51 protein-coding genes (1 of these 51 running past the window's edge) are annotated in these 57,671 nt (G+C 39.5%); 34 read left to right on the top strand and 17 right to left on the bottom strand.

Going from position 1 to position 57,671, the window contains the following annotated elements:
* Positions 1-169 precede the first annotated feature (169 nt).
* The 6 genes from ACZMIG_RS09495 to hisC all read right to left on the bottom strand — a co-directional run bounded on the left by ACZMIG_RS09495 (position 170) and on the right by hisC (position 7,445).
* Entirely contained in the window at positions 170-1,456 is a 1,287-nt protein-coding gene (locus tag ACZMIG_RS09495; protein ID WP_487889475.1) for a radical SAM protein, read from the bottom strand.
* A 91-nt stretch (positions 1,457-1,547) separates the two neighbouring features.
* The gene (locus ACZMIG_RS09500; RefSeq protein WP_487889476.1) at positions 1,548-1,781 is read right to left on the bottom strand and encodes a hypothetical protein; all 234 of its coding nucleotides are present in this window, start codon (positions 1,779-1,781) and stop codon (positions 1,548-1,550) included.
* A gap of 309 nt (positions 1,782-2,090) precedes the next feature.
* A complete protein-coding gene (locus ACZMIG_RS09505) occupies positions 2,091-2,477 on the bottom strand; it encodes a hypothetical protein (RefSeq protein WP_487889477.1) in 387 nt (128 codons plus the stop codon).
* A 168-nt stretch (positions 2,478-2,645) separates the two neighbouring features.
* Positions 2,646-3,368 carry a hypothetical protein gene (locus ACZMIG_RS09510; RefSeq protein ID WP_487889478.1) on the bottom strand — a complete coding sequence of 241 codons (723 nt, stop codon included), beginning with the start codon at positions 3,366-3,368 and terminating at the stop codon, positions 2,646-2,648.
* Between the two features lie 99 nt (positions 3,369-3,467).
* Entirely contained in the window at positions 3,468-4,394 is a 927-nt protein-coding gene (locus ACZMIG_RS09515; RefSeq protein ID WP_487889479.1) for a hypothetical protein, read from the bottom strand.
* Between the two features lie 2,016 nt (positions 4,395-6,410).
* Complete coding sequence (gene hisC / locus ACZMIG_RS09520; protein WP_021854980.1) at positions 6,411-7,445, bottom strand: histidinol-phosphate transaminase; 1,035 nt, start codon at positions 7,443-7,445, stop codon at positions 6,411-6,413.
* 271 nt (positions 7,446-7,716) lie between these two features.
* Here hisC and ACZMIG_RS09525 point away from each other — a divergent pair, with 271 nt between their 5' ends.
* Positions 7,717-8,937, top strand: coding sequence for an MltF family protein (locus ACZMIG_RS09525; protein ID WP_418874797.1), 1,221 nt, complete (start codon positions 7,717-7,719; stop codon positions 8,935-8,937).
* 326 nt (positions 8,938-9,263) lie between these two features.
* On the opposite strand, the gene ACZMIG_RS09530 is transcribed toward ACZMIG_RS09525, so the two are convergent.
* The 5 genes from ACZMIG_RS09530 to ileS are packed head-to-tail and all read right to left on the bottom strand — an operon-like array spanning position 9,264 to position 14,978.
* On the bottom strand, positions 9,264-9,515 hold the full coding sequence (locus ACZMIG_RS09530) for a hypothetical protein (RefSeq protein WP_487889480.1): 252 nt from the start codon (positions 9,513-9,515) through the stop codon (positions 9,264-9,266).
* Between the two features lie 3 nt (positions 9,516-9,518).
* On the bottom strand, positions 9,519-10,505 hold the full coding sequence (locus tag ACZMIG_RS09535; protein WP_021854977.1) for a DUF4296 domain-containing protein: 987 nt from the start codon (positions 10,503-10,505) through the stop codon (positions 9,519-9,521).
* Positions 10,502-11,134, bottom strand: coding sequence for a lipoprotein signal peptidase (locus ACZMIG_RS09540; RefSeq protein WP_021854976.1), 633 nt, complete (start codon positions 11,132-11,134; stop codon positions 10,502-10,504). The genes ACZMIG_RS09535 and ACZMIG_RS09540 overlap by 4 nt, the downstream gene beginning before the upstream one ends.
* Complete coding sequence (locus ACZMIG_RS09545) at positions 11,135-11,515, bottom strand: TraR/DksA family transcriptional regulator (protein WP_021854975.1); 381 nt, start codon at positions 11,513-11,515, stop codon at positions 11,135-11,137.
* Between the two features lie 31 nt (positions 11,516-11,546).
* Positions 11,547-14,978: an isoleucine--tRNA ligase gene (gene ileS, locus ACZMIG_RS09550; RefSeq protein WP_287604663.1), complete on the bottom strand. Its 3,432-nt coding sequence runs from the start codon at positions 14,976-14,978 to the stop codon at positions 11,547-11,549.
* A gap of 340 nt (positions 14,979-15,318) precedes the next feature.
* Between ileS and ACZMIG_RS09555 the strand changes: the two genes are divergently transcribed.
* On the top strand, positions 15,319-16,236 hold the full coding sequence (locus ACZMIG_RS09555) for an esterase-like activity of phytase family protein (protein ID WP_487889481.1): 918 nt from the start codon (positions 15,319-15,321) through the stop codon (positions 16,234-16,236).
* A 689-nt stretch (positions 16,237-16,925) separates the two neighbouring features.
* Here the strand turns inward: ACZMIG_RS09555 and ACZMIG_RS09560 are convergent.
* Together ACZMIG_RS09560 and ACZMIG_RS09565 are read right to left on the bottom strand one after the other, a co-directional pair.
* Complete coding sequence (locus ACZMIG_RS09560; RefSeq protein ID WP_487889492.1) at positions 16,926-17,792, bottom strand: glycoside hydrolase family 25 protein; 867 nt, start codon at positions 17,790-17,792, stop codon at positions 16,926-16,928.
* 93 nt (positions 17,793-17,885) lie between these two features.
* On the bottom strand, positions 17,886-19,526 hold the full coding sequence (locus ACZMIG_RS09565) for a diphosphate--fructose-6-phosphate 1-phosphotransferase (protein WP_287604563.1): 1,641 nt from the start codon (positions 19,524-19,526) through the stop codon (positions 17,886-17,888).
* A 203-nt stretch (positions 19,527-19,729) separates the two neighbouring features.
* Between ACZMIG_RS09565 and ACZMIG_RS09570 the strand changes: the two genes are divergently transcribed.
* The 6 genes from ACZMIG_RS09570 to ACZMIG_RS09595 are packed head-to-tail and all read left to right on the top strand — an operon-like array spanning position 19,730 to position 26,202.
* On the top strand, positions 19,730-19,999 hold the full coding sequence (locus ACZMIG_RS09570) for a hypothetical protein (RefSeq protein ID WP_021854967.1): 270 nt from the start codon (positions 19,730-19,732) through the stop codon (positions 19,997-19,999).
* A 16-nt stretch (positions 20,000-20,015) separates the two neighbouring features.
* Positions 20,016-20,567, top strand: a complete 552-nt coding sequence (locus ACZMIG_RS09575; RefSeq protein WP_418874792.1) for a 1-acyl-sn-glycerol-3-phosphate acyltransferase — start codon at positions 20,016-20,018, stop codon at positions 20,565-20,567.
* 3 nt (positions 20,568-20,570) lie between these two features.
* The gene (locus ACZMIG_RS09580; protein ID WP_418874791.1) at positions 20,571-23,195 is read left to right on the top strand and encodes a golvesin C-terminal-like domain-containing protein; all 2,625 of its coding nucleotides are present in this window, start codon (positions 20,571-20,573) and stop codon (positions 23,193-23,195) included.
* Between the two features lie 8 nt (positions 23,196-23,203).
* The gene (locus ACZMIG_RS09585) at positions 23,204-23,542 is read left to right on the top strand and encodes a DUF8442 family protein (protein WP_021854964.1); all 339 of its coding nucleotides are present in this window, start codon (positions 23,204-23,206) and stop codon (positions 23,540-23,542) included.
* The gene (locus ACZMIG_RS09590) at positions 23,535-25,460 is read left to right on the top strand and encodes a YgiQ family radical SAM protein (protein ID WP_418874790.1); all 1,926 of its coding nucleotides are present in this window, start codon (positions 23,535-23,537) and stop codon (positions 25,458-25,460) included. Before ACZMIG_RS09585 ends, ACZMIG_RS09590 begins: the two co-directional genes overlap by 8 nt.
* Positions 25,390-26,202, top strand: coding sequence for a hypothetical protein (locus ACZMIG_RS09595; protein ID WP_418874789.1), 813 nt, complete (start codon positions 25,390-25,392; stop codon positions 26,200-26,202). Before ACZMIG_RS09590 ends, ACZMIG_RS09595 begins: the two co-directional genes overlap by 71 nt.
* 141 nt (positions 26,203-26,343) lie before the next feature.
* Here the strand turns inward: ACZMIG_RS09595 and prmA are convergent, their stop codons facing one another.
* On the bottom strand, positions 26,344-27,234 hold the full coding sequence (gene prmA, locus ACZMIG_RS09600; RefSeq protein WP_302433549.1) for a 50S ribosomal protein L11 methyltransferase: 891 nt from the start codon (positions 27,232-27,234) through the stop codon (positions 26,344-26,346).
* Between the two features lie 192 nt (positions 27,235-27,426).
* Here prmA and ACZMIG_RS09605 point away from each other — a divergent pair, with 192 nt between their 5' ends.
* On the top strand, positions 27,427-28,299 hold the full coding sequence (locus ACZMIG_RS09605) for a hypothetical protein (RefSeq protein WP_443982894.1): 873 nt from the start codon (positions 27,427-27,429) through the stop codon (positions 28,297-28,299).
* Positions 28,300-28,343: 44 nt separating this feature from the next.
* Complete coding sequence (locus tag ACZMIG_RS09610; RefSeq protein WP_418874787.1) at positions 28,344-29,918, top strand: OmpP1/FadL family transporter; 1,575 nt, start codon at positions 28,344-28,346, stop codon at positions 29,916-29,918.
* A gap of 444 nt (positions 29,919-30,362) precedes the next feature.
* Here the strand turns inward: ACZMIG_RS09610 and ACZMIG_RS09615 are convergent, their stop codons facing one another.
* Positions 30,363-31,613, bottom strand: coding sequence for a type IX secretion system plug protein (locus ACZMIG_RS09615; protein ID WP_021854957.1), 1,251 nt, complete (start codon positions 31,611-31,613; stop codon positions 30,363-30,365).
* A gap of 816 nt (positions 31,614-32,429) precedes the next feature.
* On the opposite strand from ACZMIG_RS09615, the gene ACZMIG_RS09620 reads away from it, so the two are divergent.
* The 24 genes from ACZMIG_RS09620 (at position 32,430) to ACZMIG_RS09735 (ending at position 55,386) form a co-directional block, all read left to right on the top strand.
* Positions 32,430-32,936, top strand: a complete 507-nt coding sequence (locus ACZMIG_RS09620) for a DMP19 family protein (RefSeq protein ID WP_021854956.1) — start codon at positions 32,430-32,432, stop codon at positions 32,934-32,936.
* 13 nt (positions 32,937-32,949) lie between these two features.
* Positions 32,950-33,429 carry an SsrA-binding protein SmpB gene (gene smpB / locus ACZMIG_RS09625; RefSeq protein ID WP_021854955.1) on the top strand — a complete coding sequence of 160 codons (480 nt, stop codon included), beginning with the start codon at positions 32,950-32,952 and terminating at the stop codon, positions 33,427-33,429.
* A gap of 20 nt (positions 33,430-33,449) precedes the next feature.
* On the top strand, positions 33,450-34,082 hold the full coding sequence (locus tag ACZMIG_RS09630; protein WP_302697935.1) for an HAD family hydrolase: 633 nt from the start codon (positions 33,450-33,452) through the stop codon (positions 34,080-34,082).
* 93 nt (positions 34,083-34,175) lie between these two features.
* Complete coding sequence (map, locus tag ACZMIG_RS09635) at positions 34,176-35,039, top strand: type I methionyl aminopeptidase (protein ID WP_021854953.1); 864 nt, start codon at positions 34,176-34,178, stop codon at positions 35,037-35,039.
* A gap of 9 nt (positions 35,040-35,048) precedes the next feature.
* The gene (gene tsaD, locus ACZMIG_RS09640) at positions 35,049-36,074 is read left to right on the top strand and encodes a tRNA (adenosine(37)-N6)-threonylcarbamoyltransferase complex transferase subunit TsaD (protein ID WP_418874786.1); all 1,026 of its coding nucleotides are present in this window, start codon (positions 35,049-35,051) and stop codon (positions 36,072-36,074) included.
* A gap of 11 nt (positions 36,075-36,085) precedes the next feature.
* A complete protein-coding gene (locus ACZMIG_RS09645) occupies positions 36,086-36,610 on the top strand; it encodes a CinA family protein (protein ID WP_418874785.1) in 525 nt (174 codons plus the stop codon).
* 199 nt (positions 36,611-36,809) lie between these two features.
* Complete coding sequence (rpmB, locus tag ACZMIG_RS09650) at positions 36,810-37,073, top strand: 50S ribosomal protein L28 (protein ID WP_021854950.1); 264 nt, start codon at positions 36,810-36,812, stop codon at positions 37,071-37,073.
* 5 nt (positions 37,074-37,078) lie between these two features.
* Positions 37,079-37,267 (top strand): 50S ribosomal protein L33, encoded by a 189-nt coding sequence (rpmG, locus tag ACZMIG_RS09655; RefSeq protein ID WP_021851691.1) that lies wholly within the window; start codon positions 37,079-37,081, stop codon positions 37,265-37,267.
* 24 nt (positions 37,268-37,291) lie between these two features.
* Positions 37,292-37,450 (top strand): DUF4295 domain-containing protein, encoded by a 159-nt coding sequence (locus ACZMIG_RS09660; protein ID WP_006950479.1) that lies wholly within the window; start codon positions 37,292-37,294, stop codon positions 37,448-37,450.
* Between the two features lie 102 nt (positions 37,451-37,552).
* Positions 37,553-38,512 carry a signal recognition particle-docking protein FtsY gene (gene ftsY / locus ACZMIG_RS09665; protein ID WP_021854949.1) on the top strand — a complete coding sequence of 320 codons (960 nt, stop codon included), beginning with the start codon at positions 37,553-37,555 and terminating at the stop codon, positions 38,510-38,512.
* On the top strand, positions 38,509-39,810 hold the full coding sequence (gene rimO / locus ACZMIG_RS09670; protein WP_418874784.1) for a 30S ribosomal protein S12 methylthiotransferase RimO: 1,302 nt from the start codon (positions 38,509-38,511) through the stop codon (positions 39,808-39,810). Before ftsY ends, rimO begins: the two co-directional genes overlap by 4 nt.
* Before the next feature lie 93 nt (positions 39,811-39,903).
* Positions 39,904-40,191 carry an HU family DNA-binding protein gene (locus ACZMIG_RS09675; protein ID WP_021854947.1) on the top strand — a complete coding sequence of 96 codons (288 nt, stop codon included), beginning with the start codon at positions 39,904-39,906 and terminating at the stop codon, positions 40,189-40,191.
* Positions 40,191-41,651 (top strand): HU family DNA-binding protein, encoded by a 1,461-nt coding sequence (locus ACZMIG_RS09680; protein ID WP_418874783.1) that lies wholly within the window; start codon positions 40,191-40,193, stop codon positions 41,649-41,651. Before ACZMIG_RS09675 ends, ACZMIG_RS09680 begins: the two co-directional genes overlap by 1 nt.
* 417 nt (positions 41,652-42,068) lie before the next feature.
* Positions 42,069-43,064, top strand: coding sequence for an AAA family ATPase (locus tag ACZMIG_RS09685; protein ID WP_125104103.1), 996 nt, complete (start codon positions 42,069-42,071; stop codon positions 43,062-43,064).
* On the top strand, positions 43,064-43,933 hold the full coding sequence (locus tag ACZMIG_RS09690) for a DUF58 domain-containing protein (protein WP_021854944.1): 870 nt from the start codon (positions 43,064-43,066) through the stop codon (positions 43,931-43,933). The genes ACZMIG_RS09685 and ACZMIG_RS09690 overlap by 1 nt, the downstream gene beginning before the upstream one ends.
* Before the next feature lie 40 nt (positions 43,934-43,973).
* On the top strand, positions 43,974-45,041 hold the full coding sequence (locus ACZMIG_RS09695; RefSeq protein ID WP_418874782.1) for a BatD family protein: 1,068 nt from the start codon (positions 43,974-43,976) through the stop codon (positions 45,039-45,041).
* A gap of 13 nt (positions 45,042-45,054) precedes the next feature.
* Positions 45,055-46,053, top strand: coding sequence for a vWA domain-containing protein (locus tag ACZMIG_RS09700; RefSeq protein WP_418874781.1), 999 nt, complete (start codon positions 45,055-45,057; stop codon positions 46,051-46,053).
* A gap of 18 nt (positions 46,054-46,071) precedes the next feature.
* Positions 46,072-47,088, top strand: a complete 1,017-nt coding sequence (locus ACZMIG_RS09705) for a vWA domain-containing protein (RefSeq protein WP_125104105.1) — start codon at positions 46,072-46,074, stop codon at positions 47,086-47,088.
* A gap of 29 nt (positions 47,089-47,117) precedes the next feature.
* Positions 47,118-47,804, top strand: coding sequence for a tetratricopeptide repeat protein (locus ACZMIG_RS09710; RefSeq protein WP_418874780.1), 687 nt, complete (start codon positions 47,118-47,120; stop codon positions 47,802-47,804).
* Positions 47,805-47,830: 26 nt separating this feature from the next.
* Positions 47,831-50,398 carry a BatD family protein gene (locus ACZMIG_RS09715; protein WP_487889482.1) on the top strand — a complete coding sequence of 856 codons (2,568 nt, stop codon included), beginning with the start codon at positions 47,831-47,833 and terminating at the stop codon, positions 50,396-50,398.
* Between the two features lie 26 nt (positions 50,399-50,424).
* Positions 50,425-51,111, top strand: a complete 687-nt coding sequence (locus tag ACZMIG_RS09720) for a phosphatase PAP2 family protein (RefSeq protein ID WP_021854938.1) — start codon at positions 50,425-50,427, stop codon at positions 51,109-51,111.
* Positions 51,112-51,125: 14 nt separating this feature from the next.
* Positions 51,126-52,340 carry an S-adenosylmethionine:tRNA ribosyltransferase-isomerase gene (locus ACZMIG_RS09725; protein ID WP_288949577.1) on the top strand — a complete coding sequence of 405 codons (1,215 nt, stop codon included), beginning with the start codon at positions 51,126-51,128 and terminating at the stop codon, positions 52,338-52,340.
* A gap of 20 nt (positions 52,341-52,360) precedes the next feature.
* Positions 52,361-53,425, top strand: a complete 1,065-nt coding sequence (locus ACZMIG_RS09730; protein ID WP_021854936.1) for a DUF2027 domain-containing protein — start codon at positions 52,361-52,363, stop codon at positions 53,423-53,425.
* A gap of 20 nt (positions 53,426-53,445) precedes the next feature.
* Positions 53,446-55,386: an NAD(+) synthase gene (locus tag ACZMIG_RS09735; RefSeq protein ID WP_418874778.1), complete on the top strand. Its 1,941-nt coding sequence runs from the start codon at positions 53,446-53,448 to the stop codon at positions 55,384-55,386.
* A gap of 845 nt (positions 55,387-56,231) precedes the next feature.
* On the opposite strand, the gene thrC is transcribed toward ACZMIG_RS09735, so the two are convergent.
* A complete protein-coding gene (thrC, locus tag ACZMIG_RS09740) occupies positions 56,232-57,536 on the bottom strand; it encodes a threonine synthase (protein ID WP_302433537.1) in 1,305 nt (434 codons plus the stop codon).
* Between the two features lie 24 nt (positions 57,537-57,560).
* On the bottom strand, positions 57,561-57,671 hold the end of the coding sequence (locus ACZMIG_RS09745) for a cofactor-independent phosphoglycerate mutase (RefSeq protein ID WP_302697927.1). Its footprint extends 1,134 nt past the window's final position; 111 of the gene's 1,245 nt are visible here — the last part of the coding sequence; its start codon lies beyond the right edge, outside the window — the gene reads right to left on this strand; the stop codon is at positions 57,561-57,563.

Below are 57,671 nucleotides of genomic sequence, written 5' to 3' on the forward strand. Positions count from 1 at the left end.
GCACGCATCACAGCCATGCCTTCTTTGTCTACAACACGGCCAGTCATGCCATACTTGTTTTCCTGAGCGCCCGAACCTACAGATATCAAGGCGAAAATTATGAAAAGCAGAAATCTCATACCTATATTTTTTGTATTAATACATATAGATGTTAAACATAAAATATTTTTCAGATTGTATGCTGTTGCTGATGTATTTTATTCCTGATGGTATTTAGCATAAATGCCTTTGCCAAATCTTTATGACATTTGGGCGTATATCCTTCGATCTTTTTTTGTATACATGCGATTGAGAAAAAACAACTTGGCAATAGTTCACATTCCATACACTCTTTTCTTAAAAATGGCGATTGGGTAGTATAATACTTATAATACATATTATTAGGTAAAAATTTTCCGTCAGCGTTAATCTTACCAATACAGTATTTTCCGTTATAATCGCGTGCTGTACATTTGTAAACATCCAAATTATAATTTATAACAAATTGTTCCATATTTTCAACGTAACAAACAGAGCAGCGATACAGAAATGATTTTTTATCAATATTATTATTGTAGCCTTTTTCATGTGCCTTGTTCTTAAGCTCAAGCACTTTATTTGAAAGTGAATCAAGTTTTTTACTTTCTTGCCATACAATTTGTGGGGACACATGTATAAAGTTTCTTACATCTTTGTCAAAAGAATCAAGTATTGATTTTGCGTTATCAATATTGGCTTCAGTATAGTTTATCCGTAATTCGATATTTGGATTTTTGATTATTTTACAAAGCGTATGTATGTTTCTAACAATTATATCATAAGAATCTTTCATTGATGGCGAGAATCTTACTTTGTTATGGTGCTCTTTGTCACCATCCAGGGTTATCTGAAATTGACGTAAATTTATCTCATCCATTTTCATTGCCATGTCATCATTTATCAGACTTCCGTTTGTCGTGATAATATTTGAAAATATTATATTATTACGTTCACACCATTTTTTTAATATTTTAGACAACGGATAAATTATTTGCGAAAATCTCAAAAGAGGTTCTCCTCCAAACCAGTCAAGAACTACATTTTTTATATTGTTGTTTTGTATTTCTGATTTTATAAAACGAAGAATAGATTTAGCACTTTCCTTTGTCATCAATGATGCTTTATGGTCTTCGTAACAATACCAACATCTAAAATTGCAGCTAAGAGTTGGAATAATTGTTATTCGTAATAATTTGCTGTTGTAACGGCTTATCAGATTTCCATAACGTATACCACATGTTTCATCAATGTCGTCGTTAATGATAAAACCGTTATTTTCTAATGTCTTGCATATCTCTGCCGGCAATATTTGTAAGTTCTTATTCTCCAAAGCAGAGTATAATTCATTGTCAATCTTCAACAGAGCATTGGATATTTGATTAAAAATATAATGCTTTTCTTGATCTTTATAAAAAATGGTATATTTGCTCAACTTCATAGTATTACTTTTTAGATTAAATTTATTTGTTTAGATACGTCTGTTATTTTTTATAACAGACGTACCTTAATTTTGTTATTAAGAGTTCAATTTACTTACCATCACCTGACCCTGGATTGACGATAGGTTTGTCTGGTTTAGGCTCATTTTTATCGTCAATTTCACCTTCACAAGTGCATAAGAAACCATTTGAATTTCCGTCACCGGTGCATTTACATACTCCTCCATTGGTATTGTTTCCTTGTACACCCGTTCCACCTGCAATTTCTGCCAATTGTTCAACGTTTAACAATTCGCCTTCAGTTATAATTCGTTCGATTTTCATAATTTTAAGAATTAAAATGTTATGTTTTCCTTAACACTAATATAAACATTTTGTCGACTTAAACATTTATATGTGCTTTTTGTACAGAGGTTTCAGGTTTTTGCCTCTATATATTAACGGACTTTATGATCGGCCATTCCATTTAATCCAGTCGCTATATTATTATGTACCTTTTCTTTATCATCATTATTAATCAAATCTTTAGTTAATCAACTTATAGCATGTTAAACTTAATCTCAACTAAGATTCGTAATGTTATTTAAAAGTTGATTTAAATTTGATATTATGTCGTTTATATTTTTCTAAATTTTATTCTATCTCAATTTCACAATAATATATGTATTTGCCGTCATCTAACTGCAGTTCATAAATGCCTTGCATATCAGCTGGCAATTCCACTTCGTTGGTTCCAGCCAGTATATCCATTGAATAGATGGCGATGTCATTGTCAACCAACCTTAAAACGATATTATTAAACTGTCCAAATAAATATAATGTATTGCTACATAAGCCTATTGACGGACCTTTTATCGGAGTGTATAAAGGCGGAGTTCCATTTTGGTCACTGTCAAAACTATTATCAGCCTTTACATGCAATTGTAAATAATCCCCGTAAAAAGGAATATCGACAGATTGTGCCGATGTGTGTGCTGTAAATGCCATAACGGCAAACATTATTAATAATAACTTTTTCATAATATTTTGGTTTTAAATTCAATCGCAAAGTAACAGAATTTGGAAAAAGGTTGCAAATATTTTAAGAGTTGATTTTTCACAAGTTTTTCACAAACCTGCAAAAAAAGGCAGTCCGCCGTTGTGAAAAAATTTCACAACGGCGGACTGCCTGTATAACTAACTATCTGATTATAAGGATTTTATGTATTTGTCGAAATCTTTTGGCGAGCCTTCGTGTCCGGTCATCTTTACGAGAAGCCTTTTACGTATGTTTGAAATGTTAGACGAAGACGAATCTGTAAGTATGCATATTTCAGCCGGCACAAAGTTGAGTCTTATAAGCAGGCAAATCAGATATTCGTTGTCGTTGAGCGTATTTTCCCATTTGCTCAACGGCTTATAGTCTCTGAACATTTCCTTAAGCAGGCCTGAATCTTCTTTGCCGATACGGCTGTGTGTCTTTCTTGCATACTGTTTTATCCGCTTGATCACCGGTTTGTCTTCAAAGACCATACTGTCTTTTATGTCTTTAAACTTATCTTCATATTCAGCACGCAGCACTTCTATCTCTTTTGTCTTTTCTTCAATCATCCTGTTTACTTCGGCATGCAGGCCGCTGTTGATGCTTTCGAGCTCTGTTTTGCTCATTTCAAGCTCATTTATTTTGCGTTTATATTCTTTTATCTCGTTAACTCTTGCCCTGCGTTTCCTTATTATATATGTTCTCACGGCCAGTGCCCCGCCAATGGCTGCAGCCATGATGGCCATAATTATGATTATGCTGATATATTTTGTCCGCAATGCGTCTTTCTCAGCCTCTTCAGCATTCTGCCTGTATCTGTTATAGTTATACATTGCCTGCATCTGCTGGAGATGTTCGGTTGACATACGGGTATAAAAAGAATCTGTCATCTGGCGTGTTAATTCAGAATATTTTGCAACAGAGTCAGGCCGATGAAGTTTTTTGTATAATTCAGTAAGCCCCTCGTAGCTGTATCCAAAATCATTAGGCTAATTGGATGTTGTCTTCAGGCACTTGTCAAAGCACAGCCTTGCAGAGTCATAGTCGTTAATGCTAAGATAATAATATCCTTTAATTGCATAATGCACTTCCAGGCCTTTTTTAATGTTGCCATATTTATCAAATCTTCCGCTCATTTTTTCATATACATCCAAGGCATGCTTGGCTTTTGATATGTTTCCGTTTTTTGCGTAAATGTCAATAAGTGGCCCTAAAGAGTAGGCTGCTTCTCTTTTATATCCGTATTTGGAGTAAAGTCCATACAGCTTTTCGCGTATGCTGATGACTGAGTCTATTAAATACTGTTTAGAATAAATATTTGCCTTCTGTTCGTATGTAATAATAGCACTTAAAGTGTCTTTTGCCTTCATTGCGTATTTAAACGCCAGGCTATTTTCGTGGAAAGCGTCGCTTATGGCACGCTGATTTTTTAAAATCTCTGCCGACCATACGTGTATTCTGTGCAGTGTAAGAAAGTCGCAGCTGCTGTCAGTGGTGTCTGCCTTTGCTGCCGCTTCATGAAAATACTGCAATGCCATGGGGGCATCCTGACTTCTTTGATATACGCATCCAAGGATATAGTATGCGAGCATACGTTCGTTAGAATCTCCGTGCTTGTCAAAATAGTCGGCAATGTCTTTCAGCGAGTCGGTGCTCATGGGCATTATGAGTTTATTTCTTACTTTAGCCTTTAGCAGCAGCAGCTTCATTTGCCGGCTTTTGTTCATTGTGCTTTCTCCCTCCAGACTGTCAATAAGCATCGTCGCCCTTTGTGGTGCCGCCTCGCTCAGACTGTCTGCCGCAGCAATATCTCTGTCTGCCGCCTGCTGTCCGCAAGACACAACAGATAATAGTGTTGGCACTATAGATACGGCCAATAAAAGGCCGCCCGTTATGTTGGTTATAATTCTCTTCATCGTTTTAAATGGTATTCGAGATGCAAAGATAATATTTTTTTTGAGTAGTTAAAGGAGTTAGAGTAGTTAAAGGAGCTTGTTTAAGTGAAGAACGAAGAGTGAAGAGTGAAAAATTCGATACTTCACTTAACCGCCTGTAGCCACAAGACAAATGTGCCGGCTGATTTGTAATCTGCCGGAATTGAATATAAGGATTTTAATCCGCTTGCTTCCTATTTTAATTTTTGTATGGATTTCGGATCACAGATCCTAATATTTAATGCTGTCGGATAGCATATCCGACAGAACAATAGTCTTGTTGTTTCTTTTCGTTTCAAGCCGCAAATTCTTAGGATTTCTTGTTGGGCATAATCTACTACTGGGCATTTGGATTTTTCGTTTTTCACTTTTCATTTTTCACTTAACCGCCTGTAGCCACAAGACAAATGTGCCGGCTGATTTGCAATCTGCCGAAATTAAGTATAAGGATTTTAATCCGCTCACTTCCTATTTTTATTAATAGGTATGAGTTTTGGATCACAGATCCTAATATTTAATGCTGTCGGATAACATATCCGACAGAACAATAGCCTTGTTGCTTTCTAATGTTTTTATAGTTTCCAAGCCGCAAATATCGCTTGTACAATTGATTTGAACCAACAAAGCTAATGTGCCGGCTGATTTGCAATCTGCCGGAATTAAGTATAAGGATTTTAATCCGCTTACTTCCTATTTTTATTTTAGATATGAATTTCTAATCAAAAAAATAGCTATTAAGGTATGAGTTTTGGATCACAGATCCTAATATTTAATGCTGTCGGATAACATATCCGACAGAACAATAGTCTTGTTGCTTCTTGACGTTCCAAGCCGCAAATTCTTTGGATTGCCTTTAATCAGCAGTTCTTGCTTTAAGTAAAAACTTAGGACAAAATATTTTTTCAATCTGGAAAATCAAAAGATAACGGATGTTAATTACTCGGTGCAAAAATTCTAAATGGTTAACATTCGTTTGCTTATCAGGATGGATAACGAGGCAAAAAACATGGATTTTGAGCCGTAAAAGCATGGTTTTAGAGTGATTAAAGGGCGCTTTTGAGAGTATAAGTCGGCCACTTTTGGAGCGTAAACGGCAGAGTAATATTTTTTAACTATTAAGGTTTTGAGCTTAAAACGGTATAAGAAATTGAATGACAGAGACTTAACCGTAAAGTCTGATTTTTGCCGTTTTTCACGCCAAATCACAGACTTGCGATGAACATCGCTATTCTGAGAGCGTCAAACGGACAGAAAATGTCAGAAATATTTACAAATAAAGAAACGTTATTAAGTGAAAAACGAAAAGGGGAAAAGTGAAAAATCCGATACTCTTGAGGATTTTTATTTGGGATTAAATTGGTTAAAGCCAAATCTGTCATTAGACTGCACATTGCTTTAACAATTTAGTGCCTTTATGCTTTGAGCCGTATTTGGGTTTTCTATTGGCGCAAGGAGCTAAGAGAAATTAAAAATTAAAAGTTAAAAATTAAAGATGAAAAACGCCTGACGGAAGTGAAAAGAAGGGGCAAAAGTGCAACTAAAAATGAGAACTTAAAAATTAAAAGTTAAAAATTAAAGATGAAAAACGCCTGATGGAAGTGAAAAGAAGGGGCAAAAGTGCAACTAAAAATGAGAACTTAAAAATTAAAAGTTAAAAATTAAAGATGAAAAACGCTTGTCGGAAGTGAAGAGAAGGAGCAAAAGCGCAACTAAAAATGAAAACTTAAAAATTAAAAGTTCCGTAAGCATCCGTATTAAATTGGTAAATTGTTATTCGTCTTTAAGAATAAAAAAAGCAGGATGATATAAGAGTTGGAAGCTGTAGGGCGTCTGAGGCTATGTATCTATTCGTGAAATAAAAGCGGACAGGCCTCGGCTAAATGCAGCCTGACGCCTGTCCGTATTATCTGTAGTTGTTATACCTATTTAATAAAAATCATTGTTCATTTAAGCGATGTTGCATATTGATTGACGCGTACATCAGGCCTGAGTATCCGGTCAGTATTGTCTCAGGGCCGACAGCAGTTCGTTGTTTTCGCTCTTGCTGCCTATGGTTATGCGCAGGCAGTTGTTGCAAAGATGCACGTTGGCTCTGTTTCTTACAATCACGCCATTGCTTTTAAGATAGTCGTAAATGGCCTGTGCATCGTTCATCTTGGCAAGGAAGAAATTGGCATCAGTAGGGTATATCCGTTCGCAGAAGGGCAGCAGTCTGAACGCCTCAATCATTCTGCCCCTTTCAAGCAGTATGGTCTTCACCCATTTGTCGACCTCGTAAGGCTCTTTGAGTGCTTCGATGGCCTGCCTCTGCGTCAGTGTGCTTATGTTGTAAGGATGTTTCACCTTGTTGAAGATGTCTATTATATCCTTTTGCGCAAAAGCCATGCCTAGCCTTATGGCCGCACATCCCCATGCGTTGCTGAAGGTGTTGAGCACAACAAGGTTAGGATACTTGGCAATATCGAGCCGCAGCGGCCGCTCTGAAGAGAAATCAGAGTAAGCCTCGTCGACCACTACAATGCCCTGAAACTCGTTTATCACTTTGACAACCTCATCGCGCATGATGTTGTTGCCGGTAGGATTGTTGGGCGAGCATATCCATATGAGTTTAGTGGTGTCGCTGCATGCATGGAGCAGCCTGTCGGCTGTAGTCTGATAATTTTGGTCAAGTTCAACCGTGCGGTATTCAACATCGTTGATGTCGGCGCAGACTTTATACATGCCGTATGTAGGTTCTATGGCCACAACGTTGTCTCTGCCAGGGCATGTAAAGCAGCGATAGAGCAAGTCGATGGCCTCGTCGGAGCCGTTGCCGAGAAAAATCTGCTCGGGCCTTACGCCTTTTATTTTAGACAGTCGGGCTTTGACTTCGGACTGTTGCGGATCGGGATATCTGTTGTAAGGCGAGTTATATGGATTCTCGTTGGCATCGAGAAACACCTTTGCTGCTGTTGCGCCGCATTCGTTGTGTGCGCTGCTGTAAGGTTTCAGGTTCCATATATTTGGCCGAGTTAATTCTTTTAATGGCTTCATGGCTAATTTTGTCTTATGTTCTTTATTATTATTGTGATGGCATCATGTGTGCGTTTGTTTGAGCTTATCCTGGTGTATGATAGGTCAGGCAGATTTATAGTATCGTCAAACAGGCGGCTTTAGACAATGCTGCAACTCACAATATAATTTATAAATTAATTAAAAATACATGGCAAAATTACTTCTTTTTAAGCATATCTGCAAAAATCGTTGTACTTTTGTATCCGATTTGCTGCAGATTGAATTTTATCTGCGTTTTTATTATGAAAATATGTACCAACCGTTAAGATTATTACTGACAGCCTTGCTTGTGGCGGTGATGCTATCGTGCGCAGAAAAGAAGAAAGAACCCCTTGTTACGCCATGGGGCGAGGTGCAGACAGACACAATATTGCCTAATGACAACTTTACTGTAAGCGACATTGTCGGCAACGGTGAACTTATAGCACTGACGCTGACCGGTCCGGAGACATACTATGATTATCGTGGCAGAGGTATGGGCGCGCAATATCTTTTGTGTGAGAAGTTTGCACAAAAACTTGGAGTGTCGCTGAGAGTTGAGGTGTGTAAGGATACGGCAGAGATGGTTAAGCGTCTGCTTGCTGGCGACGCAGACCTTATAGCTTTTCCGTTGCCTAAGAAGCTGGCACAGAAAAACAGGCTTATTGCCTGTGGCGCCGGTGTTGACTCTCTCGGTGTTCAGTGGGCGGTAGACACGGGAAACAAGGAACTGGCAGACAGTCTGAACAGCTGGTACAAGCCAAACATGCTTGCCGACATAAAGAAGGAAGAAAGCTATCTGCTGTCGTCAAAAAGCGTAAAGCGACATGTATATGCCCCCTTCCTTAACAGGGCCGGCGGCGTGATATCTCATTATGACCCGTTGTTCAAGAAATATGCTCCTGTTGCAAGATGGGACTGGCGCCTGATGGCTGCACAGTGTTATCAGGAGTCGTGCTTCGATCCTCAGGCCAGGTCGTGGGCCGGTGCCCGAGGACTGATGCAGATAATGCCCGGTACGGCTTCGCATCTCGGACTGGCAATGTCGGATATTCATGATCCGGAGAAAAACATAAGTGCGGCAGCGCGCTATATAAGCGAGCTAAACGGATATTTCAGAAATATCCCGAGCGCAGCAGAGCGGCAGTTGTTTGTACTGGCTTCATATAATGGCGGATATTTCCATGTTCAGGATGCTATGGCTCTTGCACGCAAGAACGGGAAGAGTCCTCACAGATGGCGCGACGTGGCGTATTATATTCTGGCCCTCGAGCAGCCACAGTATTATAACGATCCTGTGGTGAAGCATGGATATATGCGAGGCTCGGAGACGGTTGATTATGTCGACCGCATCCGCCAGCGTTATGCACAATATAGAGGAGTGCCTTATGGAGGAGCTTCTGTCAAGGGGTGGAGTGGCGGATCTTCGGCTCCGTCATTCAGTCCGATGACTCCACGTAAGGCAAAGAAACGCCATCGGTTTCATATCTGATGCAGTAGAAGTGAAGCAATGCTAAGCCGTAATTATACGGCAAAGGCTTGCCTTTGCCTGTTCTTTTGCCGAAAACAGTTATCAGGCAGCATGCGGATCAATGACTGATTGGGGGTAAATCCAGTGTGAGGATATCTATGGTTGAAAGTCTGATTTACTGATATCTGCTGTTATCAGAATGGTTTCATGATATCTGTAAATCCTTGGGAATGAGAGATAATGGTTTTATAAGAATTTGTGTGGCAAATGACGTCAATGATTATTTGTCTGCAAGTGATAAAGCTAGTCAATCATATAGCCTGCAATAAATATATTTCATCTACGGTTCAGTAGCTATCTTGTGTCAGCAGTTTTCCGTCCTTGTACGCCCTTAAACATCCTTCAGCGTCGTCAGACAATGTTATTGTGCCTCCGAGCCATTCGGTAAACGGCAGTTCTTCTGTGAGCGGGTAATAGTTTTTTACAATGCTGCCTTCAATCTCGATGGCATATTGTATAAATTCCTTGCTGCCGAATATAATTCTGTTTGCTGCTATTCGCCTTGGCATATATGTAAGGGTGTAAATTGTTTTGTTCAACAATTATTGTGCTTTAAGCTTTTGCGGTGTAGGTGCAATGCGTCTCATTTGCACAGGCTCGTTGGAAATTGAGCGTACAGGGATTGCCGGTTGGTTGGCCGGCTGTTTCGGCTTGCTTACAGAGTCGGCGCGTTTTACCGTATTAGTTCCATTTACTCTTTTTAGAGTGTCTCTGTCTGTTACGCTATTGTTGCTTGTGCTTTGCGGTTTAGTGCGTCCGTTGTTGCGCATGCGTATGAGTCTTATTCTGTCTATAGCCAATAGGTTAAGGGCATTTTTGTTTTGATCAGATAAAGATTTGTTCAGATACACAAATCCCCTTATGGCTTTAATTCCGTTATTCTCAGTATCAGCAATGCTGATGCTGTAATTGTTGTTTGATGACAGATGAATAACGCTGCTTGCTATGCTGTCGTTCTTGAACTGTACGGCAAGCATGGCAACTCCGTCTCTGACACCTTCTTTGAAGATAAAGTTGCTGTTGAAGCTGAAAATGAGCTTGTCTCCTTCATGATATGTGCTGTCTGCCGTAATCTCGAACGACATAGTGTTGTACGGAGCGTTAGGCATCAGAACACACGACGACACACCTCTCCACATGTTAGATGTATCTTTTACAGATGTCAGATCTCCATATTTGCTTATGTCGTTAGCTGACGCTCCTAGTGCCAGGGCTTCATCGCTTAGGCGCTTTGACAGATTTTCGTATATTTTGTGCAGTCTGTCAGCATGCCGTACATAATAGACAAGCGAAGAATCGAACTCGGCCTGAGTTATTCCGTATTTCTTTAATACTGCCTGACGGTATAATGTCACTTCATACTTTTTCTCGTCTGAACCGTCATTGTTGACCATTGCATCCGCTAAATGGTAATCATACAATATATCCTCGAACTCGTCTGGCTGAAGGTATTTCCCAGGTACTTGAGGCTTGCATGAAAAAATTATCAGCAAGAGAGATATCAGCAGGAAACTTGTATTGATTTTCATTTTCGGCTAAATGATATTTGTGAGAGTTCTGTACGGCAAAACAGCAGAAGCAGAATTACGCCAACGCTGATGCAGGCGTCTGCAAAGTTAAAGACAGGACTGAAAAAGATAAATTCGTCTCCACCCCAAAATGGAACCCATTCGGGCCATGTCGTTACTATCAGGGGGAAATAGAACATATCAACCACCTTACCCATAAGGAATGGAGCATAGCCATGGCCAAACGGAACCATGTATGATACATAATAGGGTGACGAGGCGTTGAATATCAGCCCATAAAACATGCAGTCGATAAGATTGCCTATGGCACCGGCAAGCACCAATACCAAGCAGGCAAGATAAAATGTCCTGACATTCTTTTTTATCTGCCTGTAGATGTAGACGCCCAATACGCTAATTGCTACAATACGAAAAAGGCTGAGAACCAATTTGTTTATTATAGTCATCCCATAAGCCATACCGTTGTTTTCGATAAAGCTTATATAAAACCAATCAGTAATCCTGATGCTTTCATGCAGACACATACTGGTTTTGACCTCAATTTTGATTATTTGGTCAATAACGAGAAGTATAATAACTGCAAATATGGCTATCAGCCCTTTTCTCTTATGTGTACTAATACTTTTCATTTAGTGATTTCTGGCATTCTTTGATGCAACGCTTAACGTCGCATGAGGAACGGCACGCAGGCGTTCTTTCGGTATAAGCTCGCCTGTTATACGGTCTATGCCATACGTTTTATTTTCTATTCTTATCAGTGCTGCTTCAAGTCCCTGGATGAACTTCTGCAGGCGACTGGCTTGCTGAATAAGCTCTTCCTTGGTCTGTGTGGCACTTCCTTCTTCCAATATCTTGTAAGTAGGAGATGTGTCCTCAACGTCATTACCGTCGGCATTCATAAGCGTTTTCATCATTTTGCTGTAGTCGCGGCGTGCCAATTTGAGCTTATCGTTAATTATGCTTCTGAACTCTTCGAGCTCTTCATCGCTATAACGTGTCTTTTCTGCCATAATATATAAATTTTAAAGTTAATATTTGAGGTTAAACTTTCTCAACCTTGATGTTTGCGTCAAAGTCATCGAAGTTAGTGTTCACACCGTCATTATCAGCCAATGTTATTGAATCGGCCAGTACTTGTCCCTTGATGTAGTCGGCAAAAGCTTTGACTGCTGTCTCGATTTGGGCGTTTGGAGCAATAGTAACGTTAATTCTGTCAGTTATCTCCAAACCGCAGTCTTTGCGCAAGTTCTGAATGCGGTTGATCAGTTCGCGGGCCATACCCTCGTTCTTAAGCTCTTCGTTAAGTTCTATTTCAAGAGCTACAGTGAGGTTGCCTTCGTTTGCGACAAGCCATCCCGGAATGTCCTCACTTATAATCTCAACGTCAGTAGCTTCAACAACAACCTCCTGCTCGTCGACATTTAAGGTGATTTTTCCTTCTTTCTCAAGAGATAAAATTTCTTCCTGGCTCAGATTTCCCATTTGGGCAGCAATGCCTTTCATGAGCTTACCGAACTTCTTTCCCATTGTACGGAAGTTGCACTTAACTTTCTTGACCAGAACGTCTGAGCTTTCTACAAACTTGAGCTCTTTTACGTTTACCTCATTGATTACAAGGTCTTTAATTGCCTCGATGTGTCTTCTCTGACTTTCATCTGTTGCAGGTATCATTACTGACTGTAACGGCTGGCGAACCTTTATGTTGACTTTACGACGGAGAGCCAAAACCATAGAGGTGATCTTTTGTGCCATCTCCATTCTAGCCTCGAGGTCTTTGTCAATAAGACTTTCGTCAGCAACAGGGAAGTCTGTAAGATGTACTGACTCGGCTTTATCGCGTCCGGTAGCATTCTCAAGATCTTTAAACAGCTGGTCTGAGTAGAAGGGTGAGAATGGTGCCAGAAGCTTGGCTATTGTTTCCAGACAGGTATATAATGTCTGGTAAGCAGACAGCTTGTCGCTGTCCATCTCCTTGCCCCAGAAACGTTTGCGGTTAAGACGAACATACCAGTTGCTCAAATCATCATTTACGAACTCGTCAATCATACGACCTGCCTTTGTCGGCTCATAGTCAGCCAATGAGGCGTCTACGCCTTTTATGAGAGAGTTGAGCTCAGACAATATCCAGCGGTCTATCTCCGGACGTTCTGCAACCGGAATTTCTGCCTGTGAATAGTCGAAGCCGTCAACGTTGGCATACAGGCTGAAGAATGAATATGTGTTATATAATGTTCCGAAGAACTTTCTGCGCACTTCGTCAACGCCATTGGGATCGAACTTAAGGTTGTCCCATGGAGCTGAATTGGTCAGCATATAGAAACGTACTGCATCAGTGCCATATTTCTCGAGTGTTTCAAATGGGTCAACAGCATTACCGAGACGCTTGCTCATCTTGTTGCCCTTAGCGTCGAGCACAAGACCGCTTGAAATGACGTTCTTAAATGCAACATTGTCAAACACCATAGTAGCTATTGCGTGCAGAGTGAAGAACCATCCACGTGTCTGGTCTACACCTTCATTGATAAAGTCGGCAGGGAATGCCAGATTCTTGTCTATCATGTCTGCGTTTTCAAACGGATAGTGAATCTGTGCATAAGGCATACTTCCTGAGTCAAACCAAACGTCTATAAGGTCGGTTTCGCGCTTCATAGGCTTGTTGGTCTTACTGCAAAGTATAATGTTGTCGACATAAGGTCTGTGCATGTCTATCTTGTCATAGTTGTCCTGTGAATAATCACCGGGCACAAAACCTTTGTCCTTTAAAGGGTTGCTTGCCATGAATCCTGCTGCAACGCTCTTTTCTATTTCGTCATAAAGCTCCTGCAATGAGCCTATGCATATCTCGTTTCCGTCCTCATCGCGCCATATTGGGAGCGGAGTACCCCAGAAACGGCTGCGGCTCAGGTTCCAGTCGTTAAGGTTCTCAAGCCAGTTGCCGAAACGTCCTGTACCGGTGCTTTCTGGTTTCCAGTTGATAGTCTTGTTCTTTTCAACCATGCTCTCCTTGCATGCAGTTGAACGTATGAACCAGCTGTCAAGAGGATAATACAGCACGGGTTTGTCTGTACGCCAGCAATGCGGATAGCTGTGTACGTGCTTTTCTATCTTAAACGCCTTGTTTGCAGCCTTTAAGTCCATACAGATAGATATGTCGAGAGTCTCGTCTTTATCTGTAAGATTCTCGTCATAAGCATTCTTTACGTATCTTCCGGCGTATTTGCTCCATGCATCCTTGTTGACAAATTTCTCAACGAAGTCAGTGTCTAAGTCGTCAATAACGTAGTATTTGCCTTCGAGGTCTACGATAGGGCGATGTTCACCTTTCTTTGTTATTAGCACTATTGGCGGCACACCGGCTTTTTTAGCCACATTAGCATCGTCGGCACCAAAGTTAGGAGCGATATGAACGATACCTGTACCGTCCTCAGTTGTTACGTAGTCACCAGGGATTACACGGAATGCACCATCAGTCATAGGCTTGATCATGGGCAGAAGCTGTTCGTATTTCATGCCGACGAGATCAGAACCTTTGTAATGGGCAACTATTTTATAAGGTATAACTTTGTCACCTTTTTTGTAGCTTGCCAAATCGTTGTTCTCGTTCTTTGTATTGAAGTATGAAGGAACAAGAACCTCTGCCAATACAACTGTTTCCGGCTCACCTGTGTATCCGTTGTATGTCTGTACGGCAACGTAGTCGATATTTGGGCCTACGCACAATGCAGAGTTTGCGGCAAGTGTCCATGGAGTAGTAGTCCATGCCAAGAAATACGGCTTACCCCATTCTGTCATTTCAGGCTTCGGGTCAATGATAGCAAACTGAGCTGTTACTGTGGTGTCCTTAACATCGCGGTAGCATCCTGGCTGATTGAGCTCGTGACTTGACAGACCGGTGCCCGCAGCCGGTGAGTAAGGCTGGATGGTGTATCCCTTATATAGAAGGTCTTTGTCATAAAGCTGTTTCAGAAGCCACCAAAGAGTTTCTATATATTTGTTGTCGTATGTGATATAAGGATTGTCAAGGTCAACCCAATAACCCATCTTCTCTGTAAGTTCTCTCCATTCTGCCGTGAACTTCATGACGTTCTCACGGCATTTCTTGTTGTAATCTTCAACAGAGATGTATTTCTCAGATTCCTTGTTGTCGATGTCTGCTTTGGTTATGCCAAGTTCTTTTTCAACTCCAAGCTCTACAGGAAGTCCGTGGGTGTCCCATCCGGCCTTGCGGTGAACCTGAAATCCTTTCATGGTCTTATAGCGGTTGAAAGTGTCCTTTATAGTACGTGCAAGGACATGATGTATACCCGGATGTCCGTTTGCCGAAGGGGGACCTTCAAAGAATACAAATTGTGGACATCCCTCACGCTCTGTTATAGATTTTTGAAATACGTTATTCTTGTTCCAACTATCAAGCACAACCTTGTTCGTTTCTGTCAGATTCAGACCGTTGTGCTCGGCAAATTTTTTGGCCATATTGATTCTGTTATATAGTTTACTATTTGAGGCGCAAAGTTATATAAAAAAATTGTCATAACAAAGAATTATTTTAAAGTTTCATTTTATTTATAGTGCTTTTATACAAGATTTTAATATAGCATTTTGTCAACTTAAAGAATTTTTCTTGTTACATTTGCACTTGATTATAGTCTTCTTGAATTGATTGACTAATTGGCATTGTGCCGTGTGGTAAATATAATTAAGATTAAAGATGATGAGTAGAAGATTGATTTCAGTAATACTGATGACTTTGTGTCCGACTTTGTTTTGGGCTCAGACAGAGTTTGTTAAAGACTGTGGGCAAAAAGCATTTCCGATGAAGGTCCCTGCCGGAAATTACAGCGGAATAACACCTGTGGGCGGCAATGAATATGCTGTCGTTTCGGATAAGTCTGCAACAGACGGATTCTTTGTATTTCGAATAGATGTTGATTCTGTATCGGGAGAAATTAAGGATGTTACGAATTTGGGCTTCAAAGGCGACTCTTTACGTAATGCTGACTGTGAGGCTATTGCGTATGTTCCTTCAACGGGAACGTTTTTCATTAGCAGAGAGTCAGATAATGTTATTGGTGAATATACGGCTGACGGCAAGGCTACAGGCCGCAGTCTGAATATTCCGGATGATTATAAAAAATGTGTAGGCAATTATGGCTTTGAGTCATTGGCGTATGATGAGGAGGCACACTTGTTTTGGACCATAAATGAGGGCACAATGAATGGTGACGGTGAGTGTGCCACTTCGCTGAATAAGGTACGTAACGTGTTGAGACTTCAGGCGTTTGATGAAAAACTTCAGCCGGTGAAGCAGTACGCTTATCGTATGGATGAACCTATGGCAAATAAAAAATCGAGCAATTATGCAATGGGAGTAAGTGAATTGACTGCACTTGGTGACGGACGCCTGTTGGTACTTGAGCGTGAATTCTTTGTTCCAATGTTAAAGATTGGGGCTTTTGCTCAATGTAAATTATATGAGATTGTTCCTGAAGATGCAGAACCATTGTCCTCGGGTGAAGCGATTGGGGCTGATACAAAGTTTCTGAACAAACGGCTGGTATATTCCTTCGTTACCCGCCTTTCTCTCTTAGACTGGTCAGTTGCTAATTATGAAGGAATGTGCTTAGGCCCTAAGTTGGCTGATGGCAGCAGGACGCTTATTCTCGTCAGTGATTCGCAGGACAATTATGGAGGTGTCCTGAAAGACTGGTTTAAGACTATAGTAATACGTTGACGGGTAGGGCGCTTTTATGAACGTTATTTAGAAAACTTTTTGATTTTGACGCATTCAGACTTGCCATGTTCCGAATTTTTTGTGTATTGCCTTCAGAAAAAGAATAAAATGACACGTAAAATGCAATGCATTGTCTGTCAGTGTCTTATGCTGTTCTGTTGCAGTAAACGTATTCTCCGATAGCCAGAATGTTATGATTTTTTGGAGCAAAACCTATGGTTTTAAAGGTGAAAAGCATAGGTTTTGCTTATTAATTGCATAGATTTTGTCGCGTTAAAGTGCCTGTTTCGATGATATTTTCAGGCTTATTTGTCAATAAATGCATGGATTTAGGCAGGTTTACGCTAAAATTTCTCTCATTTTTATAATGATTAAATTCTATTTTAGAGAAAACTTTGAACATAAATTAGTAATATTTATTGACATTATTTCTTTGTCGTTCTTTATTTAGACAGCTACGTTTTTTATCCAATATTATGGTTTGCAGGTGCGCATGATGACTTGTATATTTAAGTAAAATCATTTTCATTATAACGCATATTGTTCTAATTATACAAGTTTATTTATTCTTTTCCGGCCGTCTCGGTATAAGCTTTTTTGACATAGCCTGCTGAGCATATGAAAAATCAAATGCCAATATGTTCAAAATTAAACAGCAATTCAGCTAAATCTTAATATAAGATTTCTGTTTAATCTTGTTCATATCCAATGGTCAGTTTGCGCAAGTCGTAGTAACTTCCGTTATAAATATTGAAATCAACATATCCTTTTATGCCCGGCAGACGTCCGGCATCAGTATGCTGCCAAAATTTCCATTCGCCCGTATATTCAATTTTGTCGACATAATAATGCGCAATCCAGTAAGGGTAGTCGTTGAATACAGGTTCATTGAGATATGTCGTCTTAAATTTATAATATGTGTAAATAATCGGCTTGACATGGTATTTGTCTTCAATAATGTGAAGCCATGTAAGTACATCGCGCTGAAAATCCTCAAGGCTTACATCCTTTGGCTTGTGCTCAATGTCTAATACGGGAGGAAGGTCTCCGTCTTGCAGATATACATTGTTTAAAAAGAAATATGCCTGTGAGCGTGCAGACGACTTGTTGCTCCAAAAATGATATGCTCCGCGTATGAAGCCATATTCTTTGGCCTGTCTGAAGTTTTCTTTGAATTTCGGGTCAATGCGGTCTGTGCCTTCTGTTGCTTTTATCAATATAAATCGTATCGGGCACTTCTCAATCATTGCATTCTGCAAAAGTTCCCAGTCAATGTCTCCCTGATAATGGCTGATGTCAATACCTCTGATTTCGTACCCCTCGGGATATTTCGCATCACCGTATATGGCTCTCCATCTGAACCCGAATGGCCCGACGAAAAAGTAATAGAAAAAACATACGTATAATGCTACGACGCCAAGTCCGCCCAACCACCATGCCCATCTGGGATATCTGTGAAAAAATGATGCCCTGGTATGAGAACGCCTTTTTTTGCCACATCTGTTAGTTGATGTAGTGTGCCGATTGTAGGTGTTTTTGTTTCTTGTACCAGTCATCATCTAAAAATAAAAAGAATGTGTAAAGGCCATGCCTTGTCAGCATTTACAGGCAAAACCGACCTTTACACATCTTTTTCGTATTATTGTATATTATTCTTGTTCTAACTCAAGAGTCTTTGTTGTGCAGTCGCAAACTTCAGAAGGACCCCAATACTGGATAGGACCAGGGTATATGAAGCTTGTCTCGCGTGCCCATTTGTCACGTATCTTCTCGAATGCCTTGAACGGTTTGCCGTCAAGTTCAACGAGAGCTTTGCGGATTACAGGCTTCATCTCGCCATTTCTGCGCTCCATGTTCATCATCATGGTGATTGGCACACCTCCGGCTCTCCACTCGTTTGTGGGCTTTGTTGTGTTTTTGATTATAGCCATGTATCCTGTCTTTCCGTTTGCAATCAGTTGAGCAGCGCTTGTTCCGAGTGCATAGCAGTAATTTGTGTCATAGTTAGAAGGAGCTGCGCAACGTCCCTCGTATCCGAAGAAGTGGTGCAGACATGCGAATTTGCCCTTGTATTTACCTTCTTCTTTCCACTGCTCAAGTTTTGCGTCGCACATATCAGAAAGAAGTCTTTCTGTTTCTATGAGAGAAACTTGAACGTTTCCGTGAGGATCACGGTCGAGTGAAAGCTGGCGGGCAACGTTAGCAGGCAGTGTGGCAAATGTCTGCTTGTTCTCTTCGCTCAGGTGAGCGAGTATGTATTCGCGCTGTGCCTCTTCGTCAAGTCCTTTGTAGTCATTGCCGTGAGCAGCCAAGAGGTCGTTCAGCTCTTCGATAAGTTTTCCGATTGAAGGAATAAATTCGATAAGACCTTCAGGTATGAGGATAACTCCGAAGTTGAGGCCTTGCTCTGCACGGTAGGCTATTACATTACAGATATTCTCAACAATTTGGTTAAGAGTCATGTTCTTAGCCTTAACCTCTTCAGAGATGATACAGATGTTAGGCTGGCACTGCAGGGCGCATTCCAGTGCAATGTGGCTGGCAGAACGTCCCATCAGTTTAATGAAGTGCCAATATTTCTTAGACGAATTACAGTCGCGCTCGATATTTCCGATAAGTTCAGAGTAAGTCTTTGTTGCGGTGTCAAAACCGAATGATGTTTCAATCTGGTCATTCTTCAAGTCACCGTCAATGGTCTTGGGGCATCCTATAACCTGTACGCCATATTTCTTTGCTGCATAATATTCGGCAAGGACACATGCATTTGTGTTAGAGTCGTCACCGCCAATTATAACAAGAGCTTTAATGTTGAGTTCGCGTATAATTTCAAGACCTTTTTCAAATTGCTCAATTTTTTCAAGCTTGGTGCGGCCTGAACCAATCATATCGAAACCGCCAGTGTTGCGATAATCGTTGATATAGTCTTCTGTGATTTCAATATACTTGTGGTCAACCAATCCGCCAGGGCCGAGGATGAATCCGTACAGCTTGTTGTTGGGGTTGAGACGCTTGATAGTGTCAAACAGACCTGTTATGACGTTGTGTCCGCCGGGAGCCTGACCTCCACTAAGAATAACGCCCACATTCATTTCGCAAGTCTGTGTCTCGTTGCTGGGTTCAAATTCCACAACCGGCATTCCGTAAGTGTTGGGGAATAATTTTTTGATGTCTTCCTGATCGTCCACACTTTGTGTTGGAGCACCCTCTTTTACTTTTACAGAACCTTGAAGTGATGTCGGCAATTTTGGTGCGTAGTCAATTCTGGCTTTCTGTAATGCACTTTTTTCCATAATACCAAAATTAAATTAATATAGTTAGTTATAAATATAGCTTTTAGACCTGTGCAAATTTACGAATTTTTGTCAATATAGAAAAATAAATAAAATATTTTGAATAAAATAATGTTTTTTTTCATTAAACGGCTTGTGATTATTAATTTATTTATTACATTTGTTGTGTAAAGTTTTAGATAAACATAAAAAATAAGAATAATATGGCAAGCAAAAGAAATTTAAAGAAAATGATTAATTATATCTGTAGTGATGTTTTTTCTGAGTGTATGGCAGCATCATTATATAGTGGTAAGAAGGATACGGAAGACGTTAAGGCGATATTGTCGTCAATCTTAATAGTACACGACAATTCTATTAGAAGAGTTTCGCATCCGGAACCAGGAATGTCAAAAAAATCATATTATAAAGATCTAAAGGACAAATTTAATGCTCAGATTTGCGAAATTGTTGATCATATAGTTAACATCTAAACAATTTATTCACGTCATGCTGCAAACACTTTGCAAGTGGCTTTTGTATAAAAAAGGTGGTTGGAAGAAAGATGTTACCGTGTCTCATCCGGATAAGTATATTATCTGTCTGGCGCCTCATACCAGTAATTGGGACTTTGTAATAGGACAGCTATACATGAGAGCCGAAGGCCTGAGAATTAATTTCATGATGAAAAAGGAATGGTTCGTATGGCCTCTCGGGTTTTTCTTTAAGAAAATAGGAGGTATACCAGTCTGTAGGTCTAAGCATACAAAGATGACCGACCAGTTGGCTGACGCCGCAAAGTCTAGAGACACATTCTATCTTTGTATAACGCCGGAAGGAACGAGATCTCGCAATCCTAATTGGAAAAAAGGTTTTTATTATATTGCTTTGAAGGCAGGTATACCAATACTGTTATATGGATTGGACTACAAAAGACATCTCATTCAATGTAATAAAAGTCTTGTTCCGTCAGGGGATATTGATGTGGATATGAAAATAATAAAAGACTATTTCAAGGAATATTCAGGATTACATCCGGATTTGTTTACTACTGGAGACTGATTTATGCAAAAGAAATTTTTTTTGTTCTTATTTAGTATACTCCTTGTCTCATGCGGGACACATCGTAAAATAGTGTCTTCACAAGGCAAGAAGGACAAAAAGGAGACTTCAGAAAAGAAAAGAGAAATAAAGGAGGATATCGAGTACAAGGGAATACCATGGGTTTATAATGGTTCGAGACCGATAAGTATAACAAAGGGACTGCAAAATCGACATCTCTCTGTTTATGCCAGCCATGGCAGATATTATAATAAGAATAAAAATAGGTGGCAATGGCAGAGGCCAAACCTATTCTGCACGAATGAGGATCTGTACACACAAACAATAGTCGTGCCGTATTTAATTCCCATGCTTGAGAAGGCAGGGGCTGTGGTCTTTACACCACGCGAACGTGACTGGCAAAAGAACGAGATAATTATTGATAATGATAATAAGACGCTTTTGCCTTATTATACAGAGATAAATGTCGGCACAGAATGGAAAGATGCGGGAATAAAGGGCTTTGCCAATACAGAAAAGTATTATGATGATGGCGAGAATCCTTTTGAAAAAGGAACAACCAGGGCGGCTAAGGCTTCTGCCGTGAGGAATTGTGAGATATCATACCAGCCGAATTTCCCGGAAAGAGGTCAATATGCTGTTTATGTCAGTTATCCCACACATAAGAAAAGCATCCCGGATGCTCAGTATATAGTGTATCATCAAGGACGTAAGACTGTCTTTTATGTTAATCAGCAGATGGGAGGAGGCACATGGGTTTATCTTGGCACCTTCGATTTTGATTCAGGATGTAATTCCGGTAATCGTGTTGTTCTGACGAATGAGAGTGCGTATAATGGATTTGTAACAGCCGACGCGGTTAGGTTTGGAGGCGGTATGGGTAATGTTAAGCGAAATAACATTATAAGCGGTTTGCCCAGATGCCTTGAAGGGGCTCGTTACTATGCTCAGTGGGCTGGTGCTCCAGACAGTGTATACCGGTCGAAAAATGGTGAAGACGATTATAAGGAAGATATATACACCAGGCCGTTCATGGCAAATTGGCTTGCGGGAGGTTCTTGTTTCGCTCCAACAATGAATGGATTGAATGTCCCTATAGAATTGTCTTTGGCAATACATAGTGATGCAGGAGTTGCTAATGATTATTCGTCTATAATAGGTACGTTGGCTATTAGTACGACATTCCCTAATGACGGTATTTTTTATTCAGGACTTTCACGCTCAAATTCTAAAAAGTTTGCAGGAATGTTGCTTGACGGCGTGAATAAAGATATTAAGTCTCAATATAAAAAATGGACGAAACGGGAAGTATATGATAAAAATTATGCAGAGACTCGGTGTCCGCAGGTTACATCAGCTATATTGGAAACGCTGTCGCATCAGAATTTCCCAGACATGATTTATGGCCAGGACCCCAATTTTAGATTTACGTTAGCCCGTAGTATATATAAGTCTATATTACGCTTTTCTTCTGAAATGCATAAAAAGCCTTATGTTGTTACGCCTTTGACTCCTGTTGACTTTAGGGCTGAATTTTATGCAAACGATACGATCCTGTTGAAATGGGATGCTCAGATTGATAAGACAGAACCAACGGCTGTGCCAAGTTCATATATACTTTATACGTCCGCAGGCAACGCCGGGTTTGATAATGGCATTAAGATAACAGGTACAGCATGTAAAATAAAGTTGCAGCCTGGTTTGTTGTATAATTTCAAGGTTTCTGCAGCGAATGATGGCGGTGAAAGTTTTACTTCTGAAGTTATATCTGCTGTATATCATTCAAATGCCGCAAAAGACGTTCTTATTGTTAATGGATTTCAGCGTCTTTCTGCACCGGCTGTAATTGATGATGAATCTCAGCAGGGCTTTGACTTGAATAAAGATTTAGGGGTAACTGAAGGTAAAACTTTAGGTCTTTGCGGTAGCCAGATATGTTTTGACAAGACAAAGCTGGGAATAGAGGGGCCGGGTGGACTCGGTTACAGCGGAAGTGAACTTGAAGGATTTATAATAAAAGGTAATGAGTTTAACTACATACCAGAACATGCTAAGGCTATTATGGCATCAAATAAGTATAATATTGTAAGTTGCTCAAAATCTTCAATTGAAAATGGTAAGGTTGTGCTTGGCAATTATGACTGCGTTGATGTCATTTTAGGATTGGAAAAGGATGATGGCTATTCTTTAAATTATTATAAGACGTTTTCTTCTTCTTTCCAAAAGAAACTTACGGAATACAATGGAAATCTTATAGTCAGTGGAGCTTATATAGGAAGCGACATGAAAAGTAATAAAGAACAGAAATTTTTAAATGATGTTTTGCACGTTACACATAACGGAATAATTGATATGCGGACAAATAATAAGGTAGAAGGAATGAATACCTCATTTGAAATCTTTAGTATGTACAATGATGTACATTATGCTTCTCCTTATATTGATGTGTTGAGCCCTGTTAGTCCGGCTTTTTGTGCATTAACAGATGGAACAGGAAATTCTATATGTGTCGCTTATGACGGTAAGGAGCATCGTTCTTTTACAATGGGTTTCCCCTTCGAGTGTATAACGTCAGAAAAGAAACGTGCGGCAGTAATGACAGGAATTCTTAATTTTATTTTTAAATAGATTATAATATGGAAACTTACAAAATTCAAGCAAACGCATCTGGAACAAGAAATATAGCAGTGACGGAAGAGCATCTGAATACAATAAAGAAGTATTCTCTTTTGAAGAATCTTATTGACAGTAACGGCATTATTGATGAACCGGTGCTTGATAAACTTAAACTTAATGTCAGGTCTATGTTGGAGTCTTCTGCCGAGGTTGATAAGGAACTTCTTGATTTGTGCCTTGATGTGATTTATAATAATAACATGAAGGCTTTTGGCTTGTATCAGCTCGTGTTGTTGTTTATCAAATGGGAAAATGAAAACAAGTCATCTGACGATAACGAAAATAAAGTAAATGACTGATTATAGGCTTTCAGACTGGATACCTACAACTAAAAAGGAGGTTGAACTTAGAGGATGGGATGAACTTGATGTTATCTTGTTCTCAGGAGACGCTTATGTAGATCATCCTTCTTTTGGCTGTGCTGTTATTGCGAGAACTTTGGAGGCACAGGGCTTACGTGTCGCAATTGTTCCGCAACCTGACTGGCATGGTGATTTCCGTGACTTTAAAAAGCTGGGACGTCCGAGGCTGTTCTTTGGTATAGCGCCAGGATGTATGGACTCTATGGTTAATAAATATACGGCCAATCGCCGTCTTCGTTCTGAAGATGCATATAGTCCGGATGGCAGGCATGATTGCAGACCTGAGTACCCGACAGTTGTTTACAGTCATATCCTACGTAAATTATATCCTGATGTTCCAATTATATTAGGTGGTATTGAAGCTTCTTTGCGCAGGCTTACTCATTATGATTATTGGAAAGATGAACTGAAGAAATGTATTCTGTGTGATTCAGGAGCGGACATGATTATTTATGGAATGGGGGAGAAACCGATTACTGCACTTTGTAAAGAGTTGCTGGAGAGACGCAACATTCATGAAATACATGATATACCGCAAACTGTGTATCTCATAAAGAAGAAAGATTTTGCCAATGACATTAAATCCGATGATCTTATCTTGCATTCTCATGAGGAATGTCTTGTAAATAAGAAGTTTCAGGCAGAGAATTTCAGGCATATAGAGGAAGAGTCAAACATGTTACATGCGCACAGACTTCTGCAAGAAGTTGACGGGTATTATGCTGTCGTAAATCCTCCTTATCCCCCCATGACAACAGAGGAACTTGACAGTTGTTATGATTTGCCGTATACCAGACTTCCTCATCCGAAATATAAAAATAAGCGTATTCCTGCTTATGAGATGATAAAACATTCTGTAAACATTCATCGTGGATGTTTTGGCGGGTGTGCTTTTTGTACGATAAGTGCCCATCAAGGTAAGTTTATCGTTTCAAGAAGTAAGCAAAGCATACTTAAAGAGGTTAAGAAGGTTATCGAAATGCCTGACTTTAAAGGATACATAAGTGATTTGGGAGGCCCGTCAGCTAATATGTATGCCATGTCGGGAAAGAATAAGTCTATTTGTGAAAAATGCAAACGGCCGTCATGTATAAATCCTAATATATGTAAGAATCTTAATACAGACCATCGCCCATTGCTGGATGTATATAAGGCCGTAGACTCACTACCCGGCATAAAGAAGAGTTTTATAGGAAGCGGTGTACGTTACGATTTGTTGCTTCATAGAAGTGATGATGAGAATATTAATAAAGCTGCAAAAGAGTATACACGCGAACTGATTTGCAGGCATGTTAGCGGCAGACTGAAAGTTGCGCCTGAACATACATCTGATAGGGTGTTAAAGTTAATGCGTAAGCCTCCATTCTCTCAGTTTGAGTCTTTTAAAAAGATATTTGACTATATAAACACAAAGGAGAATTTAAGGCAGCAGATTATACCTTATTTTATAAGCAGCCATCCCGGATGTAAGGAAGAAGATATGGCAGAACTTGCTGTAAAGACAAAAAACTTAAATTTTCATCTGGAACAGGTGCAGGATTTTACACCAACTCCAATGACCGTAAGTACAGAGGCTTGGTACACCGGTTTTGATCCTTATACATTGGAACCTGTATTTTCGGCTAAAACTCAACGTGAGAAACTTGCCCAAAGGCAATTCTTCTTTTGGTATAAGCCGGAGGAGAGAAGAAATATCGAACATGAGTTGATGAGGCTTGGACGACCGGATTTGATCAGGCAACTATATCCAAGACCATTGCAGAATTACGCAAACAAGTCGAAGAATGAAAATAATAGAACAACTGGTAGTAGGAAAGAAAAGCCAAGAGGAGTGCGAAGACGGAATAATCGTTAATGAGAATTTCGCTGCTGTTATAGATGGAAGTACAAGCAAGACACCTATCCGTATGAACGGCTTGTGTTCTAACGGCAGATATTGCATGGAACTCATAAAGAATTGTATAAATTCTATTTCTAGTGACATTGATGTATATGGATTTTGTCAATATATGACAAAATCCATATATTCGAAATACATAGATTTAAAAATAGATGTCGAAAGATTGAAGTTGCATCCCGAAGAGCGTCTTACAGCTAGTGCGATTGTTTATTCTTCCAAGTTGAGGCAACTATGGATGATTGGAGATTGTCAGTGTCTTGTTGGTGGTTGCTTTTATGATAATCCTAAGCCTTATGAACAGGAATTAGCCGAACAAAGAGCTTTATTTTTACGTGAAGCAATTAATAATGGTATAACACCGGAAAGTGTAAGTATAAAAGATTGTGGAAGAGAAAGTATACTTCCGGAATTGGTAAAATGCTGCAGATATCAGAATGTTTCTTATGCTGTTATTGACGGTTTTGATATACCTATGGATAAAGTTCGTGTGATAAATGTTGACGAAGGGATAAATGAGCTTGTTTTGGCGAGTGACGGTTATCCGTTTTTGAAACCGACTTTAGACGAAAGTGAGGCTATGCTGGCAAGCCAGTTGGAGAACGATCCGCTTTGTATGAATACATTTAAAGCAACAAAAGGACTTATGGCAGGAAATAAGTCTTTTGACGACAGAAGCTATTTGCGTGTCGGTATATAGTTAATATGTAAAACAAAATATTTCAACCGGCCAACAGTTATAAATTTAAATCTATGACTGTTATTTGTCGCTGGATATACTTGTTGGCCGATTGAAATAAATATAAAGACTAAGTAAGATGCTTTTCTTTTTTATTCATTATTAATCCAGATTTTTAAATTTGAGCATGCACCAATCGTTTTTGCTGTTATTGTCAATAAGGGTCAGTTTAAGCGATTTAGCCTTTTCTACTAATATTTCAGTGTCACTTGTATAGAATCCGCTTAATATCAGCACAGCTCCCGCAGACATTTTCTGTTTGAACATATGCATGTCGGCAAGTAGAATATTTCTGTTTATGTTGGCTGTTATTACATCGTATTTGTCTTTTATATCTTTCAATACATTTGAATCGCCCAATAGTACAGACACATTCTCAACGTTGTTAAGAGTGCAGTTGTGCGTAGTGTTTCTTACGCTCCATTCGTCTATGTCATAAGCAGTTACGGCTTTGGCGCCAAGTTTAGATGCAACTATCGACAGAATGCCTGTTCCACATCCGCAATCTAAAAATAATTTATCTTTCAGTTCTGTGTTAAAAAGCTCGTTGATTATCATGTATGTCGTTTCATGATTGCCTGTGCCAAATGCCTGTTCTGTGTCAATTGTTATATTGAGCAGGTTTTCGTCTTCAACAAGTTGCGGTACATTGTTCTTATCGTGTATTATACATTTATTTTCAATGAGTATAGGTTTAAAACCTTGCTCCTCCCATGCGGCATTCCAGTTTTTGTCCTCAGCATTTTCAACGTTATAGGTTATCTGGATATCGTCTATAGGAAAGTTGTTAAGACATTCATCTAAAACTTCTTTGTTGAAGTTTTGTGTCTGAACGTAACCGGTTACAGTCGACATGACATCTTCGAATGACTCAAAGCCGGCATTGCCTGCAAAGTCACATAGAATGTCTTTTGCTGCTTGCAGAAGCATTTCGTCATCGATATTTCGTCCTTGATTGTCTGTAATGCAGAATTTTACTTCAAGATATTTCATACTACGTGTTAAATTTTTATGCAAATGTATAAAAAATAGGGGAAAACCTATTATGGTTTAGGGTTTTTCCCTAATTTTGCATTACAAGAAATTTTATTTTTGCATACAAGAAAATCTGCTTATAAAATTAAGAAGTGTAGAGAATATGAAGACAAAGGTATTATTTTATAATAATATTAGGAGGTGGGGTTTATGAAAAGAAATATTTTAGCATTATTTTTATTTGGTCTGATATCGTCAGGAGCATATGCCCAGGATGATATGTATTTTACGCCAAAGAAGACAGAAAAAGTTGTGAAGGAAGTGGCTCCTGTTGCGTCATATCATGAAAATCATATGGATGTAGACGAATACAACAGGCGTGGCTTTTGGGGTAATGAGGGATACGTCCAGGCCTCAGACACAACAGCTAGTGATGTTATTGACTTCAGCCCATCTGATTCGTTGCAGACAACTGCATATGCAGGGGCGGAAGGTGAGTATGATGAAAGTTATAATCCCGAGGACGACTATGTGTATAGCCGCCGTATGAGCCGGTTTGATGATTTTTATTGGTACGATCCTTGGTATTATGGGTGGTATGGACCTTATTGGTATGGCAGTCCATATTGGTATGCTTATTCAGGTTGGTATGGTCCTTGGTATGATCCATGGTATTATGGATGGTACAGGCCTTGGGGCTATGGATGGTATCATTCGTGGTATTGGCCTGTTTCATATTACAGACCCTATAGGGGCATAACCGGAACGAGCAATCACGGGCGTGTGAACTACGGCCACTCAGGAGGAGTAAACAAGAATTTCAGAGGTTATCGTGGCACAAATAACCGTGCTAACGCCAACCGTGGTTCTTACAACGACCGAAACAATAACTCGAATACAAATTATAACCGATTTAACGGTAACCGCAGAAATAATTACAATAATCAAAACACGATGCCTCGTCCGTCGTACAACAATGGCAGCTCATTCGGCGGTAGCCGTGGCGGCGGCTCTTTCGGTGGTGGTTCGTTTGGCGGCAGCCGCGGAGGTGGTGGCGGTGGACACTTCGGCGGTCGTAGATAGTTTGTTGGGTGAGATAAATTTTGTTACATAAAAATATTTTGACTATGAGACGTTTACTAATTATATTCGCGTCAACTCTTTTTGCATCATATATGTCGGCGCAAGAGACTTATGAAAATGCCAATATTGCAGGCGAAGACCTCAACGGCACAGCCCGTTATGTAGGTATGGGAGGTGCGCTTGATGCTTTAGGTGCAGATATTTCGACTATTGGTACAAACCCAGCCGGTATAGGTCTGTTCCGCCATTCGATGGCAAATGTTTCGTTTGGCTTCGTGTCACAGCAGGACGGTAAAAGTTTTGCAAACGGTAATACAACGAACATGAGCTTTGATCAGGCTGGTTTTGTGTATTCAAAGCGTACGGGACGAAACTCTTTTCTGAACCTTGCGTTCAATTATCACAAGAGCCGTAATTTCAATTACATACTTTCTGCTGCCGGTGCTCTTAAGGGCGCGTCACAGAATAAACTGTCTTACATGAAGGGAGCTGAAGGTGTGTTTAATATTTATAACGATAATGGTACATTCCTTGCAGATGATAATTCATTTAGCCAAGTTGACTATCTGTACTACAATGCCTTGCTTTCTGATGCAGACGGCGCATTCTATTATAACAATGCAACCAATTATATGTTCAACCGCGCCAATACCGGTTATATAGGCGAGTATGACTTTAACATCAGCGGTAATATAAACGATCGTGTATACCTTGGTCTTACCGTAGGAATAAGCGATGTAAACTATAAGGGCTATAGTGAATATACCGAGGCTCTTGTAGATGCTGACGGTGGATCTGTGGGAAATGTTACTCTTGCAGATGAACGTCGTATAAGTGGAAGTGGAGTTAATGTTAAGGCAGGTGTCATTATACGTCCTATAGAGACATCACCTTTCCGTATAGGTCTTTCTGTTGCAACGCCTACATGGTATGATTTGACAACGTCAAACTATACAACCTTGGCAAACAACTCAAGTGTAGGCATGTATGATTCTGGCGAAATAGGCGAGAGCTATGACTTTAAACTTTATACACCTTGGAAGTTTGGCGTGAGCCTTGGTACCACAGTGGGTAATTATCTGGCCATCGGTGCAGGATATGAGTATGCCGATTATGGATGTATTGATTCAAGAGTAAACACTGGCGGAGGATATGACTGGTATTATGATGAATATTGGGAGAGCAGTGCAAGCGATAACGCAATGAACAATCATACAGAAAACACTCTGAAAGGTGTCAGCACGCTGAAACTTGGTGTTGAGTTTAAGCCGGATGCAAAATTGTCTTTACGATTTGGATATAATTATGTTTCGCCGATGTATGAGAAATATGGATATAAAGACGGAACAATAAACTCTCCCGGTTCGTATTACAGTTCTTCGACAGATTATACAAACTGGAAGGCAACTAACCGTATAACATGTGGTCTGGGATATAACATAGGCAAGATGTCTTTAGACCTTGCATACCAGTATACTGTTCAGGACGGTGATTTCAGCCCGTTCACTAATTATTATGCAGGACCTCAGGATACGCCTGAAAATAATAACATTTGCGATGCTGTGAACGTTTCAAACAAGCGCCATCAGCTTTTGCTCACGTTAGGTTATCACTTCTAGGCTATTATGGCTGCAACACCTACATGCAGTATGTAGGAAAAACAATTATACAGCCAGATAAACAGTCTCGATTTGCTTAGGTATAAATATAATTATGGCAGATATTTACACTCATAAGGTGAAAATATCTGCCATGTTATTTTTCTTGACATGCAGGCTGTCTCCTTTTGTCTTTAGCGTTTTCCGCGTCTTGTTTTGATGTTTCCTTTTGTGTGGTGGTTGCCATTTCTTTAATCTTTTATTATGACAAATGGGTGTATTTGCGTGGTATTGTTTGTTTGGGCTAACTTATGATTCTGCGAAATAATCTTATGGTTAATTGCAAGTTGATGTGTGAGACGATGTCAGACATTTCAATACACATGCGCAGAATGTTGGTTTGGCATAAAAATAGGGCGGTTTAAAATAAAGCCGCCCTGTTTTTATAAAAGTATTCTCGTGTTACTATTTTATCTGAACCTCCTGATATGCCACAAGTCTGTCAGTACGTTCTCCCTGACCTCTGTAGTAGACTAAGGCCTGATATTTATTTTCTGTCTGATAGAAACTTCCTTCAGTAGGCATAATCTGCACAGTACCGGAGTTGTCGAGCATCACAATTTGATATGAGTAGTAACCTTGTTTCTGCATTATTGTTGCTTCATAGCACAGAGTGGCATCGTTGTATGTCATTTGGTAGTCAGGCGTAAACCAGTCGTTGGTCCATGTGGCATTCAGATATACTGTGCCGTTGACTTTCTGAGGGCATTTCAGCCTGTAGTGCACGAATACGTATTCTGACGAAATGTCGTTCTCAATATTGTCACTGTTGCGTATGTAGAATGCTCCGTTGGCATCTTCATCGTAGACATAATTCAGCCGCGGCTCGCACATGAACGGATATACATTATAGTTCTTGCCGTCCCAGTCAATGCGGTCGATGCCCATTGTCGGGTGGCTGACGTCAAGAACTTCAAATTTGTGATATTCGTTTCCGGCAGGAAATATCAGGTCTCTGTTGTGGTCCCATTTAAGGCCATTGGGCATGATGTATTGCGGTTTTGCATTCAGCTTGGCGTTATACCATCTTCCGTTTTGCATTACGGCAGTTTTAATCTGTGATGTCGGGTCGGTTACGTTGATGTTGCCATAGCTCAGCTGCATCGACACTTGCTGATGAGCCTTGTTAAAGTCGAGATCTGTGTTTGTCGTAACGCTTAGCTGCAATCCCATTTGAGGCTCGAGCACCATGAAGCATGCCGTAAACACACGCCGGTTGTTGTCGTTTTCGTCATAAACAGTAAGTTTGTAGTTGCCGCTCATCTTCAGTTGGCAGTCTTCGTTCGGTATGCGCAGCTTGTAGTGTGTGTAAAGTACGTTTGTGTTTATCGACTCTTCATTATCGTCTATGGTGCTTCCGTCTGCAAATCCTTCGATGTAGTCGCTGGTAAAAAGCCCGTCTGACACCGTCCAGTCTGCATTGCAGTGCTCAATTTTGTATACATATCTGTGATAAGAATGCGTGAGATCATCGAACCCGATGTTTATAATGTCGTTAGGACTGTTTCCTCTTAGTTTTATCACAGGCAGCGACATCCAGTTTTGTCCGGCCACCACTTGCAGCGACTTTATGTTTGGGTCATAAATTTCATGCCTTTGTGCATTGGCGCACGTGATGAGTGATGTCAGCAATGTTAAAAGTATAGTTTTCTTCATAAGGTCTTTTTTTATAATATATAACGCAAAGAAATTCTGTTTATTGCTTTTGGTTATCCCTGCAGGCGGTCTGCCTATTTTGTGTAGTTTCAGCATTCTTTTTTATTTTAAATAATGCTTTTGTCATTATTCTGTTGCCCTTATAAATGATTTGGGCTTCTATTTATAGCTTTTGTCGCATGTATAATTGTTTTATTTCGGAACAAGCCGTTTATTGCTGTTGTGACATTTAACGCTCCTGAAATGCCTGTCGCGTTTTGGAATTTGTAGTTTGATGGGAAAATGCGCTAAAATACTCATTTACTGCAAGTGCTTGATTATAAGCGTGTTACTTTCTTTTGACTAAAAACTGTAGCACTCCGCATATGTAAAATACGGCTTTTTGCAGTCTGATATGCCATGTTTTGTGGCCTAATTCATTGCTTTTTGCTTCGGATTTAAGTGATTTTTGTATTGAAAATCACTTAAAATAATTATAAATACGCGTCTAATAGTGAACGTGTGTTAACAATCGGCCGGTATGATATTCATGTTTTTAATCTTGATTAACGTTGCATTTTCTAAAACAAAAAATAATAATGTCCTGATTTTTTATTTTTGAAGCGTTCGCGTTTTGTCCTTTTTGAGAACAATAACCGTTTTGTCTTAATGTCATTGTGGCATGTTCCGGCTATGGTGTCGTTGCGTTGTGTCATATAATTTTTTGATTTTGACATGCTCCGATAGTCTACAATGTCAATAAAATCAGATATTTATTTTGTGTTGTTTTTATTTTGCGTTATCTTTGCATGATAATTACCGGTAAACGAAAGATATATGAATATAGCCAAAGTTAAAGATTCTGATTTGCGCAATGCTGCTTCGGCAGGTATGGATGAGTTCTTGAAAGTGTTTACAGACGCAATAATGGCGAGCGTGGGCGGAGAACTTACAGCCGACACAATGGCAGAACTCAATTCAGATCAGATAACGCTTCTTGCATATGACATACTGCATAATGAGGTGATGGATGGAGGTTTTGTTCAGCTGATTTATAACGGATATGGAAGTTTCCTGTTCCGCAACCCTTTTGCAAAAGCGATAAAAGGGTGGGGCATAGACGAGCTGGCAAGTCTTGTAAAAAAGGCCGGAAAGCTTTATTTCAAATATAAGAATGAAATAGAGCGCGAGTGCACCGACGATGAGTTTATGGCTATGTTTGAGCAATATCCCGAATTTGACGACCTCGATGACTTGTTCGTTGAGAACGAAGAGACCTGGACAGGGATGGTGGCCTGTTACGTGGATGAGCATATCGAACGTTTTGTAACGGTTGAGGAATAAAACAGATTGAAAAATGAACAAAGAAGAAGAACTGCTTAGAAAGAAAAGTCCGGTAAGCATCCGTAACAAGAAAGCCTCTTTCGAGTATTTTTTTGTTGATACATACACAGCCGGTATTGTGCTTACCGGTACAGAGATAAAGTCGATTCGGCTTGGCAAGGCTTCGCTTGTTGACAGCTTCTGCTATATACACAATGGCGAGATATGGGTCAAGGGAATGAACATTTCGCCTTATTTCTTCGGCTCATATAACAACCATGAGGCAAAACGCGACCGTAAGCTACTTCTGAATAAACGCGAGATTCATAAACTTCAGGAAGCCACCAAACAAGTTGGTTTCACCATAGTGCCCATATTGGTGTTTATTGACGATCATGGACGGGCAAAGATGGATATAGCCTTGGCTAAAGGTAAGAAGGAATTTGACAAGCGTCAGACGATGAAGGAGAAAGAAGACCGGCGCGAGATGGACAGGGCTATGAAGCATTATTAAGTTAAAACGTTGGCTTTATTATGGAACGTGTCATAAAGAATATAGTTTTTGATTTGGGCGGCGTCATTATGACCCTTGACCCTGCAGAGGCTTTGCGCCGTTTCAAGGCTCTCGGTCTGTCTGATGCCGAGCGCTATCTTGATTCTTACACGCAGTCAGGCATCTTCGGAAATCTCGAGGAAGGAAAGATTACTGCAGAGGATTTTCGCAGCAAACTCAGCAGCCTGACAGGGCACGAACTTACGTTCGATGAGTGTAAGCATGCATGGCTTGGCTATCGTAAAGATGTTCCGCAGCGCAATCTTGACTTGCTGAAAGAGCTTCGTGCCAAGGGCTATCGTCTTATTCTTCTGTCTAACACTAATCCGTTTATGATGGATTGGGCGTTGAGCAGTGAATTCGACGGAAAAGGCTCATCTCTCAACGACTATTTCGATGCTCTATATTTGAGCTATCGTCTTGGCATAATGAAACCTGCGCCTGATTTTTTCAGACAAGTGCTTGACAACGAAAATATCCTGCCGGAAGAGACACTCTTTGTCGATGACGGTCCGCGCAATGTTGAGGCTGCAGGCAAATTGGGGTTCATTACAATGTGCCCGGATAACGGTTCTGACTGGACCGGTGAGCTTCGCTCACTTCTTCATTTATGAAATCATTCGGCATGTTTGTGCGGAATTTCAGACATATACAGATAAGATGTTGTAATAAATTGCTACTTTTGTAGGCGTTTAAAATAATATAAAATGGTTTTCAAGAAAAAAAGGAGATGGCATTGTCTCTCTGGTCAGCCGATTACTGACATGGATAAACAGGTTATGTATTGGGAAAACAAGGGTAAACTTGTTCCTACGCGTGACCTGATAAAAACTCCCGAGCAGATTGAAGGTATAAGACGAAGCGGAGTTATCAACACAGAAGTGTTAGACGAAGTGGCCAAGAATATTCATGAAGGAATGAATACTCTTGAGATAGACAAAATCTGTTATGACTATTGTGTGAGCCATGGCGGCACACCGGCTTGCCTTAATTATGAGGGATATCCTAAGAGTGTATGTACAAGCATAAACGAAGTCGTATGTCATGGCATACCTAAGGAAGAAGATGTGCTTAAGGAAGGAGATATTATTAACGTCGACTTTACTACAATACTTGACGGATATTATGCCGACGCTTCCAGAATGTTCATTATCGGCAAGACCACACCTGAGAAGGAGCAGCTGGTCCGTGTTGCCAAGGAATGTCTTGAGATTGGAGCAGAGGCCGCTAAGCCATATTGCTTTGTAGGCGATATCGGACATGCGATACAGAAGCATGCCGAGAAATATCATTATGGTGTCGTGCGTGATCTTTGTGGCCACGGAGTGGGGCTTAAGTTCCATGAAGAGCCTGAGGTTCTGCATTTTGGTCACCGCGGAACGGGCATGCTTATTGTGCCTGGCATGGTGTTTACTATTGAGCCGATGATAAATATGGGAACATGGCAGGTGTTCATTGATGCTGATGACAAGTATGGCTGGGAAGTGATAACCGGTGATGAGAAGCCGAGTGCACAATGGGAACACACTTTCCTTATGACTGAACATGGTGTGGAAATTCTTTCAGAATGATTTTAGATTATGAATGACGTATATATATTAGGTATAGAAAGCAGCTGCGACGACACTTCTGCTGCTGTTCTTCGCAACGGCGTGCTGTTGAGCAATGTGACGGCTTCTCAGGAAGTGCATAAGGCTTATGGAGGCGTTGTGCCAGAGCTTGCTTCGCGTGCGCATCAGCAAAATGTCGTTCCGGTTGTTGATCAGGCTTTGAAGCGTGCCGGTATTGAGAAAGAACAGCTGTCTGCCATTGCCTTCACGCGCGGTCCGGGACTTATGGGCTCGTTGCTTGTTGGAGTCAGCTTTGCAAAGGGTATGGCCCGTTCGTTAGGCATTCCTCTTATTGATGTCAATCACTTGCAGGGGCATGTCATGGCTCACTTTATTAAAGAGAGCGACGACGACCATTCTGCTCCTCCATTGCCGTTTATCTGCCTGCTCGTTAGTGGCGGCAATTCGCAGATAGTGAAGGTTAATGCCTATAATGACATGCAGGTGCTCGGACAGACTATTGATGATGCTGCAGGTGAGGCTATCGATAAGTGTTCAAAGGTAATGGGGCTGGGTTATCCTGGTGGCCCGATTATAGACAGACTGGCCCGTCAGGGTAATCCTCATGCCTATAAGTTTGCCGAGCCGCATATACCAGGATTTAATTATAGCTTCAGCGGACTGAAGACGTCTTTCCTTTATAGTTTGCGTGAGTGGATAAAGGACGATCCTGATTTTATAGAGCATCATAAGGAAGACTTGGCTGCCAGCCTTGAGTATACAATTGTTGATATATTGATGAAGAAACTCCGTCTTGCCGTAAAGCAGACAAATATCAAGCATGTGGCTGTTGCCGGAGGTGTCAGCGCAAATAACGGATTGCGCAATGCCTTCCATGAGCATGCGGAGAAGTATGGTTGGACAATTTATATACCGAAGTTCAGCTATACCACCGATAATGCGGCTATGATTGGCATAACGGGCTATTATAAATATCTTGACAATGACTATTGCTCAATAGATAAACCGGCATTTTCAAAAGTAACTTTTCAATAAATAAATTAAATATGGATTTCGAAAACAAAATACTCAGCAGAGAGATAAGTCAGTTTATTTGGGAAAAAGGCAAGACATTAGGTACGGCGGAGAGCTGCACGGGTGGCCGTATAGCTGAAGCAATAGTCCTTATGCCCGGAGCGTCAAACTATTTTAAGGGCAGCATAGTCTCATATACCAATGAAGTTAAGGAAAAGGTGTTGGGAGTAAGTCATGAGATTCTTGAAGAAAAGACAGCTGTATGTGAGGAAGTAGCCATTGAGATGGTTAAAGGAGCAATAAAATTGCTTAATGTTGACTATGCAATCTCTGCAACAGGAATAGCTGGACCGTCAGGAGGCACACACGAGAACCCCGTTGGAACTATTTGGATAGCATGCGGAAGTGCTGATGACATCGTGACTTTAAAACTTGAGGAAGATAAAGGCCGCGACCTGAACTTGGCTAATGCCACAAGCAAGGCTTTGCAGTTGTTCTTGCAGTATCTGACAGACAGACTTGCAGAGGAAGCGCCAACAGATGCTGAAAAGCATTGATGGATGCCTTGAGCCGTTTGATTGTCTTCTTGTGCGATTAAGAACTCTCAAGTATCAGTCTTGACTTTCTTTAATAGTGCTAAAAAAAGATAAATATTTGATTATTAGCGAAAATGTTTTGCTTATTCAGAAAAAGTTAGTAATTTTGCACTCTGTTTGGAATAAGTATCAAAAGATTAAACAAAAAACGTAGATTGCAATGTCGAAGATTTGTCAAATAACAGGGAAAAAAGCTCAGATTGGAAATAACGTTTCACACTCAAAGCATCGTACAAAACGCAGCTTTGACGTGAATCTTTTCAGCAAGAAATTCTATTACGTAGAAGAGCAGTGCTGGATAAGCTTGAAGATAAGTGCGGCTGGCTTGCGCTTGATTAATAAGGTTGGCTTGGACGCAGCTCTTAAGCAGGCTGTTTCTAAAGGCTACTGCGATTGGAAGGATATTAAAGTTATAGGAGAATAAGCACAATGGCAAAGAAAGCTAAGGGTAATAGAGTTCAGGTTGTATTGGAGTGCACCGAAATGAAAAATAGCGGTCTTCCTGGTACAAGCCGTTATGTTACAACAAAGAACCGCAAGAACACTCCTGAGAGAATGGAGTTGATGAAGTATAATCCTATCTTGAAGAAGATGACTCTTCACAAGGAGATTAAGTAATAACAATTAAAACAGTTTTAGAAAATGGCAAAGAAAACCGTCGCTACCCTCCACGAAGGTTCAAAGGATGGTCGCGCTTATACTAAGGTTATTAAGATGGTGAAAAGTCCTAAGACAGGTGCCTATATCTTTGACGAGCAGATGGTACCTAATGAGGCTGTTAAAGACTTTTTTAAGAACTAATCTTTGAATATGAGATATTTTAAAAAGGCTGCAAATAATTTTGCAGCCTTTTTTGTTGTGGATGTGAGTTCATTTTACTAATTTTGTAGCAAAATATTTATTATGGGGTTATTTGGTATTTTTAATAAGAACAAAAAAGAAACTTTAGATAAGGGCTTGGAGAAAACAAAGCAGAGTGTTTTTTCAAAAATAGCCCGTGCCGTCGCAGGAAAGTCTAAAGTTGATGATGATGTGCTCGACAATTTGGAAGAAGTCTTGATCACGTCTGATGTCGGTGTTGATACAACATTAAAAATAATTCGCAGAATTGAGGAAAGAGTTGCACGTGACAAATATGTCTCAGTGTCAGAACTTAACGGCATACTTCGTGATGAGATTGCTGCCTTGTTGGCTGAAAATAACTCCGAGGACAATGATGATTGGGGACTGCCGCAAGACCATTCTCCTTATGTGATACTTGTTGTAGGTGTTAACGGCGTTGGAAAGACGACAACAATAGGCAAGCTCGCTTACCAATTTAAGAAAGCCGGCAAGAAAGTTTACCTTGGCGCAGCAGATACGTTCCGTGCAGCTGCTGTAGAGCAACTGTCTATATGGGGAGAACGTGTCGGAGTTCCGGTGGTCAAACAGCAGATGGGTGCTGATCCCGCAAGTGTTGCATTTGATACGCTAAGTTCTGCAAAGGCTAACGGGGCTGATGTTGTGTTGATTGACACTGCAGGGCGTTTGCATAACAAGGTCGGTCTTATGAATGAGCTTAAGAAGATAAAGGATGTGATGAAAAAGGTCATTCCTCAGGCTCCGGATGAGGTTATGCTCGTGCTTGATGGTTCAACCGGACAAAATGCTTTTGAACAGGCTAAGCAGTTCTCTGCTGTAACTCAAATAACAAGTCTTGCCATAACGAAGCTTGACGGAACAGCCAAGGGAGGTGTCGTGATAGGAATATCAGATCAGTTGAAGGTTCCTGTTAAATATATTGGATTGGGTGAGGGAATGGAAGACCTCCAGCTGTTTAATAAGAAACAATTTGTAGATTCACTCTTTAAGGTAGAAAAGTGAGAAAGAACCAGATAGATTTTATAACCATGGGATGCTCTAAGAATCTTGTTGACAGTGAGATTCTTATGCGCCAGTTTGAGCTAAATGGATATAAATGTGTACATGACAGCAAAAATCCACAAGGGGAAATTGCTGTCATTAATACATGTGGCTTTATCGGTGATGCAAAGGAAGAAAGTATAAATACTATTCTTGAATTTGCACAGGCAAAGGAAGAGGGACGTATAAACAAACTTTATGTCATGGGATGCCTGTCCCAAAGATATAAAGCAGAACTGGAAAAGGAAATACCTCAGGTAGATAAATATTACGGGAAGTTTGACTTCAAACAGTTGCTTACCGATTTAGGTAAGGCCGAAGTGTTGGATTGCAGAAATAAGAGATTCCTTACAACTCCGCATCATTACGCATACATAAAGATTAGTGAAGGATGCGACCGTCATTGCGCTTATTGTGCCATACCGCTGATTACCGGACGGCACGTCAGCAGGCCAAAGGAAGAGATTATTGAGGAAGTAAAGGCTTTTGTGGCATCTGGAGTAAAGGAATTTCAGATTATTGCTCAGGAATTAACATATTATGGCATTGATATAGACGGTAAACGTCATATCGCTGATTTAATATCTGCAATTGCAGATGTTCCCGGTGTAGAGTGGGTACGTTTGCATTATGCCTATCCAACACATTTTCCTTATGAACTTTTAGATGTCATAAGGGAAAAACCAAATGTATGTAAGTATTTGGATATTGCATTACAGCATATTTCTGACAATATGCTTCAGGCAATGAAACGAAATATAACTAAGGAAGAAACTTATGCGTTGATAGAACGTATAAGGAAAGAGGTTCCAGGCATTCATTTGCGTACAACGCTTATGGTTGGCTTTCCTGGTGAAACCGACGAGGATTTTGAAGAATTGATGGAGTTCACCAAATGGGCGCGGTTTGAGCGTATGGGAGCTTTTGCCTATTCAGAGGAAGAAGGTACTTATAGTGAAATTCATTATAATGATGATATTGCTGATGATATTAAACAAAAACGTTTGGACCGTTTAATGGATTTACAGCAGAATATAAGTGGTGAGATTGCTTCTGAGAAAATAGGAAAGGTGTTTAAGGTCATTATAGATAGAAAAGAAGGTGATTATTATATTGGTAGAACTGAATTTAGTTCTCCTGAAGTAGATCCGGAGGTTCTCATACCTGTAAGTGAAAAACGTCTTCGTACAGGTTGTTTCTATAATGTGAAAATAACTGATGCAGAAGAGTTTGACCTGTATGGTACAGTAAACTATTGATTGCCTTATAGTATAAAATACCATAATTAGGCTGTTGGTAATGTTTGGCATCGTGTTTTTACGCTATGCTTGATTTAATATGAATGTTTTTGTATGAACAATAAAAGTTTTATTTCTGAGTTGTCTCAGAGAATGGGATATACGCAGGATGATACCCAAAAAATGGTGAACACAATAATAGACTCCATGAATGATTGTTTTCAGAAAGGGGATGTTGTGTCTATTCCTAAATTTGGTACTTTTGAAGTAAAAAAACGTCTTGAGAGAATAGTCGTAAATCCGGGAACTAAACAACGCATGCTTGTTCCTCCAAAACTTGTTCTCGGTTTTAAGCCAATAGCATCTCTTAAAGAAAAGGTTAAAAATGGAGGGCAGGGATAATGGCAAAGAATTCGGTACAGGAAATAGCTGCTGTGATAGCAGGCAAGCATGGGTTGTCGCAGCAGGATGCTGAGGCTTTTGTCTCTTCGTTTTTTGATTTGATAAATGAAGGTCTGCACAGCGAAAAAGCAGTTAAAGTAAAAGGATTAGGCACATTTAAAGTTATTGATGTTCGTGAGAGAGAAAGTGTAAATGTAAATACAGGAGAGCGTGTGTTGATAGAGAGTCACGCCAAAATAACTTTTACTGCAGATCCTGTTATGCGCGATTTGGTGAATAAGCCTTTTGCGCAGTTTGAAACTGTTGTGTTGAATGACGGGGTTGAACTTGAGGATATGGCAAAGGTACAGACTCCTGACGATTCTGATTTGAAAGATGACGGCATTGATGATGTTGATTCTGAAAATATAAGTGATGAGGTTGATGAGACTAATTCTCAGGAAAGTAATACGGAATCTTTTAATATCATTAATAGCAACTACGATTTGCCTCAATTTGAGCAAGGTCGGTCGGATAACCAGGATTGTATTAGTGGCAAAGATTTAGAAGAAGATACTGCATCTGGAAATACAGAAAATTCTGCTAGACCTATAAGTGGGCAAAATGACGACAAGGATTATTCGGAACAGAATGCAGGTGGTTTGAATGCTGATGATATTGTTACTGATTCAAAGCCTGTGGATTTAGCTGTTGAGGATAAAAATGAAGAGGAGACAGGGGCGTCAATTATTTGTGATAATGAAGATGAAGTAGGTTCGCAAAATTGTGTACAAGATTCTGAAAATGTACCTGAAGGAGAAATTCAAACAGGACAGAAAGAAAATGTTGAAACTGAAAGGTTTGCTAATAAAACCATAGAACAATTTGTCGCAACCGGTCGTATAGACGAAGTTCACGATGATTCTGACGTACAAAAAATACACAGCAAATCAGGCATGGCCTGGTATTATAGGATCTTTTTAATGTTTGTTGTTGCAGCCTTGGCTTTTTGGGGCGGTATCTATTGGAATGAAAGTAATACTAAGCCTGTGATAAAATATGTTACAATAAAGCAACCTCTTGCGTCTGCCAATACAAGTGTTGCCGATACGATGGCAAATAATGATTCTGTTAAATCTGCTGATAATAAGTTGAAGCAGAATTTACAGGATTCGATAAACGTAAATAAAAATACGATAGAGAAGTCTGAAAGAGAAGGGAATGTGCCAACAAAACCATCTTCAGCTACTGTTGAAAGAGCGGATTTGAAAAATGCAGCAACTGCAGTCAGAACCGGCGCTTATCGTATTGTGGGTACAGACAGAGTGGTTACAGTAAAGAAAGGCGAGACTTTGAGCAAAATTTCAAGGTTCTATCTTGGTGAAGGTATGGAATGCTATATAATGGTTCATAATGGAACTTCTGATATAAGGGAAGGTATGCGACTGAAAATACCAAAACTGGTGAGCAAAAAGAAGTAATAGTCACGATAACTTGTCTTAGTATTTTTATTCAAAAATAACGATATTGGCAGTTTGGGGGCTAATATGAGTTTTTATAAGATAATAAGTATTTCTCAATCTGTGTAAATAGTTTTACATTTGTATGAATAGTTAATATTGATTTCTGTCTTGAATCAGTTTTTATCCGTATGGGATATTCTGGGAAAGACAGAAATCAATCTGTTTTGTTGTAATGATATGGTTTAATATTGTCATTCTGAATAATATTGAAGTAGTCTCGTTTGTGCTATTGATATGGATAAAGCGCTTTATATTATAGGCATAATAAAGTAATAAGAAACTTTTTTAATATTATTTAGTCCCAAATTTTCGCACATCAATTCATAATGTAGTATTTTTGCGGGTAAAATAAGTGTAACAATAAAATTTGGAATTATGGCAGAATCTATAGATATCCGCGAGTTGAATATCTTGATAGAACAAAAAAGCTCTTTTGTAGCTAACATCACAGCGGGTATGAACCGTGTTATTGTAGGACAAAAACATTTGGTTGATACACTTTTAATAGGACTACTTAGCGATGGACATATATTGTTAGAAGGTGTACCTGGATTGGCTAAAACACTGGCTATTAAAACATTGTCTCAACTTATCGATTCAGAATACAGCCGTATACAGTTTACTCCCGATCTTTTGCCGGCCGATGTAATCGGTACAATGATTTATTCTCAGAAAGATGAGAAATTTCAGGTAAAGAAAGGTCCCGTATTTGCGAACTTTGTATTGGCGGATGAAATAAACCGAGCTCCAGCAAAGGTGCAGAGTGCTTTGCTGGAAGCAATGCAGGAGCATCAGGTAACAATTGGAAGTACGACTTTCAGCTTGCCGAATCCTTTTTTGGTAATGGCAACACAGAACCCGATAGAACAGGAAGGTACTTATCCTCTGCCAGAGGCTCAGGTTGACCGCTTTATGCTTAAAGTAATAATAGATTATCCTACACTTGAAGAGGAAAAACTCATTATACGAGAAAATCTTGCAGGTTCGCTTCCGAAGGTAACTCCGGTTATTACTGCCGATGATATTGTTGAGGCACGTAAGGTCGTTGAAAAGGTGTATATTGATGAAAAGATAGAACAATATATTGCTGATATCGTATTTGCCTCAAGATATCCTGACAGATACGGACTATCACAATTGAAGGATTTGATTACTTTCGGTGGCAGTCCACGTGCAAGTATTAATTTGGCTAGAGCATCACGTGCATATGCTTTTATCAAGAGACGCGGATATGTTATTCCTGAAGACGTACGAGCAATAGCCCATGATGTTTTACGTCATAGAATCGGTTTGTCTTACGAAGCAGAGGCTACTAATGTTACAAGTGAAGAAATTATAAGTGATATAATTAATAAGGTGGAGGTTCCTTGATGGATACCCAGGACATTCTCAAAAAAGTTAGAAAAATCGAGATAAAGGCTCGCGGGCTCAGCAATAATATATTTGCCGGGCAATATCATTCTGCCTTTAAAGGGCGTGGTATGGCCTTTAGTGAGGTGCGTGATTATCAGTATGGTGATGATATACGTGATATAGACTGGAATGTTTCTGCGCGTTTTCATAAACCTTATGTCAAAGTATATGAGGAAGAGCGTGAACTTACGGTAATGCTTTTGATAGATGTCAGTGGCTCCTTAGATTTCGGAACACAGAAAACAACGAAAAAGGAGATGGTGGCAGAAATCGCAGCAACACTTGCTTTCAGTGCCATACAGAACAACGATAAAATAGGAGTTGTATTCTTTTCTGATAAAATAGAAAAATATATCCCTCCGAAAAAGGGTCGTAAGCATATACTTTTTATAATTCGTGAGATGCTGGATTTTCATCCTGAAAGTAAAAAGACGGATTTGAAAAAGGCTGTTGAGTTTCTCACAAGTGTGTTAAAACGTAGATGTACAGCATTTATTATGAGTGACTTCTACACGCACACCGATTTTGAAAACGCATTGACAATATGCAACCGTAAGCATGATGTAGTTGCTTTGCAAGTATATGACCCACGTGCCAAGTCTCTTCCTGATGTAGGTTTGATAAAAGTTTGTGATGCAGAGACCGGACATGAGATGTATATAGATACGAGCGACAAGCGATTGCGTGATGCTCATTATTCGTATTGGCTCAATAGACAAAAGGAACTAAGTTCTATATTTAATAAAAGCAATGTAGATAATATATCTATTGCGACTGACCAGGATTATGTAAAATCATTGATGCAACTGTTTGCCATGCGTAGTTAATAAAACATGTGCTGCGGTTAAATTGATTATTCATGATTAAATGAAACGTATTATTTGTATTATATCATTAGTGGCTTGTGTCTTAGGCCTATATGCTCAGGTGTCTGTCGAGTCAAAAATAGATTCGATAGAGATTCTTATTGGTGAACAGACAGATGTTGTATTGACTGTAACAGCCAAGGAAGGAGCTGTTATTAAAATGCCCGTATTTAAGCCTTCACAGTATATAACGCCAGGCGTTGAAGTGTTGTCTGATTCAAAGGCTGATACTTCACAATTGGATAATAATATTATTAAAGTAACAAAGCGTTATACTTTGACTTCTTTTGACGAGAATCTGTATTATATTCCGCCAATGAAGGTGACTGTTGATGGTAAAAAATATCAGAGCAAAAGTCTTGCCCTTAAGGTGTTGACTGTTCCTGTTGATACATTGCATCCTGAAAAGTTCTTTCCGCCAAAGGATGTACAGAATAATCCGTTTCAGTGGGAAGATTGGGCTTCTCCTTTTTGGTTTAGTGTGTTGTTTGTTCTTATGGGAGTGCTCGCATATTATTTGTGGACACGCCTTAAGGAAAATAAACCGGTCATTGCGCGTGTGAGAATAGTGAAAAAAGTATTGCCTCACCAAAAGGCTTTAAGTGAAATAGAGCATATTAAGTCTGATCGTCGATTGATGTCTGAAGATCAAAAAGCTTACTACACACTTCTTACAGATGTGTTGCGTAAGTACATCAAAGAGCGTTTCGGATTTAATGCAATGGAGATGACAAGTTCTGAGATTATAACAAGACTGCAAAACGAGAACGACAAGAAAATGGTAGACGAATTGAAGGAACTTTTCGTTACGGCAGACCTTGTTAAATTCGCCAAATATTCGACACTTATTAATGAGAATGACGCCAACTTGGTAAATGCAATAGAATTTATTAATACAACTAAGGTAGAAAATCAGCCTGTTGTTGAGCGAATAGAACCTAAACTTACAGAAACAGATAAACGTAATATGCGTTCAAGGACCATCTTGAAGGTTTCAATAATAGTTCTTGTGGTAGTAAGTATTTCGCTTTTGGCTCTTGCAATATATCAAGTTAGTTTGTTGATATAGGAGACTATAAATTATGGAATTTGTCAATAAAGAATATTTCTTGTTGTTGCTGTTGCTCATACCTTATTTAATTTGGTATTTGCTTCATAGAAAGACGAGTGAGCCTACGATGCGCATGAGTGATACACATGCATATCAGTATGCTCCGAAAAGTCTGCGTGTGCGCTTGATGTGGCTACCTATGTTATTGCGCATTATTGTTTTTGTGCTTGTTGTTGTAATTTTAGCTCGTCCTCAAACTCATAGTAATTGGGGTAGTCGTACAGTAGAAGGTATTGATATAATGTTGGCTATGGACGTCTCCACAAGTATGCTTGCTGAAGATTTGAAGCCAAATCGTATTGAAGCGGCTAAGAGTGTCGCATCAGAGTTTATCTCTGGGCGTCCTGATGATAATATAGGTCTTACCATCTTTGCCGGTGAAGCATTTACACAATGCCCAATGACAACAGATCATACGTCATTGATAAATTTATTGCAGAATGTGCGTACAGATATAGCTGCAAGGGGATTGATAGAGGATGGTACCGCAATAGGCATGGGATTGGCAAATGCTGTAAGTCGCTTAAAAGACAGTAAAACAAAAAGTAAGGTTGTTATTTTGTTGACAGACGGAAGTAATAATCGTGGAGATATTTCTCCGTTGACAGCTGCTAATATTGCTAAGAGTTTAGGGATACGTGTATATACAATAGCAATTGGAAGCAAGACAATGGCTCCATACCCTATGCAGGTTGCCGGTACGATTCAGTATGTCAATATGAGGGCAGATGTTGATGTGAAAACCTTAAGCGAGATAGCTTCTACTGCAGACGGACAATTTTATCGTGCAACAAATACAGCTGAATTGAAAAAGATATATAAGGATATTGATAAGTTGGAAAAGACAAAGATGGACGTAAAAAAGTTTTCCAAGAGGTATGATGTATATCAGCCATTTGCATTGGCTGTTTTAATCGTATTTTTATTGGAAATACTATTGAGATTGACAGTCTTTCGTCGTATTCCATAATAAATTAAATATAAGGTTATGTTCAGATTTGAAAATCCTGCCTTTCTATATTTGCTTATAATTATTCCGGTTATTATCGTAATACGATTGCTGGAGATGCGTAAACGTAAGCTTAAGCTGAAAAAGTTTGGTGATTTGTCCTTACTAAAGCAGCTCATGCCTGACGTTTCGTCATCCCGTAAGTCGTTGAAATTCTGGCTGATGATAGCGGCTTTGGCGTTGTTGATAGTTATGTTGGCACGTCCGCAGATGGGAACAAAGATAAGTCAAGAAAAACGTAAAGGTATAGAAGTTATAATCTCATTGGATATTAGTAACTCAATGAGAGCTGAAGATGTTGTTCCGTCAAGATTGGATAAGAGTAAGATGCTTGTAGAAAACATGGTTGACAATTTTACAAATGATAAAGTTGGGCTTGTTGTTTTTGCAGGTGACGCTTTTATTCAATTACCTATTACAAGTGATTATGTGTCTGCAAAGATGTTTTTACAGAATACAGATCCTTCATTGATAGCAACTCAGGGTACTGATCTGGCTGGAGCTATAGAGTTGAGCTCAAAAAGTTTTACCCAGCAAGATAAGGTCGGACGTGCAATATTGATTATAACTGATGGTGAAGACCACGAAGGAGGAGCTATTGAGGCAGCTGAAAAGGCACGTAAGAATGGCATTAGGGTTTTTGTCCTTGGAGTTGGTTCAACAAAAGGTTCACCAGTGCCAGACGGTAATGGCGGTTATATGAAAGATAATTCAGGTCAGGAGGTGATATCTGCTCTTAATGAAGAAATGTGTAAGCAGGTTGCTCAAGCTGGTGGAGGTGCATACATACATGTTGATAATACAAGTCTTGCACAGCGCCAGCTTAATGATGAACTAACGAAACTTCAGAAGGGTGATATTTCTAGTGTCGTTTATAGTGAATATGATGAACAGTTTCAGGCCGTAGGAATATTGGTGCTTATTCTTCTGATTATAGAAATGTTGATTCTTGAGCGCAAGAACCCATTCTTCAAGAAGATAAAGCTGTTTAAATAAAAAATAGATAAAATCTGCAATAAGTTAATATGATAAAACATCTTTTATTAATTATATTACTGGGGATATCCATAGATTCAATAGCACAGACAGATCGTCAGTTTGTGCGTGATGGAAATCGCTTGTATCACAAAAAGGCTTATGACAAGGCGGAAGTAATGTATAGAAAAGCTATTTCTAAAAATTCAGCCAATTCACAGGCTATTTATAATTTGGGATGTGCTCTTATGATGCAGAGTAAAGACTCTGCTGCTGTAGTGCAATATCTTAATGCGGCAAAAATAGAAAAAAATAAGCAAAGATTGGCTCTTGTATATCATAATATAGGAGTAATCTGCCAAAATCATAGAATGTATGGTGAGGCAATCAAAGCTTACGAACAGTCTTTGCGAAATAATCCGAAAGACAATGAAACACGCTATAATTTAGCTCTTTGTAAAAGATTGCAGAAGAAACAGGGCAATAAGAACAATCAGAACAAGAAGCAAGAAAAGGATAATAAAAATAAGCAGGACGGCAAGGATAAGCAGAACGATAAAGAAAAAGATAAAAATAAAGGTCAGGACAATCAGGCAAAGCCTAAAGAGGAGCAGATGAGCAAGGATAATGCAGAGCAGCTGCTTAATGCTGCAATGCAGAGTGAGAAGGCAACACAGCAGCGAATGAAGAAGGCTTTACAGAAGCCAAGTTCTCGTCGCTTGCAGAAAAACTGGTAATAATGATAAATTAGAAGTTTGTATTTATGAAAAAATATTTATTGATATTACAGCTATGTTTATTCTGTGTAATTGTATCAAATGCACAGAAACTTATAGTTAATGCACCTTCACGTGTTTCTGCAGGCGAAAATTTTAGGTTGACATATACAGTTAGTACCCAGAATGTTAGTGATTTTCGTTTGGGAAGTGTGCCTGAGGCTTTGGAAGTTATAACTGGTCCATACACATCTTCTCAATCAAGTTTTCAGATGATAAACGGTCATACAAGCAGTACTTCATCTGTTACTTATACTTTTATATTGTGCGCTTCAAAGAATGGTACTTTCACAATATCTCCTGCACATGTCGTTGCTAACGGAAGAAAGTTAGCATCTAAAGCAGTGAAGATCACTGTTTCTGGGGCAAGTCAAAGTGGTAAAGGCTCGCCACGTATGCATGATGATTCTGATAATCAACCTCGTTTGAGAGAAGCCGGCACGCCTATTCAAGGTGGAGATTTGTTTATAAAAGTAAGTGCAAACAAGCGACGTGTACATGAGCAAGAGCCAGTCCTGCTTACATATAAGGTTTATACATTAGTTGATTTGACTGAACTTGAGGGTAAAATGCCTGACCTTACAGGTTTTCACACGCAAGAAATACCGCTTCCACAACAAAAGTCGTATCATATAGAACGCGTAAATGGAAGGGCTTATAGGTGTGTGACTTGGAGTCAATATGTTATGTATCCTCAAATGACGGGTAAGCTTGAAATTCCGAGCATTACATTTACTGGTACCGTTATTCAGCAAAATCGTAATGTTGATCCTTTTGAAGCATTTCTGAATGGAGGTTCTGGATATATAGAGGTCAAGAAAAAAATTAAAGCACCAGGTGTGACCATACAGGTGGATCCTTTACCAAAACGTCCGGCTAATTTTTCCGGTGGTGTAGGTAAGTTTAACATTAGTGCACAGATAAGTAAGAAAGAGATAAAGGCTAATGAGCCTGTGACTATTCGTGTTGTTGTCGGCGGTATTGGAAACTTGAAGCTGATAAAGCAACCTGTTGTCAATTTCCCAAAGGATTTTGATAAATATGATGCAAAGATAACAGATAAGACAAAGTTGACTTCAAATGGAGTAGAAGGCAACATGATATATGATTTCTTGGCGGTTCCTCGTAATCAAGGTAAATATGAGATTCCGGCTGTGGAATTTACTTATTATGATGTGTCTACCAACTCATATAAGACGATTAAAACACAGTCATTTAAACTTGATGTTGCTAAAGGTGACGGCAGCGCAGGACTTTCTGCGGATTACAGTGACCTCAAAAACCAGGACATACATCCAATCAAGGAAGGTGATGTGGAAATTCAAGATTTGACAGATATATTTTATGGGTCAACATCTTATTGGGCGATATTGTCAGTGTTGTTTGCCATGTTTGCCGGAGTATTGATTCTTTTCCGCAAGCGTGCTATAAACAATGCAAATATTACAGATTTAAGGAAGAAAAAAGCAAATCGTATCGCAACAAAACGCTTAAAGTATGCAAGCCAGTTGATGGCTGCAAATGAACATGAGAAATTCTATGATGAAGTTTTGAGAACTTTGTGGGGATATGTAAGTGCAAAATTGAATATTCCTGTAGAAAGGCTTTCAAAAGACAATATTTCAGAGAATCTTATGTCTAAAGACATCGATGAGAATACAATTTCGATGTTTATCCATGCTATTGACGAATGTGAATATAATCGTTATGCGCCAGGAGATATAAAAGGTAATATGAATCAGACTTTTGAAACAGCAATGTCAGCAATAATAAAAATAGAAAATACATTGAGTGGCTCAAAGAAAAATAGTTCAAAAAGGTTTCTGGTATTTCTTGTGCTATTTTGTATTTGTGCATCAGTTGGTGCTGTAACAAAGAAGAATGCTGATGATGAGTATAAAAAAGGTCATTATCAGCAGGCAATTAAAGATTATGAGGAACTTCTGAAGAAAGGGCCTAGCGTTGAGTTGTATTATAATTTGGGCAATTCGTATTATCGTACAGACAATATAACTCGAGCAGTCTTGAATTATGAACGCGCTTTGCTGTTGGCTCCGGGAGATGCTGATATACGTTTCAATCTTCAGATGGCACGTTCAAAGACGATTGATAAGATTACGCCGAAGTCGGAGATGTTTTTTGTGACATGGTACAAGTCGTTGGTTAATCTTGCAAGCGTTGACCAATGGGCAAATATTGCTATCGTTTGCATTGTTATTGCATTAATTTCTGTTTTGATTTATTTGTTTGCTCCTAAACTGGTGTTGCGTAAAGCTGGTTTTTATAGTGCTGTCGTATTTGTTTTGGTTTTTGTTTTCAGTAATATTTTTGCTTATGAGCAAAAGCAGATATTGACAAATAGAACCGGAGCAATCGTGATATCGCCATCAGCTGGCTTGCGTAAGACCCCTGTGGCAAACAGTGAAGCAACGGTCATAGTCCATGAAGGCAGCCGTGTTGAGATAATAGATGACACCATGAAGGATTGGAAGCAGGTTGAACTTGAAGATGGACGTGAAGGGTGGATTTTGAATTCACAAATAGAACGAATATAAGACAAATAAAGTTATTAATTGATTAAATGCAGACATTAATAGAGATAGACCGCGAAATTCTTTCCTTTTTTAATGGAAGCGAATCATTGTTTCTTGACAATCTGGCTGTAATCCTTACGTCAGGATTGACATGGATACCGCTTTATCTCTCTTTATTATATGTTGTGATAAAGAATAATGAGACGATGAAGCAGATAATGCTTATTGTCGGGAGCGTTATTTTGTGTATAATATTGTCGGACGGTCTTACGGATTTTATTGTTAAGCCTTTCGTTGCACGTTACAGGCCATCATGGGATCCTTTCGTAAAATATACAATTGACATAGTTAATGGGATGCGTGATACTCAGTATGGTTTCTTCTCGGCCCATGCTTCAAATACATTCTGTATAGCAATGTTTTTCTCATTGCTTATACGTAATAGAACATTTACTGTGGCAATTATATTGTGGTCTTTGGTAAATTGTTGGACGAGAATGTACTTGGGACTTCATTATCCTGGAGATATAATTGTAGGTCTTACATGGGGAGCAATCGTTGGAATGATTGTTTATTTCTTATATATTAAAGCATATCTACGTATGCATCCCGGGTTTAATTATATTTCCACACAATATTCTTCAACTGGATACAACTATGTTGATATCAACATTGTTGTGTTAGTTTTAGTTTTAACATTGGTTTATTCCATAATAAGAGCATTGATATTTTAGATTTTCACAAAAAGATGGATACAAAACATATTAGGATTAAGGATTTTAATTATGATTTGCCAGAATCACGTATAGCAAAATTTCCTGTTGCCCAACGTGACCATAGCAAACTTTTAATATACGACAAAGGTAAAGTTTCTGAAGATGTCTTTTATAATATAACAGATTATTTGCCTAAAGGCTCGCTGATGATATTTAATAACACACGAGTTATCAAGGCGCGAATACATTTCAGAAAGGAAACAGGAGCCATTATTGAAGTTTTTTTACTTGAACCGGCTGAACCTGCTGACTATGAGCAGATGTTTCAGACAAATGGTTCATGTTCTTGGCTTTGTCTTGTCGGTAATCTTAAGAAATGGAAAGAAGGGGCGCTTAAGCGCGTCTTTGATATAAAAGGAACACAAGTAACGCTTACTGCAACTTATCGTCAGGAACATGGGACAAGTCATTGGATCGACTTTGCGTGGGATAATAAGGATATAACATTTGCGGATATTCTTGAAAATGTAGGTGAACTGCCAATACCCCCATATCTTAAACGTGATACTCAAGAGAGCGACAAGGTTACTTATCAGACGGTGTATTCAAAGATAAAGGGCAGTGTTGCAGCCCCAACCGCCGGTCTGCATTTTACTGAAGATGTACTTAAGGCAATTGATGATAAAGGTATTGAGCGTGAAGAACTTACTCTTCATGTTGGAGCCGGAACGTTTAAACCTGTAAAGAGTGAAGAGATAGCCGGACATAACATGCATACCGAATATATCTGCGTGCTTAAATCAACATTAAAGAAGCTAATAGAGCACAATGCATGTGCTGTGGCTGTTGGTACGACAAGCGTAAGAACTCTTGAAAGTCTTTATTATGTAGGTGTGCGTTTGAGCAAAAATCCGGATTTGAAAGAAGAACAGTTACATATAGATCAGTGGGAGCCTTATGAAACACAGACAGACTTGTCGCCTGTAGAGGCTTTGCAAAATATAGTAGACTATCTTGACCGTAACGGACAGAATTCTTTCCATGGAAGCACACAGATAATTATTGCTCCAGGTTATGAGTATAAAATTGTAAAAATGTTGGTCACCAATTTCCATCAGCCTCAAAGTACTTTACTTTTGCTTGTCAGTGCTTTTGTGCATGGCGACTGGAAAACTATATATGATTATGCCTTGAGCCATGATTTCAGGTTCTTGAGTTATGGTGACAGTTCTTTGTTGATTCCTTAACATAATAAAAACGATTAACGATGAAAATAGGAGATAAAGTAAGATTCTTGAGTGAAGTTGGAGGCGGTGTCGTTGCCGGCTTTCAGGGTAAGAATATTGTTCTTGTAGAGGACGAAGACGGTTTTCAGATACCAACAAGTATAACTGACGTTGTTGTAATAGACAATGACGACTATAATATAAAGCATGATGTTCAGAATGTCAGTACGGTTAAGGATGAAGACGAAGATTATGATCCCGCCGACAGACCTGTAACTTTCACAGCACAGCCTGAAGAGCGAAAAGGTGGAGATGCGTTGTCTGTTTATCTTGGCTTTGTGCCGGTTGACATAAAAGAGATAACTAACACAAAGTTTGAGGTTTATTTGATTAACGACAGCAATTATTATATTGATTTTACTTACCTTACTGTTGAAGGTACAAGTTGGAATTTACGTTCTAAAGGAACTGTTGAACCTAACACAAAGTTGTTTATAGAGGAATTCGGACGTGAAGTGTTGAATGAACTTGAGCGTGTTGCCGTACAGTTTGTGGCATATAAGAAAGATAAAGGATTCCTGCTTAAACCTGCTGTTGATGCTCAGCTTCGTATAGATACTGTAAAATTCTATAAATTGCATACATTCCAGGAGAATGACTTCTTTGAGCAGTCTGCATTAATTTATACTTTGATTGAGAACGACAAGCCCGTACGTCCACTTGTAGTTGACGCAAAAAAACTTAAAATGGAGATGGCTCGCAAGGCGTCAGATGACAACAAACCGAGAGCTGTTGTTCAGAATGCGCGCAAGAAGTCAAAAGACGAACCGGTTGTTGTTGACTTGCATGCTAACGAGCTTCTTGATACAACTGCAGGAATGTCTGCTGCAGATATACTTAACTATCAGCTTGATGTATTCAGAAAGACCATGGACAGCTATATGGGCAAACATGGTGTCAAGATAGTTTTTATACACGGAAAGGGTGAAGGAGTGTTGCGTCATGCGGTGATTCACGAACTCAACTACCGTTACAAGAATTGCTCTTATCAAGATGCTTCGTTTCAGGAGTATGGCTATGGAGCTACTCAGGTCACTATAAAGTAATAATACAAAAAAGGATTTACATGCAAAACGGATTTATTAAAGTGGCGGCAGCCATACCTTCGGTTAAAGTAGCCGACTGCTCATATAACGTGCAGCAGATTGAGAGTCTTATAGCCATGGCAGAAGGAAAGGGTGTTGAGGTGATTGTTTTTCCGGAACTTTGTATTACCGGTTACACTTGCCAGGATCTGTTTAAACAGACACTTCTTTTAGAGCAGGCAGAAACTTCTGTTCTCATGTTGCTCGATTTCACCCGTAAGCTGGATATAATCAGTATTGTAGGTGTGCCTGTAGTTGTTGGCGATTTGCTGTTGAATTGTGCAGCAGTGATACAAAAAGGCGATTTGCTTGGGCTTGTTCCGAAGACATATCTTCCTAATTATAGTGAGTTTTATGAGAAACGTTGGTTTGCTTCGTCACAAGATTTGCAGCCTTCTGAAATTCGTTTTGCAGGCAATAAGATTGTAGTTACGCCTCAGCCGACACTGTTCCGGACATGCGACGGAGCCATGTTTGGCGTGGAGATATGTGAAGATGTGTGGGCTCCGGTGCCTCCTAGCTGTAATCTTGCGCTCTCTGGTGCAGACATCATATTCAATCTTTCAGCCAGTGATGAGCTTATCGGTAAGCACGACTATCTTAAGGGACTGTTGGCTCAGCAGAGTGCACGTATGATTTCTGGCTATGTTTACAGTGGTTGTGGATTTGGCGAAAGCACTCAGGATGTGGTCTACGGTGGAAATGCCATTGCTTATGAAAATGGTCAGCTTCTTGCTGAAAGTGAACGTTTTGCTCTTGATTCTCAGCTGATAATTACCCAGATAGATGTAGAGAAGATTCGTAACGAACGTCGTACCAACAGCACTTATATAAATGCCCAGCGTGGACATGATTCGCGTATCGTAAATGCTCATACTGTGATGCCGCGTGACTTTGAACTTATACGTGATGTTGATCCTCATCCGTTTATTCCGAAGACTGACGACATGGAAAAAAGCTGTGATGAGATATTCTCAATACAAGTGGCCGGATTAGCCAAACGTCTTGTTCATACAGGATGCAAGACTGTTGTTGTTGGTATTAGCGGAGGTCTCGACAGTACATTGGCTTTGCTTGTATGTGTAAGAACATTTGACAAGCTGCAACTGTCGCGCAAGGGTATTGTAGGCGTAACGATGCCTGGCTTTGGAACAACAGACCGCACATATAACAATGCAGTAAATCTGATGAAAAGTCTTGGCATCACATTGCGTGAAATCAGTATTGCCGATGCAGTAAAACAACATTTCAATGACATTGGTCATGACATTAACGTGCATGATGTTACTTATGAGAACAGTCAGGCGCGTGAGCGCACTCAGATTCTTATGGATCTCAGCAATCAGCTAGGTGCTTTGGTTATAGGCACAGGCGACCTTTCTGAGCTTGCCTTAGGCTGGGCTACATATAATGGTGACCATATGAGCATGTATGGAGTGAATGCCGGGGTTCCTAAAACGTTGATAAAATATCTTGTCAAGTTTGTTGCTATGAGTGAAGACAGCGATGAAACACGAAGCATACTTCTGGATATAATTGACACTCCTATAAGTCCAGAACTTATACCGGCCGATGAGGCTGGCAACATAACACAGAAGACGGAGGATCTTGTAGGGCCTTATGAACTTCATGATTTCTTCTTATATCATATAATACGTTTTGGTTATCGTCCGTCAAAGATTTTTATGCTTGCACGTAAAGCTTTCGACGGAAGTAATCCTGAAACTCCTTTCTATGATGATGAAACTATAAAGAAATGGCTTACAATATTTTTGCGCCGTTTCTTCAATCAGCAGTTTAAGCGTTCTTGTCTGCCTGACGGACCTAAAGTCGGGAGCGTAAGTCTTAGTCCGCGCGGCGACTGGCGTATGCCGAGTGATGCTTCGTCTGCATTATGGCTTAAAGAATGTGAGCAGATTTAAGAATTGTCCGATATATTAAAGCTGGCAAATTTGTTGTTGAATATGTCAGTTATGTGAAATAAGGCGTGCAGTTTGTCTATATGCAACTGTTCGCCTTATTTTTTCTCGGTACTTTTCATACATTGATTATTGTTTGTTTTGAGTGGGTTTTAGTTCTTTATGTTGGTAGAAATATTATTTTGACACCATTTCTAAATTGTTTTTTTGTAAATATTTTCTACCATTCAAATAGAAAACTATTTGTTTTTGACGCATTGAGAGCAGGTGCTTTATTTTCATTCTTATGTTTTGCTGCAAATTTTGCTCAAATATTATAATTTATGTATATGCTTGATTTATAGGTGATTAGGATAACAGTGCATATGGGCTTATCATATTGTTTTTGCAAAATGTGGCTTTTTAGAATGTAAAACCATAGATTTTTAAAGATAAACACATTGCTTTTAAGCAGCAAAACCAATGGTTTTACAATATAGAATAGTGCTTTTGGACGTATTAAAGGCTCCCAAATGTGAATTCGTGTTATTATTCGTGGCGGAATATACTTATATTATTAACGTAAATTTAGAACTGATTTCTAGATTAAAGAAAACTCTGGTCTTGATTTTTTACAGATTTTTCAAATTTAAGATTGTTAAAAATGTAAAGTAGATTGTATACGTGTAAGGTGGCTTTCACTTTTCATTTAAGTGCCTGTTTTGATTATGATGTTGTCGTTATGCGTTGAATATATAAACTTTTTTATCTTAAATAAGGGCCTAAGCCAAAAGTTAAACAGACTTAGACCTTTATTTATGATGCATATTTTATCCATTATGTGTTTATGAGCGCTACAGATTATTGCTCTATTGCTGTTCCAGCAAGAACGTTTTAAATCTATTGAAGTCATTAGACATATTTACGGTCTGTTTTTTACCTTTCATGAAGTCTGCCAGCCGTTGCGGTATCTTAATTTCTGTTCCGATGATTTTTTCTATTGTATCTTTAAATTTTGCAGGATGAGCCGTTTCACAGAAAATCCCTGTTTCATTAGTGTTAAGTAGATCTTTTAGCGCCTGATAGCCACAGGCTCCGTGCGGATCAAGTATATAGCCGTTTTCATTGTAACACTGTTTGACTGCGTTGCTTATTTTTTCGTCTGTGTATGTAGCTCCGCTTATCATTGATGCAATTCTTTCATGCGAGCCTTCATATAAGTCATATATACGCGCAAAGTTACTAGGATTGCCTACATCCATTGCGTTTGCAATGGTCTGTATGCTAGGTTTCGGCTCATAAATGCCAGTCTTCAGATAGTTAAAAAATATATCGTTGGCATTGTTTGCTGCTATAAAACGGCATATTGGTAGACCCATTTCTTTGGCAAAAAGTCCGGCTGTTATGTTTCCGAAGTTTCCGCTAGGTACACATACAACAAGATTGTCAGTCAGTCCGTTGGCTTTCATTCTTGCGTAGGCATTAAAGTAGTAGAATGCCTGCGGAAGGAATCTCGCCACATTTATAGAGTTGGCAGATGTCAGTTTCATGCTATTGTTCAGCTCTTTGTCCATAAAGGCGTTCTTTACAAGGTTTTGACAATCATCAAACACTCCGTCAATCTCAATGGCTGTTATGTTGTTTCCGAGAGTTGTAAATTGGCTCTCCTGTATTTTGCTTACCTTGCCTTTGGGATACAGCACATAAACATGAATGCCGTCAACTCCCAGGAAACCGTTTGCCACGGCCGAACCAGTGTCGCCGCTTGTGGCAACCAGTACATTTACTGTCTGTTGAGATTCTTGCCTGATGAAATATTCAAGCAGGCGTGCCATGAATCGTGCCCCGACATCCTTAAATGCAAGGGTTGGGCCATGAAAAAGTTCCAGGGTCCATATATTGTTGCATATATTTTTTACAGGACAATCGAACGACAGGGTGTCATAGACAATCTTTTTCAATGCGTCAGTCTCTACATCATCGCCAAAGAATGCTTTGGCCACTTCATACGATATTTCCTGAAACGACATTTTGTCGATGTCCTTGAAAAACTCTTCAGGCAACTTGTTGATTCTTTCCGGCATGTATAGTCCACGGTCTTCAGCCAATCCGTTTACCACCGCATCGCGTAGTGAAACACATTCCGATTTTTTGTTTGTACTATAATATCTCATATCGCAGCTTCCTTTGGTTTGTTTTCAGTCTTTCATGAATGTTTTCATAAACTCGTTGAGTCTTAGCAGTCCGTATCCTCCATCTGCACAGCTCATTTCGTCGTAAGTCTTTACGTTGTCGGGCGTTATTCCGTC

Source organism: Xylanibacter sp., assembly GCF_057607445.1.

Coding starts and splice junctions, on each gene's coding strand:
- tsaD (WP_418874786.1), top strand. CDS start 35,049: ATGAATGACGTATATATATTAGGTATAGAAAGCAGCTGCGACGACACT.
- ACZMIG_RS09630 (WP_302697935.1), top strand. CDS start 33,450: ATGGAACGTGTCATAAAGAATATAGTTTTTGATTTGGGCGGCGTCATT.
- ACZMIG_RS09500 (WP_487889476.1), bottom strand. CDS start 1,781: ATGAAAATCGAACGAATTATAACTGAAGGCGAATTGTTAAACGTTGAA.
- ACZMIG_RS09735 (WP_418874778.1), top strand. CDS start 53,446: ATGCAAAACGGATTTATTAAAGTGGCGGCAGCCATACCTTCGGTTAAA.
- ACZMIG_RS09580 (WP_418874791.1), top strand. CDS start 20,571: ATGCAAAAGAAATTTTTTTTGTTCTTATTTAGTATACTCCTTGTCTCA.
- ACZMIG_RS09705 (WP_125104105.1), top strand. CDS start 46,072: ATGTTCAGATTTGAAAATCCTGCCTTTCTATATTTGCTTATAATTATT.
- ACZMIG_RS09725 (WP_288949577.1), top strand. CDS start 51,126: ATGGATACAAAACATATTAGGATTAAGGATTTTAATTATGATTTGCCA.
- ACZMIG_RS09690 (WP_021854944.1), top strand. CDS start 43,064: ATGGATACCCAGGACATTCTCAAAAAAGTTAGAAAAATCGAGATAAAG.
- ACZMIG_RS09595 (WP_418874789.1), top strand. CDS start 25,390: ATGAAAATAATAGAACAACTGGTAGTAGGAAAGAAAAGCCAAGAGGAG.
- ACZMIG_RS09565 (WP_287604563.1), bottom strand. CDS start 19,526: ATGGAAAAAAGTGCATTACAGAAAGCCAGAATTGACTACGCACCAAAA.
- ACZMIG_RS09680 (WP_418874783.1), top strand. CDS start 40,191: ATGGCAAAGAATTCGGTACAGGAAATAGCTGCTGTGATAGCAGGCAAG.
- ACZMIG_RS09605 (WP_443982894.1), top strand. CDS start 27,427: ATGAAAAGAAATATTTTAGCATTATTTTTATTTGGTCTGATATCGTCA.
- ACZMIG_RS09685 (WP_125104103.1), top strand. CDS start 42,069: ATGGCAGAATCTATAGATATCCGCGAGTTGAATATCTTGATAGAACAA.
- ACZMIG_RS09560 (WP_487889492.1), bottom strand. CDS start 17,792: ATGACTGGTACAAGAAACAAAAACACCTACAATCGGCACACTACATCA.
- ACZMIG_RS09545 (WP_021854975.1), bottom strand. CDS start 11,515: ATGGCAGAAAAGACACGTTATAGCGATGAAGAGCTCGAAGAGTTCAGA.
- ACZMIG_RS09585 (WP_021854964.1), top strand. CDS start 23,204: ATGGAAACTTACAAAATTCAAGCAAACGCATCTGGAACAAGAAATATA.
- ACZMIG_RS09720 (WP_021854938.1), top strand. CDS start 50,425: ATGCAGACATTAATAGAGATAGACCGCGAAATTCTTTCCTTTTTTAAT.
- ACZMIG_RS09710 (WP_418874780.1), top strand. CDS start 47,118: ATGATAAAACATCTTTTATTAATTATATTACTGGGGATATCCATAGAT.
- ftsY (WP_021854949.1), top strand. CDS start 37,553: ATGGGGTTATTTGGTATTTTTAATAAGAACAAAAAAGAAACTTTAGAT.
- ACZMIG_RS09535 (WP_021854977.1), bottom strand. CDS start 10,505: ATGAAAATCAATACAAGTTTCCTGCTGATATCTCTCTTGCTGATAATT.
- ACZMIG_RS09660 (WP_006950479.1), top strand. CDS start 37,292: ATGGCAAAGAAAACCGTCGCTACCCTCCACGAAGGTTCAAAGGATGGT.
- ACZMIG_RS09505 (WP_487889477.1), bottom strand. CDS start 2,477: ATGAAAAAGTTATTATTAATAATGTTTGCCGTTATGGCATTTACAGCA.
- ACZMIG_RS09700 (WP_418874781.1), top strand. CDS start 45,055: ATGGAATTTGTCAATAAAGAATATTTCTTGTTGTTGCTGTTGCTCATA.
- ACZMIG_RS09645 (WP_418874785.1), top strand. CDS start 36,086: ATGGATTTCGAAAACAAAATACTCAGCAGAGAGATAAGTCAGTTTATT.
- rpmB (WP_021854950.1), top strand. CDS start 36,810: ATGTCGAAGATTTGTCAAATAACAGGGAAAAAAGCTCAGATTGGAAAT.
- ACZMIG_RS09555 (WP_487889481.1), top strand. CDS start 15,319: ATGAAGGTCCCTGCCGGAAATTACAGCGGAATAACACCTGTGGGCGGC.
- ACZMIG_RS09575 (WP_418874792.1), top strand. CDS start 20,016: ATGCTGCAAACACTTTGCAAGTGGCTTTTGTATAAAAAAGGTGGTTGG.
- ACZMIG_RS09675 (WP_021854947.1), top strand. CDS start 39,904: ATGAACAATAAAAGTTTTATTTCTGAGTTGTCTCAGAGAATGGGATAT.
- prmA (WP_302433549.1), bottom strand. CDS start 27,234: ATGAAATATCTTGAAGTAAAATTCTGCATTACAGACAATCAAGGACGA.
- ACZMIG_RS09515 (WP_487889479.1), bottom strand. CDS start 4,394: ATGAAGAGAATTATAACCAACATAACGGGCGGCCTTTTATTGGCCGTA.
- ACZMIG_RS09540 (WP_021854976.1), bottom strand. CDS start 11,134: ATGAAAAGTATTAGTACACATAAGAGAAAAGGGCTGATAGCCATATTT.
- ACZMIG_RS09730 (WP_021854936.1), top strand. CDS start 52,361: ATGAAAATAGGAGATAAAGTAAGATTCTTGAGTGAAGTTGGAGGCGGT.
- smpB (WP_021854955.1), top strand. CDS start 32,950: ATGAACAAAGAAGAAGAACTGCTTAGAAAGAAAAGTCCGGTAAGCATC.
- ACZMIG_RS09615 (WP_021854957.1), bottom strand. CDS start 31,613: ATGAAGAAAACTATACTTTTAACATTGCTGACATCACTCATCACGTGC.
- hisC (WP_021854980.1), bottom strand. CDS start 7,445: ATGAAGCCATTAAAAGAATTAACTCGGCCAAATATATGGAACCTGAAA.
- ACZMIG_RS09510 (WP_487889478.1), bottom strand. CDS start 3,368: ATGACAGATTCTTTTTATACCCGTATGTCAACCGAACATCTCCAGCAG.
- ACZMIG_RS09525 (WP_418874797.1), top strand. CDS start 7,717: ATGTACCAACCGTTAAGATTATTACTGACAGCCTTGCTTGTGGCGGTG.
- ACZMIG_RS09715 (WP_487889482.1), top strand. CDS start 47,831: ATGAAAAAATATTTATTGATATTACAGCTATGTTTATTCTGTGTAATT.
- ACZMIG_RS09495 (WP_487889475.1), bottom strand. CDS start 1,456: ATGAAGTTGAGCAAATATACCATTTTTTATAAAGATCAAGAAAAGCAT.
- ACZMIG_RS09620 (WP_021854956.1), top strand. CDS start 32,430: ATGAATATAGCCAAAGTTAAAGATTCTGATTTGCGCAATGCTGCTTCG.
- thrC (WP_302433537.1), bottom strand. CDS start 57,536: ATGAGATATTATAGTACAAACAAAAAATCGGAATGTGTTTCACTACGC.
- ileS (WP_287604663.1), bottom strand. CDS start 14,978: ATGGCCAAAAAATTTGCCGAGCACAACGGTCTGAATCTGACAGAAACG.
- ACZMIG_RS09610 (WP_418874787.1), top strand. CDS start 28,344: ATGAGACGTTTACTAATTATATTCGCGTCAACTCTTTTTGCATCATAT.
- ACZMIG_RS09695 (WP_418874782.1), top strand. CDS start 43,974: ATGAAACGTATTATTTGTATTATATCATTAGTGGCTTGTGTCTTAGGC.
- map (WP_021854953.1), top strand. CDS start 34,176: ATGGTTTTCAAGAAAAAAAGGAGATGGCATTGTCTCTCTGGTCAGCCG.
- rpmG (WP_021851691.1), top strand. CDS start 37,079: ATGGCAAAGAAAGCTAAGGGTAATAGAGTTCAGGTTGTATTGGAGTGC.
- ACZMIG_RS09590 (WP_418874790.1), top strand. CDS start 23,535: ATGACTGATTATAGGCTTTCAGACTGGATACCTACAACTAAAAAGGAG.
- ACZMIG_RS09570 (WP_021854967.1), top strand. CDS start 19,730: ATGGCAAGCAAAAGAAATTTAAAGAAAATGATTAATTATATCTGTAGT.